The sequence below is a fragment of the bacterium genome (assembly GCA_009926305.1).
In the GTDB taxonomy this organism is placed as follows: Bacteria; Bdellovibrionota_C; UBA2361; order UBA2361; family RFPC01; genus RFPC01.
In genome coordinates, this window is sequence record RFPC01000004.1 from 1 (window position 1) to 57,671 (window position 57,671).

Here is a 57,671-nt window from a genome sequence, read left to right on the forward strand (position 1 = left end):
CGGTAATAGGACCCGCCGCAATTTCTGGGATACCATCGCCATTCAGATCCGGGATTGTGGCAGCTCCATCTCCAAAGTCAGACTGATTTCCAAAAATCGAGTACAGCTCACCTGATGAGAGAGATACTACATGAATTCGTCCATTTCTTACTGGGTATGAGTTTTTTTGGCTGACGAAGAAAAACTCATCTTTGCCATCTAAATTGATATCTCCAACTGTCCCGCCGCGCTCTCCGAGCCTTTCAGTGAGCGTTGCATCTCCAAAAGAATATTGTACCAATAAGGAGAGATCCTCGCCGGAATAGAAGGCAATACGCCTCTCTCCTGAAAATGATGACGTGCCTACCCCCCGATACTTTGTGGCGGCGACATCAACGAATCCATCTCCATTAATATCACCAGCAAACCAAGTATAAAATCCGAGCTCTTCGGCAGTATTCGTATCCGGAGAGGAGAAGCCTCGCCCGTATCCAGCAGTTGAGGCGCTGGGATAACATTGTTGAGCGTTAACGCTAGAGGGTGCTCGCAATGCCGAGAGGAATATCAGGATAAAAAGGACAAGAGTATGAGGAGCGGAGTATTTCATGCGGCGATCCTTTGCTGGTAACAACGTCTCCGAGGTCTCTATTCAAATTTTTAGTGCGCAGTGCGCAAACGAAGACACTAATACATTCGAAAAAACCGACCATTTGTTTCCAAAAAGTATGCAGATTATTTTCAGAGAGTTAGGCCAACTGCTCATGAGCTCTCAAGCTCATGAATCCCCATCTCACCACTGATAGCGTGTTTTTCAGGAGGAGCTATCCGACTATCGTATGGCCACTTGCCACTAAAATCTCTTTCGCCCTTGAAAAGGTATCTTTTCCGATCAGCAAATAGTCCGTATCAAAGGTGGAAAGAGCAAAAATCGATATTTCCTTTTCGCCGAGGGGCGAAACGAGTGAGGCCAAGATGCCCGTTAGACTAAAGTCCAGCGGGCCAGCAACTTTCAAGCACCTCCAGCCATGCTCTGCCTTCACGCCTGACGGAACAAATCTTGAGTCACATACAATCGATAACTCATCAGCAGTTCGAGAAATCGTGAAAAAACTTCCTTTCGTCGCCCACAAGGGGATCTCCTCGGAACAGTCTAGCCGACAAACCGAAAATTCACCGGGAACCTCTCGAAGACTGAGACCTGTATTCCTCATTACCTACCCCCTGCCATCAAGAAGACCTGTAAACTGCTCACACTATTGATACGTGTAGCAGGCATTCGATTACACCATTTTTCTTGAATTTAGGTATTTGCGGTTTCCCGATGGCTGTCAGTGGGGAGGGAATGAGGATAGTCCATGGAGGAAAGCGCCTCTTTTTCTGTTTTTCTCGCTGCAATTCCAACAATCAGGAAGAAGAGCGCTGTTACCGTATAGCCCACTGCGCTTCGCCAGCCTGTACCAAACCCAATATCGTAAGCTGCACCCGACGGGGTCATATACCCTGCATGCATAAATCCAAAGAAGGAAAAGACGGCACCGAGCACCATCCAGAACGCAGCCTTCTGAAAACAACGCTCGATAAGATGAACACTTGTTGCTGCCCACACCATACACGTCAACATGAAGCCCTGTGCTAGTGCTACCATCCCGTCGAGGTTAATGCCTGCCGATAAGAAAGCCGCTTTGTCTTGTAATACTTTGTTCGCAAGTTCCATATCGCCAGATGCAATTCCTGCTGCACCTAAAGCGCCTCCAAGTATTAATAGCCCCCACGCGCCTATGGAGGGGAATAGACCTACCGCAACTGCTGGTGCATGGCGAGATTCTGTGGCCTGGAATGCTTGTGCAGTTATAATAATCCCTATCCAGAGTACTATCGCCATGCCTGCTTCCATCGGCACAACAGCATTAATCACGAAGGTTAATCCAAGAAATGACAGTAAAGCGAAAAAGAGCGCATTCAGTACGCTATACCCAGAGCGCGCGCCGAGCCCCTTCCACCCAGGGTGTCCAATGTAAATCGTCGTTGGAAAGCAAGAGCCGAGCCCTGCTGCTAGCAAGGTTCCAGCACCATTCACCGCGAGTGATGGCATTGTGGAGTATTTATCACCTGCTGCCTCTGCCGACTCAATGTTCTGAAGAGAACCAAGAATATTGAAAAGTCCCATGGGCAGCATGACGGGAACAAAAAAGTTATACGCCATGGGATGAGTGAGGCCCGTTATGAGATCTCCTAGTACGGGTACGGGGAGATAGAAACCAACCGTATCAGCAGCTTCAGCGATTCTGGCGGAAGACACAGGGGTGGATTCCCCGAGCGCATAAAGAATCCAAGCAGAGGCGCTTCCAAGGAGTAGTGCCCAAGCCCCGCCTGGTAGCCTCAGCGGTAAGCGAACCTTGGCAAAATATGTCGTGAGGATCACCCCCAGCGGTAAAATCGCAACCAGCGGATTCGCAAAGGTCTTTACTGCGAAGTCAATAGCAATAAAGCTAATGGCTATCCCTGCCAGAGTTGATAGTAATGCTGCCCGTGGGGTGTGACGACGTATCGTTTCTGCTACAAGTGAGCCCCCGAGCTCTATTATGCCAGAGATAAAACACGCAGCTAAACCGATCTGCCAAGCAAGTTGCCCTGCTGCTTGAGCTTCCAACCCATTTTCAATCGCTGTGAGCTTAACAGGGAGCATTACAAAAAACACGAACGCAAAGAGTGAGACAGTATTAATTCCGTACGGCAGCGCGGTGACATCGTTTCGGCCCGTTTGTGCAGAGAGACGTTGTGCTTGCCAGGCATAAAAGAGGTTGCCGATGATAATTGATAACGCTGCCCCTGGTAGAATGGTTGCTAAGACGAGCTCTACTGAAAATCCCAGCACCGACGTACACAGCCCAAGGATGAGAATGAACTGTATGAGGTTATCAATTGCAAGACCGAAGAATCCATCGATATCCCCTGGAACGAACCATGGTTGCGAATGAAATGGTCGCGAATGAAATGGTTGGGAGTGGGTAGTTGTATTCCTATTTTTCATCGAGCGCCCTCAAAGGAGTTGGTATGGTGTCTTATTCTTTTCGGAGTCACATGTTGAGAAGACCCTTGCAGCGATAGAAAACCGTTATATTATCTCTAGCATCATACCCGTTTAGTTCGCACCAGTCACCACGGAGAGACGCAATGAGCTGAAGAGGTTCTCAGATGAAAGGACGAATATCGGTTTTCGGGATGTGTGCGACCGTTAGGCGTTTGTTGGATTACGATAACAACGAAAGGGCCACTGTCGGTTGGGTGTTTGCCTGAGCACGGATAGCGATGCCAGATTGTTGAAGGAATTGGCCTCTTACGCAGTTGGCACTATCAGAAGCCTTATTAACTCTTAATTCTGAAGAAAGTCGTTCAAAGATTTTTCCAGTCGCATCGCTTGCTTGACGAAGCTGCCGAATACCTCTTAAGGAGGAAATATTACTTCGAAGACTTACTGCCATCTCTGTGTTTCAGTGGATTTCTGGTAAACACAAACACACACGTGTGCGGCCGACGGTTGGAGCACAAAACCTTAATAAAAAGAATATGTTATAGCAATATGGTATTATAAATTCTCACTCAGTAATTTTCGATCTCGCGGAGTATTGAATTTTCTGAGTTTCGGTTCGGGAAACCCCAACGGAGGAATTCCGATAGCAGTACAAAACTATAGTTATTGCAATGCCTTATCCTGCTACGATTTTTCTGCACCGTGTAGGGATTTTACGGGGAAGATGACTCCTTACTATACGTATTCATTAATTAATTGGATCCACCGATACGTAATACGTGTAGTACTCAAATGACTGAGAGAGTAAAGTTGTAAGGACGCAAGAATGGCGTCTCCAGTCACATTCAGGACGAATATTTTTTCTTTGCGCGCCGCGCAACAGCTCACCCGTGCGCGCGGAGAACAGGATTCAATAGCAACTCGACTCTCTTCAGGTCAAAGAATCAATCGTGCTAGTGATGATGCAAGTAGTTTGGCAATCGCTTCCTCGCTTGGAGTGAAGGAGAGGATCTACTCTCGAGCAATTCTCAACATTAATGATGGGCTAAGTCTTCTCAATATAGCAGACGCAACCGTCCAAGAGCTTACTGGGATCGTCACCCGGATTAAGGAGCTCGCACAACAATCGGCGAATGGTGTATATACTACCAGCCAGCGTTCCGCTCTGCACAAGGAAGCGCAAGAGTTGCAATCTGAATATTCCCGTCTTACCGATTCTGCAAAGTTCAATGGCACTCAAGTTTTTAATTCCGCAAGCACAGGTCTTAGTCTTCAAGCTGGATTTGGAGTTATTGGTGATATTGGGGCTTCGCTGTCTGTTGAGCAGGTATCTTCTGGTCCCACGGGGGATGGCACCTTTGGAACAGATACGAACATCGGCGTTCTCGTGCCGACTGACAGATATTCGTTCGGAGACCTTACCGGAGATGGTGCCCCCGACACCGTGTATTTCAGCACCAGCGGATGGGTTGTCTATGAGAATGATGGTGCTGGCTCGTTCAGCGCAAGCTCTACAGTGACACTCCCCACTCCTGCTTCGAGCGGCGTGGGTCTGCCGAGCATAGTTGACTTAAACAATGATGGGCATTTGGACTTGGTCGGTGAAATGACAATAGAAAATGGTGCTCTTGATGACCGAGTATTTGCCAGTGCCCTTGGAAATGGAGATGGCACGTTCCAGTCCGTTACCACCGTATTCCTTGATACTACCTCCACCCCATATGCGAGTAGCGTTTACGCCGAAGATTTTAATGGGGATGGATATCTAGACGCAGCTATAGTGGGCTTAGGGTTTCTTGCCTATGGGAATGGTGATGGGACCTTTTCGAGTCCTGTGAACACTACAATGTTCACTTTGCAGCAAGACTATATTGGAGATGTTTCTGGCGATGGGAAAGCAGATCTTATTAACATTCAGGGAACGACCTCCCCGCGACTTTCAGTGTCACTTGGAAATGGAGATGGCACTTTCTCTGTGTCCTACTACAATCTTTCAGGACTTACTGCTCACACCTATGGGGCTGGGTATGTTGTTGGAGACTTTGATGGTGATGGAAATGAAGATGTTGTAAGCCAGATGTATAATGGTGGTGTATCGAGTTTAGCTACGCAACTCGGAAACGGAGATGGAACATTTCAAAGTCACTTTATCAGTTCCTCCTCAGTCCAAGATGTTCGACACTGGAACAGTGAAGCCGCTGATTTTAATGGTGATGGAAATCTTGATATTGTGTTTAATACGTGGGATAGCCCCGGCTCGGGAGCTATCACCATGGATATTCACTTTGGGAATGGAGATGGAACATTCACGACAGGCGGTTCCTATTCCACTAGTATTCGCCCATCTCTGAAGGGGCAGAATTTGGCTGTTTCAGACCTTAATGGAGACGGTGCACTTGATATAGCAGGTGGAGGATATAATGCGCTCTTTGGAGCAGTCAGCAGCGATATTCCAACAATTACCACAGACTACACTGACATGCCTAGCTTGTCCCTTCTCTCTCGGTCCGATGCTCTTACCGCGATTGAAACTGCAGATTCAACGCTAGAGGCGCTGAATTCCTCTGCAGGGAGAATAGGTTCTTCCATGAGTAGGCTCTTTGCAGCCTCTGAGAATTTGAGGTCACAGGCTGTCGAGTTTAAAGCCGCAGAAAGCCGTATTATGGATGTAGATGTTGCGGAAGCAGCAGACCTCCTCAAGATTCAGATACTTGAAAACGTTGGGGCTGCAGTACTTGCACAGGCAAATCAGCTGCCAGAGCTTCTGTTAAAGCTTTTATCGAGTAGCTAACAAATCGCCCTCCACGCTCTTTTTTTTCATTTCGTATTGAATCAACCAATATCAGTCAGAAATATCAGTTCTTTATTACCGGGGCAGACGTTATGGTAAAGTCGGTTCTCTATTCAATCGTCTGCTTGAGTGAGAATGATTAAGAAGACTCAGGAGCAAGTTGATGTCCCCATTCCAGTTTATGTTCGATGAAAAACTTATCGTAAACGAGCAAGAAGCAAGCAGCGCGTTACAGATTGCTCCCGCAAAACTGAAACATCTCGTGCAGACAGGTGTTATTCCTAACGGTTTTGTTCTTGGAAATACTATTCGGATCAGACGCTCTACGGTGATTGAGCTGATGAGAGATGGCGCGCACACCTTGCAGAGTGCAGAACGTATTGAGGAGTAACAGAGCTGGTGTTCTTTGGAGCACTGTAGCTCGTAGTCGCCAAGAAGTATTCGAGCAATAAGCACTCATAGGCAGGGCATTCATAGTCCATTTCGCATATGAACCACTCTTTGCGGGAAGGGGATCTCAATTCCTTGTTCGTTGAATGCCTTATATATTCTCGAAAGTAGACTATGTATTGCCATGCCTCGAAGCTCCGGGGTCTCAACCCAGAAAAGGAGCTGAAAATCGAGAGAGGAGTTCCCAAGGGCTCGAAATCGAGTACGTGGTTCGGGATGAGCAACAACAAGCGTATCTTTCTCTGCCTCTGAGAGAACAATCTCTTGGACCTTGTCGATATCACTTCCGTATGCAACACCGAAGTCAAGTCGAACACGAAACTTTTCATACGGCCCGCCGCTTTCATTCACTACGGTCGAATTCCCAATGATGGCGTTGGGAACGATCACCTCCACATCATCACGCGTAAGAATTCTTGTGCTACGAATCCCAATGCTCGTGACCCGTCCTCTGAGGTTGCTCGACTCAAGTACTATGTAATCACCTAATTTATACGGCCCATCAGCGATAATGAATATGCCAGAAAAAAAGTTTGCTAATGTGTCTTTTGCGGCAAAACCAACTGCGATTCCTAAAATACCTGCAGACGCCAGCCATGCCGTAACATTAATATTCCACACGAGTGATAAGAAATAGAGTCCAAGAAAAATAACGAGCGCCTTTGAAAGCATCGACATGAGCGGTTTCGTCTGGGGTTGAACAAATGCATAGCGCTCCCTTTGGCTTTCAAGCAGATCAATAAACACTGCAACCAGCCGCAAACTAGCCGTTGTCCAAATAAGGAATCCAATTGTTTTGAGGATTCGAATCGAGAAGGTCGTTATAAGTGCTGAAAGGGGGCTAATACTAAGCGCGTATCCGATACCTAAAAGCACTACGGTCCACGTGATGGGGCCTCTTAAAATAGCAACGAGCTTATCATCAAGTTGTCCATGGGTTTTCCCTGCTAGCTGCATGATGAGTCTTGTGAAAATCCAGCGAGTAATGAGCCCAGCAACTCCAGAGCCGATAACAATTGCTGGAAGATACAGATAGGGTTCCTGAAAGTTTGCATGGAGAGATTGGGCGATAGATTGTAGGGGACCAGTCATAAATAATCTCACGTAGAAGTCATCTGGCATGGCGTTTCGCCAATAAAACCGCTGTTGATATTCTTTCAGACTCCCCTTGCGTCGTCACTACTATTTCATGGGCCTCTGCAGATAAGGTGTCTTTGGGGCCTATCCCCATTTATTTTGTTTAGCGCTTTGTAAGGTGCTAGACTTTTAGCAAGACTACGAAGGGCAGGGGCAACGGAGAGCACAAGCGTATGGGTCCAGATTTTCCAGACAGACAGGATTTTGAAGAGAGGCGGGCACCAGCAAGGGAAGATTTGAGTGAAGCTTCTATTGCTAGGTACGACCAGCGTGGCCTCAGAAATCGGGTTCTCTCCAGTAAGGCGGGAGAGGTTTTAGAATTTCGCCAAGATGTTTACTCCTTACCCGTTCTTAGTCGCCAACATTATGTTTTGGTTCCAGAGGGAGACATGGAGTTGATTTACTCCTATCCAGAGCCTCCTTCCTTTCATCAAGTGTTCAGCGAGCTTGGTGCCAAGGGCTTTCTCAAAGTCGTAGATACAGAACAGTATAAGGTGCTAAAGGAGATTAGCGCAGAGGATTACACCGCGGCGGTTGATCGGGCATGCCAGAAATATTGTTCACCAATTCACCCCCCTGCTGTTCGTCTTCAAAATGGGCAAGTCATAGAAATACACGGCGAGCCGCCAGAGGCAGGTCCAAAGAGGAAAGGTGCCTAAGTCTTCAGGTGGCCACTGGAGGGATACGAAGTCATTTCGGTATTGCTATGTATTGGAGGCGAGTGTCTCCATGAATAAACCCCTGAGTGCGAGGGTTGGTAAATAGCCACTCAGCATCATCTATCGTGAGCTCATAGTGCGTGCCAAAGGTGACGGGGATTGAGAACGTCCCGTATTCAGCATCGATTGTGACAGTCTGTGAGCCATTGAAAAGTAATATGGGACTTGAAACAGGAGCTCCAGACGCAGTTTTCACCGTTCCAGATAGTGTCATTGGGATTTCCGTTCCTGTCATTTCATGAAGAGCCGTGGAGCCAGCCGAGAGATTGCCAGTGGCCGAGGCTATCGTGTAACCAGGGCTTTCAGCATTTATGGCGTATGAGCCAGTGCGCACTGTCGAAAATACAGCAACCCCATCAGGCCCAGTCGCCTTCGTTTCGCTTTCTTCACCAATTGTGAATTGAATAGAGATATTCGATAAAAGCGTCCCCGAAAGATCTCTGACGGTAGCTGTTACTGTTGAGGATGATTGAGCGAAAGTCTGGAAGCTCCCCATAGAAATGATACAAAAAAGATAGCCGATAGTTCTAAACGTGCTTTTTAGATTGATCATCATTCGACTATCTCCCCGCATCACTATTACGGAACATTTTGCCCCATCCACGGATGGCCCATCGAAGTTCTACAGAGTCATTCAGTTCTTTAAAGCGAAATAGTCGCGGTCTTGAGGTGATCGAAGCGCCTTTCCCTGTCAGCTTGAAACGCCAGCTGCCTTGTTTCACGGAGAATGTCCCGTAGTAGGGGTCTTCGATTTGCCAATTATATCGCTCCGAAGTCTTGAGCTCTCGCGCCTTCACAAGAAGCTCTGCTCGTTCGAGTCTTCGAATTTGTCTTGGAGTGAGCGGTTTTCCATTTCTTCCGTATAACTCAATGGTGACCGAAACTTCAGAAGGCGTTGCGCCACACGTTACGAGTGGATGCGAATTTTCGTTGATAACTAGCCCATCTTCCATGAGTTGAAGTGTTGAGTGAGGACTTATTTGTCGACAAATGATCTCTTCATGGAGTGGAGCAAGAACCAGAGGAACTGGAGAGGATTCCCATACGAGTTTTGTTGCTAAAGTCGTGTAAGAGATCGGGTTTGGATTTGTTACTTTCCAGCAGATATCAGAGATGACCTCCATCGTTGAGAGCGAAGCGTCTCCATCTGGGGTAGTGCCAACACACAGCGCCTCAATGGAGATAGGCTCTTCGACACAATCCATCAAGCCATTGTTATTCTCATCTGTATCTTCAGCGCCGCAGCCACAGATGCCCGGTTCTATTTTCGCGTTATCGAGTGGACATTGGTCGATGCAGTTTGCCACTCCATCTCCGTCAAAGTCTGTATCTACTACTCCGCATCCGCAAACTCCCGGCTCTTGTTTTCTGGGGTCAAAGGGACACGCTTCCTGACAATCATACAAACCATCTCTGTCACTATCGGTATCTTGTACTCCACATCCACATATTCCAGGAAGCGTTTTTGCTGGATCATCCGTGCAGAGGTCTAAACAGTTTGGTGTATCATCTCCATCATTGTCGAGATCTGGAGTGCCGCATCCACAAATCCCTGGCGAATCTTTCGCTGGATCTGCGATACATAGGTCGTTGCAGTCAGCCACTCCATCACCATCAGTATCACTATCACTTACTCCGCATCCACATTGACCAGGCTCTCCCTTGGTCGGATCACTACTACAGAGGTCCTGACAGTCGGGAATACCGTCGCTATCACTGTCGGTGTCAGACGTGCCACAGCCACATAGACCCGGGAAGAGCTTCTGTGGATCGGCTGGACATTGCTCCTGACAGTCAGGGATCCCATCCCCGTCTGAGTCGCCATCAGGAATTCCACAACCACAGATCCCAGGAGACGTTTTTAGCGGATCATACGGACACTGCTCCTGGCAGTCTACCGTCCCGTCCTGGTCCTGATCGGAATCAAGAACTCCACATCCACAAATCCCAGGCGCTTGCTTCGTTCGATCATTCGGGCACTGATCAATGCAATCCGCCACGTTATCATTATCAGAATCTGTCTCAGGTGCACCGCATCCACACTGTCCTGGGGAGCTCTTCTCAGGGTCGGTAATGCATTGGTCGATACAATCCGCCACTCCATCGCCATCGGAGTCCATCTCAGACGAGCCGCATCCACACTGTCCTGGAGAGGTTTTATCTGGATCGCTTACGCATTGGTCATTGCAGTCTGGAGTCCCATCTCCATCGGAATCAGTGTCTAGCACTCCACAGCCACAAATGCCTGGTGTTGTTTTGAGTGCATCGCTGGGACATTCTTCCTGACAATCAAGAAATCCATCACCATCAGTATCAATATCCGCCGAACCGCAGCCACAGATGCCAGGCAAGAGTTTAAGCGGATCGAAAGGACACTCCTCTCGACAGTCAAGGGTTCCGTCTCGGTCGGTGTCTCTATCCGGTATTCCACAGCCACACTCCCCAGGAGCCAGCTTTGAAGCATCATTCGGACACTCATCAAGGCAATCTGCAGTTTGATCATTGTCGCTGTCGGTATCAGCGGTTCCGCATCCACACTGCCCTGGAGCAACTTTCCCGACGTCATTTACGCACTGGTCGACACAATCTGATACCCCATCACCATCGGTATCAGTATCAGGAATTCCACATCCACACTGCCCAGGGGAGGCTTTTTCAGGATCCTCAACACACTGGTCATAACAATCGGGAGTGCCATCTCCATCGGTATCGGTATCAACCCTCAGACATCCGCACTGGCCAGGTGTGGTTTTGTTGGGATCGGTCGCACAGAGGTCATTGCAATCTGGTGTTCCATCACTATCAGTGTCTGTATCGAAAAAGCCACATCCACATAGCCCCGGTGTTAATTTTAACGGATCACTTGGACACTCTTCTTGACAGTCAAGCACTCCATCTCCATCTATATCAGTGTCACGCGTATCGCATCCACAAATACCAGGTGTTATTTTGTATGGATTATCAGAGCACTGATCGTTGCAATCAGGAGTTCCGTCACCATCACGATCGGTATCTGGAATTCCACAACCACACTGTTCGGGTTCGCTTTTTCTTGGATCATTGACACACTGATCAATACAATCCGCGACGCCATCCCCATCGGTATCTGTGTCGCTTGAACCACAGCCACATTGCCCTGCCGCGCTTTTATTGGGATCTTGAGCACATTGGTCCGTACAATCTGGCGTGCCGTCATTATCACTATCGGTATCTGCCTCTCCGCAGCCACATAAGCCAGGTTCGTTCTTTAATGGATCCTCTTTGCACCGATCATTACAATCAAGAATGCCATCGTTGTCAGTGTCGGTATCTAAAATTCCACATCCACATATTCCGGGTTCGCTCTTGTTACTATCCGTAGGACAGCTATCGTTGCAATCAAGAATGCCATCACCGTCAGTATCCTTGTCTGCAACCCCACAACCACATTCCCCAGGCGAGCTTTTCCCAGGGTCATTTACGCATCCATCGTTACAATCTGGGATTCCATCTTGGTCGCTATCGTCCTCTGAGATTCCACAACCACATTCTCCAGGGAGTGCTTTTTCAGGATCATTCGGGCACTGATCGAATACACACGTGAAATCAAGATCGGTAAAGTTCCGGTCTACGGTGCCCGAACGAGTTTGAGGTGAATCACAGATATAATTTGCCTGGTCTGGTGTTATGCTCCACTGGTCACCATCGCTAAAAAAGACATATATTCCTTCTTCATTGGTGGTAGTCGATTCCTGCGCGCCGTCTACGATGAGTGTTATGGGCATATCTGCTAGAGGAACGTTTGTGTCTCGATTGGTAACCTTTCCCGTGAGAAGAAAGCTGTAGTCGTTTGTTATCTGAAAGTTGAAGTCATCTTTGTTACAACTCAGCACGGGATCGGCAATTGCTGCAGGGGTGAAGGTGACCTCTGAGCCATCTCGAATGTACTCTGCGCGGATCCAGAGAGATTCTCCTTGGGGAATCGAGAAAGAGTAGGTTCCATCTTCTCTAGTGGTCGTCAGTGCGCTTTCTCCATTATAAAGAGTTGCGCCAGAGACTCGATTTCCAGCCTCATCCATAACAATTCCACTGACTGAGAACGCCCCATTGTGAGGGGAGCAGGAGGGGGGAGTTTCTTCAAATGGTTTCCCCGCTTTTGTAGCAACCATTCGAAAATGTAAACCTGTTATCTCTTCTACCGAGGGAGGAATATCGACTTCCTTATCGAAGATAACACCATCATACTGTGCAGAAATTGTTGATGGCGTATTGTGCGGTAAGGTCACGGTGTACGTGCCATCTTCTCTCGAAATGGCCTGGGCAACGCCATTTACATAAATCAAGACCCGAGAGAAAGGAGCGGAAAGTGAATTCAACACGGTGCCACGTACGATCCGTTCGGAAGCGGGGGGTTTAGCAAGAGCAGTGACTTCTTCTCGATATCCCGATATTTGGGGGCATAACGAGAAGCTATTCTGATTGGTAAATGAATAGCGAGTATCTTGGGGCAAGAATCGAATAGCATTGTCAGGAGTAGAGCAGTCTCTGGGACTGAGACTCAAATGAACTTCTCCATCCTTATTGGTTGTTCGATAGGTGCGTTCTTCACACCGATATGGATCCTGAATCGAGATTCTAATTCCAGAGACAGGGGATTGATTCGTATCGAGGATTTGAATGGTGGTCCGTAAAGATGGTGTTCCAAGGGTCCGTGCTGAGAAATCACAGTAGCCATTCGGACAGGTGGTTTTGCTGAGAATGAGGTCTGAGGGAGTTAAAACATAACGACTGGATTCGGGGATAGCGCTCAGGGGCTGCTGAGGGCTTAAGCCATAAGAAGAGAGTTCAAATGTTGTCCCGGCGTTTATGACACGGGCAATTTGTGGGAGCCAAAAACCGATTAGCATAGGGTCTCCCTCTCGATCGTGGGCATTGAGTCGATAAGTTCCTTCGGGAAGGGGTTCTCTTGGCGGAGTGTTCCGTCCTGTGAAGGCTCGTACTACAACATCTCGCGGAAGATGCCCAGGGCTTCCACTCTGTATGCAAAGCGCGCTTTGTGACGCACCCAGCCGCTCAAGCCTGAGATCTGCTCCGGTAGGTGAGGCAAGAAATGCATGATAAAAGTCGTTTGCGGTTTCCTGGTCTATATCGCTGCAATAAGCAATTGCTCTCTGGGGGATCGAAAATACTGCCGTTCCTGTCTCGTCTGTATGTCTTTCACACCCATGCGGTGTTCCAAGGAGCCAAACAGGGGCAGCCTGCACCCCGTCTCCCTGCTCGTCTAATACGATCACTCTTACGAGTTGGTTTTGGTTCTCAGTGTTTCTGGTGGCAGAGATGGTGCAAATTCCATCGGGACAATCAGAGAGTTCTATTGAGGCTGGTGAAAAGCTGTAGCCTTCTTTGAAGAAGAAAACCGTCGCATCAAGAAGAGAGTCCAACTCAAAAATATTAAAGGAGAAGGTGCCTGAGGGGTCGGTAAATGAGCCTCCAGCCGGAAATCCACGAGTGCCATACATGGTGACCCCAGAAACTCCCACGGTTTCTCCATTCACCTCCTCTGTGACTGAGATTGAAAAAGTGTATGAATCAGCCTGAGCGAACACGAATGATGGGCACAGTGCTGAAGCACTAAGAAGAATAAGACCTATAACGGTCTTCTGAAGAAAACGGAATTCTCTCAACTGATACAACAAATCTGTGCCGCCAATTTTGCCCCAGTAGGGAGTCGACAGGAGAGAGATATTGTTTAAGATTCTGACTCTCTTTCCTGTGAGTTCTTTTAGAAATAATGAATCTTATTAGGCATCTTTCTGATGAGTGAGGGTTTTACAGAGTGAGCTGGCAGTAATTTTCGGAGATAATGCGTGGTAATTTTTCGGGAAAGGGAGGAAAAGTAAGAAAAGCTCGCATTTTTCTCATTCTCGCGCCTTACTTTTATAGTTCCTCGGTTCTCATGCTTATAACCCCTCTGATTCATCGAGAAGGCTGTCAGGCATCTCAGGGCTAGAGGTTCAAATTCCGAGAGATTGCTTAGTATCGATGTGAATGATAGTCTTACGGCACAACGTATGTCACTCTTTCCTCAGAACTCTCCATGTTCTTAGCTAGATGTCAGTTCGAATAGAGTACGCGCTCTTATATTTGCACTAGCATATGTTTATAGTTCGAGAGAAAAGAGAGCGCGCATAAGTCGAGGGCATATCGCAAGTGATAGGCGCTCCAAAGAAAACATAGGAAGAGGAATGAGCAAAGGAAAAGTGAAGTGGTTTAATTCTGAGAAAGGGTTCGGCTTTATTGAGCAAGAAAACGGAGACGACCTTTTTGTTCATATCAACGAAGTTCAAGGAGACTCACTTCAAGAGGGTGACATTGTTGAATTTGAAATTGGTGAGGGACGCAAAGGTCCTTGTGCCACGCAGGTAACGGTTTCTCAGTAGTCATACGAGATAAGCCTAGAAGGTATCCGTTGCGTTGTTGTTACTGACCAATCGTCAGTAATCTCTCGTATTCTCATAGTCGAGATGACTGCCGCTTGCGATCTCGGGAGCGGTCGGCCGTTATTGATACCGTAATTACTATTTATTTTTGGGGAGTATCGCTCGTTACAGAATACGAAGCGAACGTTTTTCCTCGCGTAAGGACTATTATGACCTTTGCCAGTTACGGGTTGAATAAACTGCTCGTGGATAACACCGGAGAGCTGAACTACACGGAGCCCACTCCGATACAAGAGCAAGCAATTCCATTAATAATGGAAGGCTCAGATGTTATTGGGCTTGCACAAACAGGAACGGGAAAGACCGCAGCGTTTGCACTCCCAATGATCGACAGGCTCATGCTTTCTGAGCGATCTCGTGCGCCGCGAGCTCTTATTGTTGCACCTACCCGCGAATTAGCAGAGCAGATCTTTCAAGCGTGTCGGCAGCTTGGAAAAGGCTCTGGAATTTCTGGTGTGACGATGTATGGGGGAACAGCAATGCGGCCTCAGCTTCGTGCGCTGGAAAGAGGAGTGGATGTAGTTATTGGGTGTCCAGGGAGAATCCTTGACCATTTAGAGCGAGGCACTTTCGACCCAACAAACCTAGAGATGGTAGTCTTTGATGAAGCGGACCAGATGTTTGATATGGGATTTTTTCCGGTCATAAGGCGCATTAAGGAGTTTCTCCCGACACAGCGACAGACCCTCTTATTCACAGCAACGATGCCAAAGGAGATTAAGAGTCTGGCAGAAGAGATCGTTACGAATGCAAAGACAATAAAAATTGGAAAAACTGGATTATCAAAGACAGTCTCGCACAACATGTACTCTGTGGCGGATAGTCAAAAGAGGGAATTGCTTCTCGAGCTTATCAAAGATTCTTCTGTCGGGAGTGCAATCGTATTTACACGAACGAAAAGAAGGGCAAAGGCGATAGATGATCTTATGAGTAGTTCCGGAGTTGCTGTTACCTCTCTTCAGGGAAATCTCTCGCAAGCCAAAAGGCAAAGAGCTATTGATGGCTTTCGCTCTGGAAAATTCAAAGTCCTGATCGCAACAGATATCGCTGCTCGAGGGATAGATATATCTCAGGTATCACATGTAATTAATTTCGACATGCCAGATACTGTAGAAGCCTATACGCATCGCACGGGTAGAACTGGTCGGGCAGAAAGGCTGGGTGATGCTATTTCATTCGTAACCTCCGGGGACAGACGAATGTTGAAAAGGATTCAAGGCAATCTGCGAATTTCAATGAAAGAAATTCAAATGCCAGTAAGTATTCAGGGGGCAAAAAAGCGAAAGCCAAATTCTGCATCAGGGAGAGCAAGTCACCTTCCATCGAGTGGACGCAGTGCTCAGAGGCGCCCAAGTGCTTCAAGCAAAAGGCGCCCGCAGAGCGCTCGAAGAAGAAATGTAAAGGGTGGAGCTGGTCGCCGCCGAGCTTCATAGCCCCGTCAGCAAGCTCCCGCTTGTTTGGAATCGAGTAAGAGAGAGATGCGATCAATGCCCTTATGGTGATGACTGTTGCTCTAGATGTTCAAGAAGTCTTGGAGTAATCCTTTCTCCTACAATCTGTTCCGGAGAGCTTTTCATCCGGCGACCTGGATCGGAGCGCTGAGCTTTATATCGAACATAAGCATCATAATTGGAAATCATAAGGTGATGTTCCTCTTCTTCAGAGAGTTCAACCGAGTTTGGCTCAGTAAGAGAACGGAGCAACTCTGAAGTCGGAGCTAAATGAGAGCTTTGTTCCTCTGGAAATGCCTCTTGAGTTTTCTGGATATCTGAAGGAATCGGCTCGTCTAGAAATATGTTGCTCTCATTATTTCTTGCCGGCTCTCTTAACGGAGCTCCTACTACCATGAGGATCAAGAGCAGGCATAGCATGCCAAAGAAAACTTTCCGCTTGTGATCGCGGCTTGGCTCGTTACCACCTTCTTTCATGAGATTTCTACCTCCGAATTAGTCGTTTTTGTTCAAACGCAAGGTTTGAACTCGAACGATTCAGAGAATTTCTTAATTATTGGACGGCAAGAAGCTGATAGGGATCGTAAAAACATGGATTCTCGTAGTAGGAATCTATGAATAATCATCACGCTTTCCTAAGAGATTCTATGTTTTCTACTCTCATATTTTTTTTGGGATTCTATATGTAAAGAATTCTTAGAAGGTTTCGATGAAGAACAATGCGGTCTGTCAATCAGGAAGATTCTGCTGCACCAACACTTCGGGCGTGGGGTGAAGGTCTCTATATAAACCTTTTTGGAGAGAGCTTGCGGAGGCTTTCCCCCGTGTCCGAATTTTCTTGGAGTTGTATGAGGATGATTCAAAGAATCTTTCGGTCTCTCGTCGCGCTATCTCTGTTTTTCTCCTTTTCTCTTCTCATTGGAAGTAATCAACTCTTCGCTCAGCCAGAGAGTGAGCAGATGGTTGCGGTTTCTCAGCCCATTTCATGGGAGGAGGGCACGTGTTTATTTACCCATCAAAAAGAATGGATCGAGGGACTGAGACGCATCTCTCCAGAGCTGAGCTCCTATACCAATGAGCAGATAACAGATGCGATATTTTCGATTCTTGGAGTAGAGGCAAGATCACAAGATTCGCTGGTCTCAGGCCAAGAGCTTATAGCAGCTGATTGTGATCGATTTGACTTTTCCTTTGCAGCTGACCTTCTCGATGCGCAGCTCGTCGAGCACTTTGACCTGAATTACGATATTCAACCAGCACAGTTTAATGATGAGCATCTTTTAAAGTTATGGGGAATGCGCACCAATCCAGGGGCGAACGCCGAGAATGCCTGGGCGGAAAATGGTGATGGAGAAGGAGTTGTCGTTACTGTCATTGATACTGGGATTGATTATACACACCCAGATCTCGTTGATCGGATGTGGGTAAATCCTGGTGAAATCGCGGGAAATGGTATCGATGACGATGGCAATGGGGTGATCGATGATGTTTATGGTGCAAATTATTATGAAAATAACGGCGATCCGAATGAAGCGAATGGCACGACTCATGGCACTCACTGTGCTGGAACTATAGGAGCTACTGGCAATAATGGAATTGGAGTTTCCGGAGTTGCTCCTCTAGTGAAGTTAATGGCTATCCGATTCCTTGGGCCGTATGGCAGTACGCTTGGAGCTATTCGCTCTGTGAATTACATGAACAGAATGAAGTCTGTTTACGGCGTGAATATCGTTGCTTCAAGCAACTCCTGGGGTGGTGGTGGTTACAACAGCACGCTCAAAGATGCCATTGATACCGCTGGTAGTCTTGGGATTGTATTCATAGCAGCTGCTGGAAACGACAATCGAGATAATGATACCTATGCACAATATCCAGCAAGCTATGCCTCTGACAATATAATAGCCGTTGCCTCTCATACCTCGAGTGGTTCCAGGTCATATTTTTCAAACTATGGCGCAACAACAGTCGATATTTCAGCGCCTGGCTCATCGATTTATAGTACATATCCAAACAACTCTTATCGCTATCTGAGTGGAACCTCGATGGCAACGCCTCATGTTTCAGGGGCAGTAGCAGTTTTACGGGCGGCAAAGCCTGATCTCTCCGTTTCAGAAACTATTGCACTTCTCTACCAACACAGTACAAATTTACCAAACTTCTCGGGAGGATTAACAAATCCACAGTCGGGACTTGATGTGGCGACAGCCCTATCAAATCTCACCGTGAATCAGCCACCACTTTTAGGCGCCATCTCCAATCAAAGCTTCTCAGCCTCGGCAGGGGAGGCGACTATTGTGGTCAGTGCATCAGATCCAGATCGGTATGGTGAAGGAGCCCCTGGTGCAGTGAGTAGCTGCGCTGTGGCAGTGCAGGGAACAACATCTCCTGAGGGCTATGCATTCTTTGAGAGTTTTAGTCCTTTTTGTGCCTCTGCAAATTGTGAAAGAGATGTCTATGGACAAGATCAAAAGCGTCTCTACGGAATGCACGGAGAAATATTTGAGCTCTCGGATGATGACACGATTCGACGAGTAGACGGAGGGCTGTCAGTAGAAATTGGTGAGTTTCCAGGCGCATTCTCCGACCCGAGTATTTTGACGGATCCAGTTGGTCCCGTCGCTCCAGCTTCCGCTGATTTTTCAGCAGAGTGTCTTGTTCGTGATGCAAATACTATTGAAATAACCTTCTCATGGAGCCAAATGTTTTGGGGCAGTGCTGCTATTCAGGCATCCGTCACCGATATCGAGGGTCTTGATGCTACGAGAAGTTTTGAGGTGACCGTCACATCACAGCCTCCTGTCATCTCTGAAATTTCTCATCAGAGTGTTTCTCTGGCAACAGGCGCGACTACGGTTCCATTTCAGGTAACCGATCCCGATGGAGATGCTGTAACATGCTCAGCTTCTGCTGCACCAGTTGTGACGTCACCACCACATAGTTCGTTCTACTCCACTTATTTGCCTCGGTGTGTTGCCTCGGATTGTTCTGGTCCCAATGGAACCAAGCTGTTGCTTGGGCAAGCGGGTGAATATCTTTTGGTTTCTTCGAATGATGAAGTGGTTCGACATGCAAATGAACAACGCACTTCACTCGGAAGTTTTTTAGGTGCGTACAATGATATTACTCTGCTTACCGCGCCCGTGTTCCCTTTAGAAACTGGGGCTATCACTGCTAGTATTTCTAACATTGGAGAGATCGGAGTTTCGTTTTCTACAGACCGAACCGGAGAGGCGACGGTTACAGTAACGTGTTCGTCACGTGGGGGAGTGGCAACTGAGAATTTCAATGTGATACTTACCGCGACACCTCCCGTAGTATCTTCACTCCCGAACTCTAAGACGTATCCTGGAGCCCGACTATCGATACCCGTTCAGATTGATAACGGAGAAGGAATTACACAGCTCTCGCTTAGAAAAGGAGCAGACCCATCCATGCGAGCCGCTCAGCTGGCAAGTGGTTTGTTTCTATCGCAATATGAGCCTCAGTATGATGACCTGCTCTATGCGGGCGCAAAATGGGTTCGAGGAGGCGTGAGTTATCTTCGCTTACAACCGTTTATTGATAGCTCTGGAGAGCTTCATGCCCTGGTTTATGCCGACCCAGAGCCGATCCTGCTTGCTCTGCTGCCAGGAGAGTACTACGAAGATCCGTGGCGCTTAGTAAACGCGTTGCCATCGCCTGTGGTAACCCCGAGTTTTCGGTTGACTGAAAGTACTGTATCCATCGATATTCCAAGCACGTATTCTTTCGGCACCATGGCCTTCGATCTGAGTGCACAGAAGGGCAACTATCGCTTGTCACAACGGTTTTATGTGGATGTTTCAAATACTCCGCCCACAGCAGAATTCACCTCAATTCATACTCTCGGGGGAGCTACTCAAAGCCTCGCGGTTCCACTTACTGTTCGCGATCCAGATGGTCAGCCAGTTCGTATAGCCCTTCAATCAGTGAAAGATATTGCACAAGAACTTGCGAAATTGGTGGAGACAAAAAGCCTCATCGCACGGAATTCTGATTATGATGGTCCGGGTTATGCTGTCTGGTCTCAGCGAGAGGCACGTTGGTATTTTGCGATTCCATCGACAGAGTCTCAAAATGAAGTCTGTGAGCTTCGAGGCGGAAGCAGTGATGGAACGCTCTATGAGATAATGCCATCCTCCTTTTGTGATGATCAAAATGTACTGCTCGATATTGCATCGTCTTCCGGTAATCCAAATGCGACACTCTCTTCAACGGGACAGGATGCATATTCGATAGAAATTTCTCCCAATGGCTCACGTATCATGCGTGTGACACTGACTCTCTTTGACGGAGCTTCTTATGCGTTCGCTCATATCTTCGTGATGAATAACAACCGTTCTCCGCAGATCGTAAAGCCAGATCAAGCGCTTGTCGCTCCAGGGACGGAAGTTGAACAGAGCATCTCAGTGCGTGATCCAGACGGTGATACGCTCTCGTACTCTCTTTCCGCAAAATCATGTAATCAGAAAGCTTATGAGCTTCAGCGAGAATACGGCCTCAGCTTTCATCGAAACTGCTCGCTTGCTTCTTCTGATTGTGAACAGGTGGGCGCCCGAAAGATGTTATATTCGTCGCGGTATTTTCGAGCTGTCTTTCTTTTTCTACGAGATGATATTGTAGAATTAAGCTTCGAGAGTGACGGGAGCAGTCCATTTGCGGAACTCCCCGTACTCTATTATCACTACATTCCCGCACTCTTGGCTCCGACGGCGACATCATCCTCTGTCCAGTCCTCACTTGTAGCAAACAGTAGTGATAGCGTAATGATAGCAATTCGCGCCGAATCAAATGCCTGTATCACGCTCTCCGCGAGTGACGGCGACTTGGAGAGTACTGAGAGCTGGATGATAGCAGTTTCGCAAGCGGTAAATAGTAGTGGCATTGTGATGAGAGATACTGATGGAGATGGGCTCTCAGATCAATACGAGACGAGAAATGGCGGAGATCCGTTTAATCCACAGATTGTGCAACGTGGGTTTACTGGAACAGCTATTGTGCCTTTCTCTCAAAGAGAGAAATCAGAAGTACTGTTTGTGGCGAAGAACTCTGGTAATGAGCCTGCCAGTGGTATGTTGACCGTATTTGACTCTTCTGGGAATACGATCAAGGAAATGGATATTTCTTTTGATCCCCAAGCAGAACAAAGAACAGTTGTATTTGAAGAACGAGCACAAGGAGATGGCCCATTCCAAGGGTGGTTGAAGTTTGTATCATCCAGTCAAACTCTGCGACCAGAGCTGATGCTTATTGGAGATAGTGCAGATAGCGAAGTGAGAATGATTCATTCACGAACTGCTTTTGCTAGTTTGAGCAATGCTCCTCTCTATACTTCGTATTATCGGCAGCACTTACTCCTAACAGACGGACACCTCTCATCTGTGCCTGCAGTTTGTAACGGCACCTGTAGTGCTCGTTTGCGTCTTGTGAATGTGGGCAGTGTGGCGGCAGAGGCACAAATCTCGGTCTACGATGAGAATGGGAGACGAGTTCTTGAGCGATATGAAATAGTCGAATCAGGTCAATTGCGAGATATATCGTTGACAGAGGAACTTCCTCTTTCATTTAGCGGTAGTATCACGATCGAGACAGAAACGAGAGATGTGATTGCATTTGCTGAAGAGAGTGCCCTGAGTTCTGGTGCTTTCGTATATATCCAGCAGTTTGCTGCGCTTTTAGGGGATTTGATGAATGGCATTGGAGTGTATGAAGAGATAGGAGAACGAGAGAGTGGAACGATATCTCTTCTGAATACGAGAGTTCTTCGCTCTCTTTCTGTTACGGTATTCATTGCCGATGAAAATGGGTTTCCTCTGATTCAAGATGAATATGTCTTGGGTGCAAAAGAACGAAGAGATATTGATCTCCAGAAGCTCTTCCAGGGTGAACATCAAGCTCTCACGGTCACGATCACTACCGATGCACCCCAATCTTTACTGGCATTCCAACATAGAGCGTTAAGGGATCAATACGGACTTATTACATTCTTCAGTTCAGCGATGGCTGATGGAGCAGATGTCGAGCAGGTACTGGCACACTGGGCTACTCTCAAGAAGTTGGCACTCCAGGAGAAAAAGACTGGAGATATCAAAGATGCAAGGATCGAGCTACTGAAGATAAAAAGGATACCCAATAAGAACCGAAAGAGGAGATTTTTCGTCCGCATTGAAGATTCAGCAGAGCGACCAATTGCTAAAATACCATTCAAAGTATGCTTTACCAAAAAGTCAGGAGGAGAGAGGTGTAGAAGACGTAGGGTGTTCTCTGATGAGGCAGGAAGAGTGGGATTCAAGCTTCATCCTAGGAAACTAGAGAGTCTTTTCTTGAGAGCAGTAGATGGAGGCCGGGTAGTTCGCTTTGCGAGATAGAGGTATCACTCGATATCATAGAGAGCTCTTACCTCTACTCGTACATCAACTGGCCGCGACTCAATCTCTGGAGCGGCCTGACTTTCAAGAGCCAAGACTCTCTTTGATTGAGAAAAACTGTCGTACATCGGTGCATATTCCTGAGGCACATCGTGTTCACTCATCGAAATCATTTCTCCAAGTGATACGCCCGCACCGTATGCTATTTTCTTCGCTTTCTCCTGAGCATTTCTAGCCGCGGTCACCAGACACTTTTCACGCTCTTTTTGCATACGTTCAGGTGAGACACTCAGTCTGAGTCCTGATACCGCATAGACATTTTCTTTTGAAGCAACTCCAATAACTTCCCCAAGTCGATCAATTTCAGCACTTTCAAAACGTGTTGTCATTGTTGCTTTAAATCCCTGACATTCCTTTTTGCCGTTGTGATAAGTACACTGCTCCCCAATGTGAAAGTTCTCAGTCTCACTGAAAAAGTCCTTAAGTCGTAACGCTTTGATCTGCTCTTTTAGTCGCCGGTGATCCTGCACAGTCCGTTCAGATGCTTTGCTTGGCTCGTTGGCTGTAGAAGCAGAGCTTACTTGAATACTTCCTCTATCTGGTTCAACTTTTGTAAGACATTGACCGCTTACTTCAATGTGTCTGTGTCGCTGAGTATTCAGGTGCCCAGTATTTAAGGGGGGCTCGGAAAGGACCGTAACTGGGCTAAAGAGAGTGCTCACTGAAATTACGCAACAAGCGAAGATGGTGAGAGCAGGTGTTGTGACATTACTTATTAACGTCGCAAAGGCAGTTTTTTCTGTCATTACTTCCCTTTTTTTGAGAAAAGTTCATTTTCTACAGTTGTACGAGGATTCGTCTTAAAGCGAAAGGGAATACTCACGCGCTCTCTAGCGCTTTCTTTTCTCGCGAGCCTCGAGCAATGGTAATCCCTGAGATGATTGTGAGCATCGCCCCAAGAACGGTGAGCAGGTCGGGAAACTCCTGAAAATAGAGAGCTCCAAAGAGAGCGGCAAAGAGAGTTTCTGAATAGAGGAAAGGAGAGACTTCACTGGCAGCGCCGTATTTATATGCAAGGGTAAACAGGAGCTGAGCGATTGTTCCCACAACTCCTGCTCCAAGGACATAAAAGAGCTCTGCATGATCGAGTTTCGTGAATGAAGAGCCAAAGAATAATCCATATCCAACGGTTGCTGTCGCAGTATAAACAAACACGATCATGTAAGAATGCTCTGTCTGTTGTAGTTTTCGTATCACGACTCCTATTAATCCAATTACGACAGCTGCACCCAGTGCCGCAAGTCCTCCCAGTGCAAGCACGTTGCCAGTTGGTTTGATAATCAGTGCGATGCCAATAAAGCCAAGGAGACTATAGAGCAGTAAGTTTCTTGTAGGGCGCTCTTGTAGCCAGAGAGCTGCAAAAATAGCGGTGAACAGTACAGAGGTTTTTATAATAACAGACATATCAACAAGGGGAATAACAGAAGTCGAATAGAAAGAAAGCCCCATCGCAATACTTCCAAGGAGGGCGCGCAGGAAGAGCAGTGGAGTGTTCTGGCCCCGGAAAGGGATTCCTTGGAAGAGCATCAATAGAGACACGGTGAGCGCGGTTACTGCAGAGCGGATACATACAATTTGTGGGACAGGAACGCTTGTAGCAGCGGCCTTTACAAATGCGACCATCATGGCAAAGCCAAGGCCTGCACCCAACATGCACAGGATGCCAAGGGAGCTTGAATGGCGGGATAACGACCTCATAATCCTCTAAAAAGTGAGTTAAGAGAGCATGTTCTCATCTCCTCGTCAAATTCATGGAAATAACAGCACATGTTACGTAAAAAGTGTCATATCAAAGATAAGACCGGTGGAGTATGCATGTTACTCCGCAGTGAGTACACTGGAAGAGTTTGTATGGAGCACCAGAGAAAAAACAAAACGCAGCTTGCTCTCTTGGGTGTTGTTGCTACGTTGGTTATCTTCATGACACCACTTTCGTTTGCTGAAGCAGCTCCTTCTTGCGCTGTGAATAATCCGATGCCTGAGCTTTCTTCTTTTCAAGATATACTCGATTTCATCATTCAGATTTCTCTTTATATGCTGCAAGTAGTAGTGAAGTTCATCTGCGGAGGATTGCAAGTTTTTGGGATCTCCTGTTCATAGCGTTTCGCTTGAAAAAGTCTACAGCGAGGAAATCACTTAATTCTCAAGCATGAGGGTAACGGGACCATCATTCACCAGTGAAACTTCCATATCTGCCCCGAATTCCCCTGTTTGCGTTGGAATGCCTGAGTGTTGAAAGGCCTCTACGAAGGTATGGTAGAGTTTTTCAGCTCTTTCAGGCTCCATTGCTCTAAAGAAATCTGGTCTTCGTCCTTTTCGGCAATCTCCAAAGAGAGTGAATTGTGAAACGATAAGGATTTCTCCCCCACGAATATCAAGCACTGACCGATCAAACTTGCCTTCTTCATTCGGGAAGACCCGCAGTCCGAGAAGCTTGTCTCGCATCGGTATTATCTTGGCATCGGAATCTTCTTTAGAGAAACCGACAAACAGAAGAAGACCTTGTCCTATCGAGCCGCTCGTATATTTTCTTGATGAAAGAGCTTTTGACTCTTCTCCTTCATGAGATGCAGGAAGGATCTCTACTTTTGCTTGCAATACTCTTTGTAGTAGGACTCTCATAGCGCCTTAGGATAATCAGTCTGGATCTCTGGAAACCCTATAACTGAATCCGCAGTTAGACAAGAATCATTAATCATGATTGATGCAGTGATTTACTGATCGATATTCACGCCGAGAAAATCTTGGAGAGCGGTATGTACTTTAGCAGGTGTAAGTGGTTGCCGTATGACAGGACAGCGAAACGCTTCAGGTGTAGAGCAGTTTCCAACGAGAAGACACCGCTCTTTTTGGGGAGTGGAGAGCGAATCGTAGAACAGGGGCTCGGTCACCACTCGCTCTGCGGATAAGAGTTCTTGTAGTGAGTGAAGCGTCTCAGTTTGAAATCCAAGCGAATGAAGAAGCTCGCTAAATGCAGCTGAAATATTTCCATCAAGAAAATAGAGGCTGATAGGACCCTGTTCTGAAAGGGGCTGGCGCATAGAAAACCTTCTTAAAAGTGACGAGAACCTCTGGCAGTTATTATTTCCTGCTTTCATTAAGATGATGTGTGAGTTGAAGGGGCTGCGGAAATTTAACCGAGTATTTTCAGGTAGGTACGTTCCCACTTTCGATTGAAATCTGTGACGTAAAGGAGGAATTGGTGAATCCCAATTATTTTTGTTTAATCTTTTTAAAAGTGTACTGTATTCCCAGAATGGGGGAGACAACGGCCACCGGCGAGAGAACAAAGATTGAGACACTGCATCAATTAGAGGGGACATGTTTGAAAGACTGAAACAGCTTGGAAGAGAGCTTATCGATCCAGTAGGAAGTGAGCGGGAACGCCTCACACCAGATCAGCGTGATGCAGTTTCGGTTGTTGAAGAATCGATTACGAACAATCCATCCAGTTGGATGTTTGAACTTCAAGACGTGAGTAAGAATCTCCCCAGTTTTTTTGTTCCCTACGGAGCCACTCAGAAGAGGCATACCATTCTGCAGCAGGATGGAACTGACTATCAGTTGAGAGAGTTTAGAGCAGTTCCAACGGTTCATAGTGCGTGCACTCCCGCGATTCCCATACAGTATAATTCTCTGTACTCTCGTGAGAATGATTCGCAAGGTGATTGGCAGTTAGTGATTGGAGATCCGCACTCCTTTCTCGCTCAAGAGCTGTTAGACAAGTTGAGATATGCACAAAATTCTGCCCTGGGAGATACGTCTTTTCCCGATGCTTGTCGGGAGAACCGCCCTGAGTGAGTAGGGGGTATGAGGCCGGACAGAGTTATGATTGAAGAAGGCGGTAGCTTGAGCGAAGCCGAGCCCTTTGGACGAATCCAACATCTCCGTGGAGATACGAGAAGCATTTGAACAATTCGGGCAAAAACTCTATCCTTCATCCGACGATAAAGTACTGAGGTAAGCTGCATGTTAAAAGAGAACTGGCGCACTATTTCTCGAATTGAGCGTGTAGGCGACTTTCTAATCATCATCGCTTCATTTTTTATCGCTTATCATGGGCGAGAATCGCTTCTTTTCTGGAACTCTCTCTTTGGATTTGGAATCCCTTTTGAAGGTGAGCATTTAGCACCGATGAAAGACTATGCTTTCATCCTCGTGCTAGCACTGATGTTGTATGGATTTCTCCTTCAGATACTTGGTGCATATACCAGTATGCGATTTCGTACTTCGCTGGAGCTGTTTGGCATATCTCTCGTAAGTTCCATTCTCGTATTTTTTGGATTAGCAGCTACCTTGTTTCTTTTGAAACTCGATCTGAGTAGAAGTTTTATCCTGCTTTTCTGTACGTTAGTTGGGATGAGCCTTGCTGCGCAGCGGGCCGTCGTGCTTGAGATTTTACGATACTGGCGCAAGCGAGGAATGAATTTTCGAAGTGTCATTATTGCTGGATTAGGCGAACAGGCGATTCAACTTGCTCATGAAATATCAAATCGTCCGGAGCTTGGTGTAAGAATCCGTGGATTTGCGGATTTAGAGGATGACATCGCGAGGAGCACTGCCAGAGCTCAATTTTTTAAGGATGCCCTCACTGCGAGTGGTTATAAGACTACGGTGGGAAGAATCCTCCAGGGGAGTGATGCAGTAAAAAAAGCGCTTAAGGATTACGCAATTGACGAAGTAATATTTACTGATCTGTTGCGGGTCATGAATGAGGTAAGAGATTTAATCGATATTTGTGCTGAACAAGGAATTAGAACGACCATTGCCGCTGATCTTTTTAGTGTAGGCATTGCGAAGTCACGCCTGAGCTATTTTGGAAGTATGCCACTTATACATTTTGAGACTCCGCCTGGTGATCGCTGGGAGCTTTCATTAAAGCGCGGTCTCGATGTCTGTATCTCACTTATACTCATGGTGCTGCTTGCTCCAATCTTTCTCGTGATCGCGCTAGCAGTTCGTTTTTCATCACGAGGTCCAATATTCTTCATACAACGTCGTGTTGGGCGAAGCGGAAGATTTTTTAACCTCTATAAATTTCGTTCTATGGTTGAAGATGCAGAGTCTCAATTAGCTGGGCTACAACATCAGAACGAGATGGAGGGGCCAGTGTTTAAAATAGCAGCTGATCCACGTATCACAAAATTCGGTCAGTTGCTCCGTCGGTATAGCCTTGATGAGTTGCCACAGCTTTTCAATGTCCTGAAAGGCGACATGAGCCTGGTAGGTCCCCGACCTCCGGTGCCAGGAGAAGTAAATCTGTATGAAAGGCGAGATCGTCGGAGACTTTCAATGCGACCTGGATTGACGTGTACCTGGCAGGTGAATGGTAGAAATACAATCACAGATTTTGAAGATTGGGTAAAAATGGATCTCGCTTATATTGATAACTGGTCCCTTGCTCTGGACTTCGCTCTTCTCTTAAAGACGATACCCGCCGTCTTAAGTGGGCACGGAGCTCGGTAGGCATCCGCTGGAGTTTTTCGTCGGTGCTTTTTTGAAGTCCTTTCCCCTGATGATTTTGAATACGAGATTCTCGTAGGAGTGCTCAACCCTCTTGAAGTAAATTCTCACCTAAGTGTCAGGGAACAGAGAGCCTCCGAGTGGAAGGAAATGGGTTGCCCAGAAAGCGCTTAAGGCATTACTGAAAAGTGTCGATCTCTTTAAATAGCTGGAGAATGGAGGTTGTTTTTTGCCTCATATTTTTCATCTCAGTTGTAGTTTGTAGTCTGTTGTTGGTTGTTATGGTAGTAAAAATCATCTTTCGCTCTTCATCGAGCGACTCCTCTTTTTCTTATTCTCCCGAAACGAAATATGACGAAGTGCTGAAGTCGGCTTCAGAGAAGCGTATGCGGCTTTTGGAAGAGATCGAACTTATAGGCGGTGAAATCCTTGAAAACGTAAAGAGAGCGATTTCGAGGGATAGTGAGAAAGCGATTGAGGCAAGTGGGGAATTCTACCGGCTGGATCAGGTGTAAGTTCGAATAACTGAGGGTAGCCTAATAAAACCAAGTTAATACAGGTAGTTAGCTAGGCATGACTCGAGCTTGTCTCTTGAGATGGAGAGAGCGAGCCTCAGTTTCAGAGACTTCATCCCGCTTTCTCCACGAATCTTGGCCGAAGAGTTGATAAGTATCCCAAAAATGGTAATCTTTTGGGCCTAGCTCGCGTAAACAGTTTTGGCTCTTTGTGTCGTAGAACTGCTCTTTGTGTCCTGGAAGAACTTCTGCCAAGAAGGTTTGGCTGTGAAACTTTTGGCTGTGAAACTTTTGGCTGTGAAGAGGGGACGTGAAGAAAGCGTAATCGAGTGCGCCAGATACGGGGTGAACCTGTGCTAAAGAATTGCGTGTGCGCTTTTTGATGAAGTGAATTAGCTGAGCCAGAAGGCAGGATTAGCTGAGCCAAAGGTATTTGTTGAGAGAGTACGCGGAGAGAGAGAGCAAAGAGGAAATAAAAAATGGAATCAACATTTCAGCTTTCAAAAGAAGCAGCGGTAACAGACAGAAAATGGCACGTGATAGATGCAACTGGTGTTCCATTGGGGCGCTTAGCGACTCAAGTAGCGCATCTCATTCGCGGAAAGCATAAGCCGACGTTTACTCCCCACGTAGACTGTGGAGATTTTGTTGTCGTGATTAATGCCTCTAAGGTAGTTTTGAAAGGGAAGAAACTTCAAGACAAGCAGTATCATTCACACTCTGGATATATCGGTGGAATCAAATCGGTGTCCGCCGCAGAAATGCTTGAAAAGCACCCTGAGCGAATGATTCGGCTCGCTGTGAAGCGAATGGTGAAGCGAGGAGCGCTCGGGCATCAGATTATTAAGAAGCTCAAGGTGTATCCAGGTGCTGAGCACCCACATTCGGCGCAACAGCCGCAGCAAGTTGTCTTGCACTGAAGGCGTTTGGAGCTGAGCGAGAAGAGGTTTAGGAAACGGGCTTCATCCGAACAAGAGCGATAGATGGTCTATTGGCTCAGTACAAGGTGAAGCGAGTTGAATGAAGTTACAACGAGAGATAAGGAAAGTAGATAAAGGACTGTAGAGAGATGGTTGGTACGAATTCAAAGAGAGGCATCCACACTATTGGAAGAAGAAAGAGCGCAGTTGCAAGAGTCTACCTCCGAGAGGGGAAGGGACAAATTACGGTCAACTCAAAACCGATGGACCAGTATTTTGCGCGAAAGACATTGCAGATGGTTGTGAACCAGCCGTTCGAACTTCTTGAGAACCGAGAAAATTTTGACGTCCTCGTCACCGTGCAGGGCGGTGGAACATCTGGTCAGGCGGGTGCTGTTAGGCACGCTTTGTCCAGAGCGCTCGACGAGTCGAACACAGAGGAATTTCACACTCCATTGAAGGAGAAGGGATTCTTGACCCGTGATTCGCGAGCAGTTGAGAGGAAGAAGTACGGTCGTCATAAGGCAAGAAAGCGGCCTCAGTTCTCGAAGCGTTAAGAGACAAATCAGATTTTTCTGTGGTTTGCCCAGGGCGATGGGCTTATCACACTGCGATTGGAGGAAGCGGCTCGTTGAATGAAACGAGCCGCTTTTTTTTGTGCTATTCTTTGCGCAGCTCCCTCTAAAAAGCATCTCTTCCGCCACCTTCATGCGTGCGTTACCGTGCATGTGTCACTATTATTTGAGCTCTAGAGGTAGTCATGAAGCAGCATCCAACTCTTTTCCTTGTGCATTTTGTAGCAACCGCTGCCATGACTGGACTTATCTGGTTTGTTCAGGTTGTTCACTATCCAATGTTTAGTGATATTCCTGCTGAGGCGTTTCTTACATACGAGATAGAGCATCAGCTCCGTACTTCATCTGTTGTTATTCCCTTCATGATGACGGAGTTTTTGACAGGCTGCTATCTTGCCCTTCGGAGTAGACCTCTGTTGAGCGGAAGAGATCTTATGCTTTTCAGGGGTTCGATGTTCTTGCTCGCTATCGTATGGGGTTCTACCTTTCTCATCCAGGTGCCTCTTCATGAAGAACTCTCTCAAACTGCAGATCCATATCTCATTGACTCTCTCGTATGCTCGAATTGGATTCGCACTATTTGTTGGAGCATGCGGAGCCTGATATTAGGCGCTCTTATGGTTCAGTGGTTGATTATAAAAGAATGAGTTCAACCGAGGAGGATGGTAAGAATAATAGCCAATCCCATGATAACGGCGAGCGCTGAGCCGAATAATAGGAATGACTCACGGCGGGTAGTAATACGCGCCTCGATGGGGAAATGAGTTCTTTGAGTATTCAAAGCACTGATAAGTGAACGAAGGAAAGAAGATACCGACATTGATGCTCCTTACTCTGGTGTCGAGGTTGGGGTGTTGTGGCCTTTCCGCTGGGGTTGCGAGCTTAAAAACCAGATCGCATGAATAGCCCCGGGGATAAATCCGAAGCAGGTAAGCAGGAGATTAATCCAGAAGGCTCTGCGCAATCCAACCTCCAGAAACATCCCAAGCGGCGGGACTATCGCACCAAGCAGGAGTGGCCATATTTCTGCGGGTGACGCATCATCGTGAGCCTTGGCGCTGTCTTCTAAAGTCATACTCTCAGGAGTCTTTGTTTGTTTTGTGGTTCTCAATTACAGAGAGAAAGCTATCAAAGACCGTGTGGTGAATGAGATGATCAGAATTCTTTTCCGTATTCATTGTCGTGACCATCGTCATACGCACGGTCTACTGATTCCATTAAGGTGTGTTCAGTACAGGGGGTTACCTCCGAAATGAGGGCAGGGAAGGAATTTCTAGCCGGAAAGAGCATAGAGAGATTCACGATAGATTCGAGATTTTCTTTCTCTTTCATAATCGGCTCTTTGCAAGGTCTCTGTTTTTCGAAGGTGCCTCTTGTACGCTTTTTCGATTTATATGACTAAGCGAGGAGGGGGTGGTTACTGCTCAAGTTTGTAGCGCTTGAGAGTAAGCACGCCCTTGAGACCCTGGAGGATAGCTGAAAGTCCATCAGAGATAGTTTGCCACCGCTCAGTTGACATTTGTTTTAGAAAAATCGCTGCAAGTATTCCTGTGATAATCGTTGGAGCCCATGCCCCAATCAGGAGGGGGACCGCTCCATTTTCAGCGATAGATCGAGTAATTGAATAGAGAGCAAAGTAGGTAAGAAAGGCGATAAAGCCGATCAGAGCCGAAAGTCCTACTCCCCAGGTTCGCTGACTTCTTGGAGATTGAATACCAAGTGGCATTCCGATGAGGGCGAGTAAAAGGGTCGCAAAGGGCAAACTAAAACGAGCATATATCTCGAACAATACCTTCCTGATTCGATCTGTTAACTCCTCTCTTGTTGCCACAGGCGGCTGGACTTCCGCTGTGGTGGTGTCAGGTTCTACTCGCTGCTCTTGCTGTTGCGAGTCTAGTTGTTGCTTTAAGACCTGATACTCTTGCTGGAGTTCGCCCCAGTAAAGTTCCCGAACCCGTCTTTCTTGTGGCACTCCACCCGAGCCGTCAAGCTTGTTTGCATCAAGCACTATCTGATTCGATACATATCGAGTGAGGATATATCTGCCGTCTGATTCTTCGTGTATCTCTCCGTCTCGCAGATTAAAGTTAATAGCTCTGTTCTCTCTGTCTGGTTGGATGGTCCCTTCTTTTGCAAGAATGACGCGAGTAGAGCCTGTGGCAGTCAGTTCATCAATTAAAACGTTTTTCATCTCACCCGTTTTTGGCTCGATCTCTTCTGCATAAAGAATAATCTCCCCCAAATCGTTAAAGACACCAGGTTCAAGGCCAGCAGTGCTCTTTGTTCGGGCTATCTCAAAGAGCGTATTGGAGAGAGTTTTAAAACCCCATGGCTTAAACGAATGACTGATAAACAGTGCGAGCAGAGTTACGCATGCACCGAATATCATTACCGAGCGTAAGAGTTGAAAGAGGCTAATTCCGCTCGCTCGGATAACGATCACTTCAGAGTCACCAGAGAGACGGGCAAAGGTAAGGATGGGAGCAAGTAGGGCTGCAAGCGGCACCGCGATTTCTAAAAAGGCAGGGACTACGGCCAGGAAGACCATGCCGACCTGAGAGAGTAACACCCCTTTATTTACGATAAGAGAAGTGAGCTTGAGGACACGAATAGTGAACAGTACGCCAGTGAAAATAAATAGCGTAATGGAGAAGTATGTGAAGAGCTCTCGCAGGATATATCTAGAAAGGATTCTCACCTATGGTACCTATTCGCTATACGTTTCGATGCTCCACTATTAAATGGTTTTTAACAGCCTGTGACAAGAGAGCGTATAGTCTTGATTGCTGTAGGTACAAAAAAAGCCCCGTAATAGGAGCTTTTTCTTTACCTTAATGATGCGTTCTTAGAACATCATCTGAGACTTTTGTCTTCGCGACTCTTCTTTACGAATCTTCTTAAGCGATTCTTTCAATTTTCTTTTTTTCTCTTCGCTTGGCTTAGAATAATAACGACGGGCTTTGAGCTCCTTGAATAAGCCTTCTTTGATCAGTTTTCTCTTGAGCACTTTAATCGCTTTCTCTACGCCGTGATCGACCACTACTTCCATTGCAGCGAGCTTTGCTCGTTCTGATGACTGAGGCTTTACACTCATGTATTTTTCCTTCGACATACCGTTTAACAACTCTTTTTCTTTACTATCGTTTTCCAATTTCGTTTTCCATCCTGCTGACAACACCGTTGATTTCGCAGAGGTAAGCGCTTTGGGCCACGCAAGCCACTGATACTCAGCAACTGACACTAAGCAACTGATACTCTTTTGGCACCTCTCTCATTACAATGTTCCCACTATACATGAGCGAACCGTTCTCACTTCCTGCCTCATTTCTGCGAGTAGGAGTAGTTCTGAAACAAGGTGCGACCTTCACCGCTTTTTAAGCCCGTTCATACAATTGCCAGAACGAATCATGGCTCTTTTTATAAACGACTCTCATTACAGCCGGTCTCAAAAAGGAAGAGGCAAATCCAGCAAACAGCTGAATAAACTCTTATTTATCCTCTTCGTTCGTCGTAGGAGAGTATGCTTCTGTGAGAAACAATGCAAGTCTGGGAGCGTTTTAGAGCGGCTTCACGAGGTGGCTCTGAGGGAGAATAGAGCAGGGGAATACGGAAGTTTCCCGTAAACACCTGAAATGGCTAGAGAAACTAGATTTCTAATGCCCTCACCACGTGTTTTGAGCCGTTTGCTACAAATTTTATAAAGACCACCTCCTGTGGGCAGTTGTATCGGAAAGGGAGCTCAACGACGCCAATTCCTCTTGAGGTGAATACGGTGAAATTATCGACGATGTTTAGCCCATAGCCGTACTCTTTTGACCGAATGTTGTAAGTGAGCACCCCAAGCGTGGGAAGTGATACTTGCCCACCGTGCGTATGTCCACACAGGACAAGTGCATCTTTTGGAATTGTCCCCTCACACTCTTCTACTAAATGATCAGGATTATGGGTCAGAAAAATCTTTAAACTATTTTTGTTATCAGAGAACTTTGGCGGCTGAGGCATTCCTATCCAGTAGTCATCAGCACCAGCAAGTTCGATTGTGCCCATGCCGTCGAGCATAATATCGCTTCTTTGATTAACAAGGAGCTCGCCTGTGTATTTATGAAAGAGTAGGCTTGCTTGTTGCGGAGAGTGCCAGCAATCATGATTGCCTCGTACTCCAAAGATTCCATAACGTGATTGGAACTCAGCGAGCGTTTGAAACAGATCGGTGTAGATAGAAGCGACAAGCTCTTCCCCTTTGAGTTCTCGAAAGAGAGAGTTTCGTCTTGGTGTGATTGCTTGAATGAGAGCTGAGTCCGGTGCCCAAATATAGTCTCCACCAAGAAGAATGATATCAACCTTACGAGCATTCACGACCTCTTTTATTGTTGTTAACCATTTTGGATCCATCGCGGCACCGTGATGAATATCGGTTATAAATGCGAGTTGTAGATTATCAAATCGTTCAAGGTGTTCTGGGAGCGGGATTGATACCTCAGTAATTTCCAGAATCCCTGTGGTAAATCCAGAGGAGGATGAGATGTATGGTGTCGCTTTTGATGGGGAGTTCGCAACCGAGAGGAGGCCTAGTCCAGTGGCACCACTAAAGAGTCCAAGTTTTAAAAAGTCTCGCCGTTTCATTCACTGTACATCGTCATTATTGAGCTTTTCTTTTCGCATGTGCTTCACGAGCGCGGTGGCTTCTAACGGCAGAGCTCCATCCTCCAGAGTGTATCCATTGATCGAAGCTTGATATCTGGGGATGGCGCTTTTCCAGAGCTCGAAACTCGGGTCCGTGCCATCTGGTTCTTTCCCCCTTTTGTCTAATAGAGTCGCCCAGTACAGCATGACACATCTCATGATAGAGCAGGGGAGAGAGCCAATGGAGGTGTTTGGGGTGATTCAGCTCTTGAGCTACGCGAACTCGAAGAGAATCAATATTGCACGATGCGAGGGTCCTGAGCTGCCGCCGTTTGCTCCAGACAACGCGGTATTCTCTGAGTTGAGTTTCCTCTGGGAAATATTCGCTAATGAGCGACTCCCAAATGCGAGCTAACTGAGGATCACTTTTTATCCTTCTTGATGTCCGAGCGTGTTTTTTGTGCCTTTGCTGGGTGTCGACAGACGGGGCTTCAGAAGAAGGTAAGACGGTATGTTTTTTCCGTGAGGGGGTAGCCCTCACTGGAGACGGCGACGGGAACAGTCCAAGTTGTTCGCCTGCTTTATAGAGGTTTCGAGAGGTGCCTCTGACCACTTTCTCAAACCAGTGAAGGGGCATATAGGTATCCTCTCACGTCTGAATCTGTCTGGGCTCGGAGTTGCAGCTCTAAGCTATTTGCCAGAGAGTGTAGCAAAAAAATCTGCAATCAGATTCTTTCCTGATTCCGATTCTTGTTCTTTTACCGCTGAAAGAATCTGTTCAAGCTCGCCCGCATCCAGCCAAATGCCTTTTGAACTTGGGCATTGGTCTACGATGACACCCATTATGGTGATTTGTTCTAGTGGTTCGCCTGTGATGGGGCTTTTTCGCTTCTCTTGATCCTCTTGTCGGTGAGCGATTCGCTCTAATGCTTCTTGGTTTTTTTTCTGGAAGTAATCATTTTCTAGTGCTTTTCGGCGTTCATCAAGGCTATCTGACATGGCTCCTCCTCTCGGCGACCTTTCATGGCCACTATGACGGTACTCTACTGAAAGCAGAAGGGAAGGAAAAGGGGCTTGAGGATTTACCCGCCAAACGGCGATCATCTCTTCTTCAGTCTCGTGAGTTGACTTTTTTACCAACTCCTCGCTAATCTTGCGTCTGACCTCTGCGGGTGTAGCTCAGTTGGCTAGAGCGCCTCCTTGCCAAGGAGGAGGTCGAGGGTTCGAATCCCTTCACCCGCTCCACATGATTCTCCCTGTTTCTCCCGTTTCAGAGTTTCTCCCGTTTCAGAGTTTCTCCCGTTTCAGAGTTTCTCCCGTTTCAGATTGCTTTGCGCCCGTTTCATATCACCCCTTTACACCTATTAGGCTTTTGCAACTGTTAGGATTGATTCGTGCTCTGGTCAGTTTCAGTCGCTTTGCTGTCTGTCTCAAGCTACGGTGCTCATTTTTCCTTTAGTATCGAGTAAGAATTCCTCCTCTGAGCTTGGTGTTTGTAGGAGTAGGAATCAGCTAATATGAAATGGAGCCAGAAGGGTGGAAACTCAACACCCTATGTGCTTCATTATGCAGAGCTTCTTCGCTGTCCCGAATATGTGCTGCTCCCGCTATCCTGGATGTTGCACCAGACATGTACTGACTTTTTTTACTGTACGTCAGCAAAGAATATTTGAGACATTTGTTTGCGCGACTATGGGATTATCTCGTATCCTTAACGTATGAAGAACAGAAAACTGATAAATGCACTTCAAGTCGCGATTCATCAGCTTCGAGCCGGTGCGCCGTATGAGTGGGGCCATGTTGGTCGGTGTAACTGCGGCCACTTAGTGCAAGCACTCGTTGGTATTTCGGCCGGAGAGATTTATAGGAATTTTGGACAAGAGCTCGATGAATGGTCAGAGCACTCTAGAGACTATTGCGGAGTGAGTGGCAAACCAGTCGAGCAGATTTTTGAAGAGCTTCGTCATGTTGGTTTCTCAGCCGAGGATGTGCAGCATCTCGAGTATCTTTCAGATCCAGCGGTGCTTCGGGCTCTTCCGGGAGGATTTCGCCATTTAAGACGAAATAGTCGGCAAGACCTCCTTCTCTATATGGAAACCTTGGTGGGACTACGAGAAGAGCCCCTCTGTTCGCCGGTCTCAAAGCGAGAATTCCCCTTACGGTCTCAGAACGGCTCCAAGAAAAAAGCTGCGTAAGTCCCTTATTCAATTGTGGGTAAGCCCGCCCTCCTTCATGCCAACTCGAATCATGATTTGAAATTCTCTCGAGGATTACGTCACTCCAGCGCTTCAATCAGGCATAAAATACAGATACAGGGGGAGTGTAAGGAGGCGCGGCTAGAAATGGCACTTGAACCTGTACCGAATCAACAATCGTACTCAATACCGACTCTTTCAGTCGCACATTCTCAATTTGAGCGAGACACAAGTGGTTTTAACAGACGGGTCTACCACCTATCTGACGGGAGTGAAGTCTTCTTCCGAGGTCGGGAAGAATCAGTCACTCTTGAAGGGGGGAAAGGGATGCAGAATGTTCTGGTGGGCTCTGCGTCCAACTGGCTGCTGTCCCCAAATGAGCCTCAGAGCATTGCCCGCCATAGAGATGTAAGAGGAGTCGGAGGTCAGTCAACGGCCGTTCGAATCAGTGCGAGCAAAACACTCTCTGGAGTGCTAGAAGTTGCATGTTTCATGAGCCCCGAACACCAAGAAGCGCAAAAGCTCCGAGAAGAAGTGAGGCAGGGAATCTACTCCCAAAAATCTCATGACCTGCTTGAAGAACTTGTTGCATGTAATCTCTTTGGGAATTCAGGATTCTCCGCTGATGAGTCCCATGCAGAAATGTTAGTAATAGAAGCTCTGTTAGGAGAGCAGCAAGCGAAAAACATGCTGGATTCCAGAGTGGACGCCTTTCGGAGACTCGTTACGAATAAGCTCTCGACGTATACCCCAGAGATTGAGGCAGGACAAAAAGCACTATCTCCATCTGAGCTGGTGTGTGTCCACGCCACACGGTTTCTCCCTGAAATGAAAGGAGACGGAACAGTATGTATCGCTTCTACTGCAAGTGCCACCGATCATAAGTTTATTCGAAACACCGTTCACCTGAGTCTGAATCATGTTGTGCAATCTCACGTCTTTGGCAATTGGGAGGACTGTCCTTATGTAGTCATCTCTCCATTCGAAAAAGTGATTGAACAAAGTGGCAAGCCACATATGCTCAATACCGTTGATACATGGTGGACGTTAAATCCTGGGGAGCCGCTCATCATGCCAGAGGCACATGTCATACACTTTAATCCTGAGGCGCAAGGCACACTCTTCGATGACTCAATGCCAGGAATTACTCGTGTCAAAAAGGGGCCCTATCTTCGGAGGGATCGAGACGAGCTTCTTGATGAAGTGTACGAGCATCGAGAGCTTAATAGTTTACCTGTTGTTGAAAGACTCAAGAGAGAGTTTCGGAGTGTAGAGATGCACGATGCCAGAACTGGAGCAGAGGATGAGAAAATTACGTTGCAAGAGAATGAGTTAATCGGTAAGGCAATCCTTGAAGTTGCAACAGCTCGCACCTTATGCCGCGCAGGGCATGTCCCCCATAGCGGGGGAATGTGGGCTTGGGATGGAAACTCCATGGAAGCAACGGCAGAAACAACGCAGCTTGCAGCGCAGATGCAGGTCTTTTCAGGGAATCACTCAGACTCCTTTCAAGCACGTGCGGAAGGTCTGTTGGCATGGTCCATTGGTAAAGCCACGAAAAGGTGCGAGGACGATTCTTTGGTGGAGGATTCGGGGAAGATTCCGACTCCTCAGATTGAAGAGGATTTCGTTCAGGTTTTGACCGTTGAGACTCTGCGCTCACTGTATGAAGCAGGCATTTTTTTCGGGAGATGTGGCCGAGGAGATGACTCGTAAGAGGGTATTCCCGTTGCCAGAATCACCATCAGCGATATTCAGTGCCGTTGTTAAAGAGAGAGAGAGAGTATCTTACTCGAATTGGAAAGAACATGAGCCATTAAACTGAACTTGCGCTTGCGCAACTTTGGGGTCAGTTGAGCAGTAATTCATATTTTCTAGCCGTTCAACTTCGCAAAGCGCTTTCAATGGATCCAGCGAGGAGGAAGAAAAATCCATTTCAACAACGACATCGGCTTCGATGTCACAATTGAACTCTGAAGAGTCGAATGTTGGATTTGGCTCTACATAGAACTCATCTGTCAGGAGTTCAACATCGTCTAACTTGAATAAGTATTTATTTTCCGCTGCGGCTAAATATCGATCATCTCGAAACTCCAGCGCAACTTGAAAGCCCTCACCCGGCGCACCATCCTTTTCATCTCGAAATGCCCCCTCCATGAATCGAGTCTCTGTTGTGCTATCGGCAAGAAACTTGACAACGGTGTATGCTCTTCGATTCGGCTCAAATCCATTTGTCGAATAGGTTTTCATCTTAATCTCGGAATTGGGTTCTATTACCATCGAAGTTTTAAATGAGTCATTAAATGTTGTATTTTTAAACTCCAGATCGAGAGTTCTTTGGAGCCTAGGATTAAAGACTACTTCTTTTGCACCAGAGCGGCGCGATGTGCCGAGGTATCCCGTCACACGTGATTGAAAGGCTTCCCCAAATTCATCACGCACAAATTGAAGTTCTATCTTCCCATCGCGACGAATATTCGCCATTTCTTTTCCAACTGGAGTGGAGCCAGTCGGGCCACAAAAGAAGATGTCATATCCATACTGCGATTTTCTCTCCTTGAGGGTGCTTTTGTTCGTCGGAGTGATAAAGATTCTCTGCTGATAATCTTCTTCTAACTGAGAAATATTTTCTCCTGGTTGACCATTTTGCATTCCCTTTACCCGAACCTCTATGGTTCGAGTGTCGTCTCCGAGTGGTGCGTGAAAAAGTTTACGGGGATTCCCATTCGGGATGCGTTCTAATCCTGATATTACGGTGATGCCAGAAGACCCGACGTAGTCAGGAACGTTTCGGAGATAACAGAGGCTAGCAGATGAGTGAAGGAGCTCCTCAAGAGCTCTTCCCACCCCTTCAGTCAGAAAGCATCCAGCTACGCCAGCAGAAGTACCGTCAGCCACACCCCCATAGAACTCATTGCAATCGTCCAAGGTGGCCTCATCGGAGATAATCCGATCAATAACACCATCACGCCAGAAAAGGGAGGAAATGTCTTGTGTTGGGATGTCTTTCAAAAAGGGAGGAGTGCCAGATACCGCTCTTGACCAAAGACCCTGAGCTCTCGACTTCTTTAGAGAGAATACGACCTTGTTCAGCGAGGGGGTGTTTTCAAGATTTTTTACGCTTCTTGCCGGGACAAGGCTCTCACAGCTCCGTTCGGCCTTTCTTCTCAGCTTAGGGGTAACGTTTCGGCCGGACTTTCCCTTGAACTGTCGAAGACGCCACCTTTTGTTCGATCCATATTCACATTGCGCTCTTAGGTTTTTCCCGTTCGGCTTGGGGACTCGAATAGTTGTCTTTGGTCCAGCCAGGGTAACGGAAGGGAGAAGGGTCAGCGCCAAAGCTAAAAGGAGTATCAGTGTAGCGTGTGTAGCATTATAGAAGGCGGAAGAAGGAGCGAGTTTCCGATGGATGAAAGAGAAATGGTACTCGTGTTTGCTCTTCCAAGAACGATAATGCCCTTGTGGTGAGACCAGGGGGCTCTTTGTATTGCCAGCGCTATCCATCAGAGGGGCTAATCGACACATTTTGTCTTCTTCTTGAATCGAAGTTGGCTCTACGTTTTTTTTGTAGAGTAGCCACGCAAATCTTAAGTTCGCGATATATCATAGTATACAGTGCTTCTTGGTAATCTGACATATATAATTTATCCTAACGGCGAGTTGCTATTCGTCAGAATGCCAACGTAAGCTATGAAGAGATGAGCCAGACAGATTAAGTAGTGAGAGGAGGTGTGAGGATGCAGCCCGAAGTCTTGGAGTTTTTACAGTGCCCTGTAACGCAAGAGAAGCTCACGTTGGCAAATGAAAAGGTGCTCGCCAAACTTAATGAATTGGTGAGAGCAGGTGACCTGATTGCCGTAGATGGAAAGCAAGCGGTCAGCGAATTAGAAGGCGCACTTCTCTGTAATGCAGGAAAAAGAGTTTATCCGATCAGGGGTGGAATTCCGCTCCTATTGGCCTCAGAGGCGTTTGAGTTGGAGAGTGAAATCTCTGAATGAGACAGTTGTTTCAAGGGCATATCATTAGCAGTGTCCATAGAGAGGAAAGAGAATGAAAGTTATCAGAGTTGCAGCCGTCAGTCTTAATCAAACTGCTGGGGACTGGAGCGGAAATGCCGCGAGGATAAAAGAGGCTCTCGATGAACTGAACAGGCGGGAGGTGTCAGTCGCGTGCCTACCTGAACTGTGCATTTCTGGATATGGCTGTGAAGACAGCTTCTCTCATCCAGTAACCTCGCATTTAGCTCAAAAAGCTCTTAAGGAGATACTGCCACACACGAAAGGTCTGGTTGTAAATCTAGGTTTGCCAATCTTTCTGCATCGAGCCCTTTATAACTGTACTGTTGTTTGCGCGGATGGCGAGATTCTCGGTGTTATTCCGAAGAAGTCTCTTGCTGGAGATGGGATTCACTATGAACCTCGATGGTTTAAGGCGTGGCCAGAGGGAATCACGGATCAGGTCCGTTTATTCGGAGCGGTGTATCCGATCGGAGACCTGATCTTTGATATTCAAGGAGTGCGAGTTGGTTACGAGATATGTGAAGAGGCGTGGACGACCGAGCGCCCAGCTCGGAAACATGCTGCATCTGAGGTTGATATTGAGTGTAATCCAAGTGCAAGTCACTTCGCATTCGGGAAGAAAAAGATTCGAGATCTGTTTGTGCTTGAGGGCTCCCGAGCTTTTTCTTGCGCGTATGTCTATGCAAATTTACTTGGATGTGAGTCGGGTCGGCAGATTTATGATGGGGGGAACCTGATTGCGCTTGATGGAGAGATGATTGCCCGTGGGGAGCGCTTCACGTACGGAGATCACCTCATTACAACAGCTGACATTGATATTGACTATTCACGAACGCTTGTCGCAAAGAAGCATTGGGCGGATCCAAAGCCTGGTCAAGATATTGAAGGGGTAACGTGCGTGGAAAGCTCGTTTGCAGTGAGAGAAATCAAAAAAGAAGGAACACTTCAGTACCAGTCGGTTGGTGAGGAGGGTTGGGAGTATTCAGATTCTCCAAATTTTGAGGAGTTTGTGCGAGCAGTGTCTTTGGCCCTCTTTGATTATATGCGGAAGAGCCGTTTAAGGGGGTTTGTTGTCTCGCTCAGTGGTGGGTGTGATTCGAGCTCCGTCTCATTGCTTGCGGGACTTGCTGTGGGTCGGGCTTTCAGAGCGCTTGGGGTTGAGGGGATGAGAGAACGACTTGGATATCTCAATGATTCAGAAGTGCCAGCCTCTGAAGAAGAGCTGCGAACCAAATTTCTCACTACGGTGTGGCAGCAGACGAAGAATAATTCCCTAGAGACGAAAGAGGCAGCGCAAGCCGTGGCCAAGAGCGTTGGAAGCCTGCATCACGAAGTTGAGATCGATGAATGGGTGGCGAGCTACCAACAAGAGATCGAAAGGTGTTTGGGAGGAGAGGGGTTGACCTATGAAAAAGATGGTCTCGTGCTCCAGAATCTTCAGGCACGCCTTCGCAATCCTCTTCCGTGGGCGCTTGCGAATGCCGAAGGAAAGCTGCTGTTAACCACGAGTAACCGGAGCGAATCCGCTCTCGGATATTGTACCATGGATGGTGACACTGCTGGTGGGCTCAATCCAATTGGTGGGGTCGACAAAGCATTTTTGCGTCGATGGCTTGTATGGATGGAAAAGGTCGGTCCTTCAGGGGATGCACCAGTTGAGGGTTTGCATAAGGTGAATACTCTCACCCCAAGTGCAGAGCTACTGCCATTGGAAGCGCATCAATCAGATGAGGGAGAACTTGGACCTTACGAAGTTTGCGCTTTCATCGAAGAGCATTTTATGAGGAGAGCGCAATCTCCTGTGGAGATTTACCCGGAGCTTCTCGCAACGTTTGGAAAGGAGTATTCCTCTGCTGAACTCATGCAATGGCTCAGGAAGTTCTTTATCTTGTTTGCTCGTAATCAGTGGAAGCGGGAGCGGCTTGCGCCTTGCTTTCACGTCGACCACATGAATTTAGATCCGCGAACATGGTGTCGTTGGCCAATTCTCAATGGCGGATTCGCCGAAGAGTTGGAAGAGCTGGAGGCAAAATACGGAGTGACGTATCACTAGGAGTTTATATGCTCCTGGTAACGCTCATACGAGTTTTGAAGTCCCATCCAATACTTCTCGTGTTTCCCAAGCACACGCGAGAGTTGTGTAGCAAGTTAAGGCGTTAAGCCCTCCTGTTGTTCTAGAACTCGTTTTATCTGCTCCTCATCAGAGGACAACATTTCGCATAGTCTCGCTTGAGTGAGATTTCGCGATTCAATAATCCGTGTGATGACTTTACCTGGATGCTCGGCGAATCGTACCTTCTCTTCTCTCCGTTCAAAAAGTGAGACATCAAGATGCTCAGACTGGATTTCAATTTCTAAATCGAGAATTCTCAAGACCTGTTCATTCGTCGCCTCAAGATTGAAAATATCTAATTTTTCTTTTAATAGCCGCATTTTTTTTTGATTAAAACCTCGCCCCTTTGCCTTCTCCTGCAAGCGCTCCAACGCTGCTCCATCAACAAGGGTGAGCGCATCTTTGACCAAGAATTGCAGGATGCGTACTGATGAAATCTCCTTTTGAAGGTTGGTTTCACGATTCTCTAAGACAATATCAATGATGTTATTGACTTCTTCAGCAGAAAACGGTTCCCGAATAAATCCCTCAAAGCCATCGAACAATTGCTGTGAAATGTAAAATCGCTCTAGGTGTCCAGGATGAAGTGCCATGATGAAAATGGGTGGAGAGTCAAGTTCAAGGTCTTTCACGGCATTCTGGAGCAGTTGGATGTCTGATGGAGCAATCAGGGAGTAGATAAAAATAACATCCACATTTCTTTCAAACTTGATGGTATTCAGAGCTGCTTTCCAGCCCCTTTTGTCATAGACGAGTGTTTTGTGCCTAGAGAACTGAAGACACTCCTTTAACCCTTTTCTTACGAAGGATGTAGGTGACAAGACAAGCGTTTTAACAGTCCGCTGCATAGAACACTCCTTTTGCTGATGTCGTCAAAGTAAGCAGAATAATTAATAAAAAAACGGTGAACGACGTGGAGTTGCAATTAAATTACGAAAGACTCGTAGAGCGAGCTGCACTTTTCTGAAGAGGTATGTTCTAAGCGGATATTTCGTACCGTCTTTCAGGAAGAGGGTCGTTCAGGCTGCTTCGATTAGCTCTCAAGTAAATCAAGATAGTTATAGCCCCTGACGAACTTTGAATCTATTGGCGGAAGGAGTTTGGAGTACCTTCCGTAAGAGACAAGTGCCAGATTTTCTTCTGCTCTCGTTATAGCCACATATAGTCGGTTGCTTGCCAGCGTATCGTTTTGAGGAAATGCTTTCGATGACGGATTCCAGATTAAGACGTTCGTGAATTCGAGTCCCTTTGCGTAGTCGATGGCGGTGACGATCAGCCCTTGATCGAATGAGAAATTCCCTGGTTTGCCCATGCGAACTTGAGGACCAAAGCGGGGCTTAAGAAGTGAGTACGCCTGCGTTGCCTCGTCAAGAGTGCTGCACAGGACAGCTGACAAACTCGTAGGATAGCGTTCGAGGGCTTTCATCAGCCAATCAAGAGCTGCCTCGGTAGCACGCTCTTCGTTCTCACAGTGGAACCAGATGGGGACCCTTCCGCTGCGCCCTTCTTTCGGTGATGAGCGTCTTGAAACGTATGATGCCAATCGCATGATCGGAAGTGTTGAGCGGTAGCTTACCTCTAAGGTGAAGAATGTTGCACTGCTTCCTAGCTCAATTTGCCATACTTCTTTTAGGCGGTCCCAGCCAATAAAATTTTCATCGGCTGAAAGCGCTTGTCCAACGTCTCCTACAAGCGTGAGGTCTCTGGTGCTCTCTACAGAATTCATGAGTGATGCGAGGCTTATGAATGAATAGTCTTGAAGTTCATCTACCACGAGATGCCGGAATCGAACGGGTGAAGAGAGGTCCTCTTTTGAAGTCTTCAAGAGGTGAGAATGAAGTAGGAATCGGAGCAAGCTATTCGAGAGAACGTGTGGCACTGAATTATGTATTTGTATGTTTTCTAGATACTCAATTATCTCATTAGTGCTACCACCAGTGACTTCAAGAAGTTTTGGATGTCGTGATGAAAACGACAGAAGAGTTTGAGTAAGCAAACTACCATACTGTTGAGAATGCGTTTGAGCTTTTGTGGACGAGCTGTCGAGCAGTTTGAGCTGTGCTTCATATTCTTCAAAAAACTCTTCAGAATAGAGGACGGTGGTGAAGCCTCTCGGAAATTTTGAATGGGAATCCAGGTCAGTCGAAAGACTGAGTTCAGGTGCAATGTTTTGAATGACCTTACTCTTCCACTGTTCAAAGGTATAGACGGGTACATCAGCGATCTCAATCGCATCAAGGGTCATTTTAATGAACTCAGCAAGCACTTCATTTCGGACTATAACTGCGCACTCCTCCGAGCTTATATCAGAGTTGCTTTCGTGGAGAAGCCAAGCCAGACGGTGCAGTGCAACCGTAGTTTTTCCTGAGCCAGCAATCCCTTGGATGAGCACAGCTGTTCTTGCATCTTCGGTAATTGTCTTGAATTGTTCGGCGGTAATGAGAGGAAGGATGCTTTTGATTCCACCATTGCCCGCGGGGTGCGCGTTGTTGGTTCGCAACCAGGCGCCATCTGTTAATGAAAAGGTGCCATATCGAGTGGTAACGCTTTTCAGCGCCCCGTTCTCGATTCGAACTGGATGTTTGAGCAGTAGCCGTCCCTCGCGCTCACGTCCCTGAACGTCTTCGCAGTACTCATCTCCTTCCTGGTACTCGTAGTAGATTTTTGCGAGGGGAGATTTCCGCCAATCAATAATCCTGCATTCAGGGTTGGCTGAGTAGCCAAGTCGGTAGTCATACTGAGTTGGAGCCCCGGAATTTCCATTTCGGCTCAGGTCGGAGCTCTCTTCTTCGATTACGAAACGCGCAAAGTAGGGACGTTTGAGAAGCTTGGAAAGCGCCTTCACTTCATCAGAATGGTTGTGTTTTAGTGCATGGGATACTGCTTCATCTGAAGCGAGCATTTGTTTGTCTTCATCTCGCTGGGCAGCAACCAGCTCCGCCGTAAGTAAACGGGATCGTTGATCTTCTTCCGTCAGACGACGAGCCTTAGCCTCGCACTGCGTTTGTAACGACTCAAGCGTTGAAGCAAGGATACGCGCTTCCTCTTCAAGGAGCGCTAACTCAGCTCCTGAAACAGCGTTTGATTCTTTATTCTCTTCCATGGCTCTACTGATAAGAGGAAAGAAGCTACGCAGTTCTTTCCCATAAATCAACTCGTCAGCAGGTGGAGTCTCTCGCATGATTTTCGTGGTCCTCATCGTTCATCGCCGGGGTGAAGCGAGCGGTGTAAGGTTTTCGGTAATTCGTGAGTCCATCCCCTGTGTTTCCGGTGCGTTTTAATGGAGTTGCCCCGCGGTACTGCGTGTATTACCGTGCTTGAGGCCGTGAGGAATTGGCGAGTTTTGCGTCGAAATAGCTCCTGAGGGGGTGATTTTTTCTTCAGATCTGACTAGCGTTAAGAGACGAGTTGGCTCGGGGAATCTGTGCGGCTCAAGTGGTGGTGAGAAAGGCGATTCTGCTGCCGTTGAAAATGAGAGAATGGGTGAAGTGTATGCCAGTGAGCGATGAAGAGAGAGGTCAAAAAAGCGAGGAGCTCCTCGGGAAGCTTCAGGAGAAGTTGGGCGACTATATTCTAGAGTCTGGAGTTTCTCTGGGGGATGCCGAGGTAAGAATTCGCGCAGAGGGGGTGTCTGACTTTTTCCGTCTACTGAAACTTGATAGTGAACTTGCTTTTAACATGTTCCTGGACGTTACCGCTGTCGATTGGATGGATGAGCGCGAAGATAGGTTTGAGGTTGTATATCATATGCTCAGCCTTTCTACTCATCACCGATTACGGGTGAAAGTAGATCTCCCAGAGCAGTCACCGAGAATTGCCTCAGTGTCGCAACTGTGGGCTGGAGCGAACTTTCTTGAAAGGGAAGTCTTCGACATGTACGGCATTGAGTTTGAGGGCCATCCCGATCTCCGGAGAATTCTTATGTACGACGAGTTTAAGGGGTACCCACTCAGGAAGGACTACCCAGTTCAAGGGAAGCAGCCTCGCATTCCTTTACGGGCACCAGAGGTTGAAAACACAGCCCGACATATGCACCGCAGTGAGCTCGTACAAATCGGTAGGGGATAGTTGATCATAACGAAGGGATAAAAACGGCGGACAGCATCGAGTGAAACGGCGAGAGAAGGGAAGATGAAAGAACTCTTAAATGTAGATTACGGAATAGGTGGTGTAACAACCCATATGCGCCCTCGGAAAGAGGGGGATGACCTTCATTCTGAAACCATGATTTTGAACCTGGGACCCGCTCACCCTGCAACACACGGAACCGTTCGTATTGTTGCCGAGCTTTCGGGCGAGAAGATACTCGACGCAGATGTTGAGCTTGGATATTTACACAGAGGTTTTGAGAAGATGTGTGAGACGGTTGATTACAACAAGGTAATGCCCTATGCGGATCGATTGAATTACGTTTCACCGATCATCAATAACGTCGGCTGGTGTTTAACGGTCGAAAAGCTTTTGGGAGTAGAAGTTCCAAAGCGGGCACAGTACATACGAGTGGTCATGTCAGAGTTGTCGCGTATGTGTGACCACTTAACGTGCCTTGGTGCTTCCGCGATGGAGCTCGGAGCGTTCACCGTGATGCTCTATTTGATGCAAGCTCGAGAGTATTTGTGGGAGCTGATTGAGGAGGTGACGGGAGCGCGTCTCACCATTTCGTACGGAAGGGTGGGAGGACTCAAGGACGACCTTCCCGAGGGATTCGGCGATCGTATGGCGGAGGCATTTACGGGAATCCGAAGGCATTTAGATAACAGCGACCGTCTTCTGACGCGGAACAGAATTTTTATTGATCGGATGTGCGATGTCGGGGCGTTGAGTGCAGAACAGGCGGCAGACTTCAGTTTGACTGGACCACTTGCTCGCGCCTCGGGGCTTGATTACGACGTTCGACGAGATTTCCCTTACTCTAGCTACGAGGACTTTGACTTTGAGGTCCCGCTTGGAACAAAGGGAGATAATTACGATCGATTCTTGGTGCGATTTCAAGAACTCATTGAATCAATGCGTATTTGTGAGCAGGCGATGGAGAACTTGCCTGACGGTGAGATTTCACTTGAAGACCCACGAATCGTTCTCAATCCAAAGGACGAGGTGTACAGCTCTATCGACGGAATGATTAATCACTTTGAGATGGTGATTTTTGGTGTTCAGCCTCCGAAGGGAGATGTCTACATCCCGGTAGAAGGTGGAAACGGGGAACTTGGATTCTACACGGTTTCTGACGGTACGGGTCGACCGTACAAGGTTCATGTGAGAGCCCCTTCTTTTATACACATGGGAGCAGTTCGTGAAATGTTATTAGGAGAGACCATAGCAGACGTGGTGCCAACCTTTGGGATGGTGAACATGATCGGTGGAGAGTGTGATCGATAAAAACAGGAATGGACAGATGCTCGGGTACAGTAACGGTTGGTGCGGAAGTCGAGTGGTTCGGATGAGAAAGGAATAAGAGGAAAGAAGTAATGAGTTTTTCAATGTCTCCGGAGAGCGAGCAGAAAGTCAACGAGCTCAAGGCGAAGTACCCCCAACCCGAGTCGGCTGTCATGCCGATTCTCTATTTGGTTCAAGAGGAGCATGGCCATATCTCTGATGCGGCTGTGGATTGGATTAGTGAACAGGTTGGCATTTCTCCAGCTCATGTAATGGAGTTAGTTACATTTTATACGATGTATCGGAAGGAGCCGCTCGGGAAGTACCACATTCAGGTGTGCCGCACCTTGTCGTGTGGTCTGTGTGGAGCAAAGAAATTGATGGAGTATCTTCACGAAAGACTTGGGGTCGAGCCGAAGCAAGTAACAGAAGACGGGATGTTCAGTTATGAACATGTCGAGTGCCTTGGTTCGTGTGGGACGGCGCCGATGTGTGAAATTAATGATACGTACTTCGAGAATTTGACACCGGAGAAGTTAAAGACGGTGTTAGACAGTATCGAGAAGTCTAGGCCCGATCTCACGTACTCGCAAAAGCGCGATGAGCTTGGCAGTGGGCTTGATGGGTATTCAAAGTCTGAGGTGATTTAGAGAAGGACAGACCCGCTGGACATCTCATTTGGTAGGTGCACGGGGGCGGGCTGCTCCGGAGATTGAGTAGGAAGAAGGGAATGGCAGAGCACAAGCAAATTTTGTTGAAGAATGTGCGAGAGAAAGACCAGCACAAAATTGATACAGCGATTCAGCGCGGTGCGTACGAGATTCTGAAGAAAACGCTAGAGATGGATCCTCTGAAGATTATTGAAGAGGTAAAAACATCGAAGTTGCGAGGTAGAGGCGGGGCGGGCTTTCCCACTGGCATGAAATGGGGGTTTGTCCCACGCGATTCGGGGAAGCCAGTATACCTCATTAACAATGCAGATGAGAGTGAGCCAGGCACTTTTAAAGACAGAGTGTTACTAGAGCGCGATCCGCATCTCGTGATTGAAGGGATGCTTTGCTCCGCTTGGGCACTGCAAAGTGAGTGGTCATGCATCTATATTCGGGGCGAGTATGCGTACCCGTATGTGCAAATTCAACGCGCTATCGATGAAGCGTATGAACGTGGGTTTTTAGGAGATAATGTTTGTGGGAGTGGTTGGAAACACCACATGGTCGTGCACCGCGGTGCTGGTGCGTATATTTGCGGTGAAGAAACTGCTTTACTCGAATCTCTTGAAGGGAAGAAGGGACAACCCCGTCTTAAACCACCGTTCCCCGCTGTGTCAGGGCTTTATGGGTGTCCGACCGTCATCAATAATGTTGAAACACTCGCGAATATTCCTTGGATTATAGAAAACGGCGGAGAAGCCTTTGCTGCTATTGGGGTTGAGAACTCCACAGGGACGAAGCTTGTTTCGGCCTCTGGTCATTTGAACCAGCCCGGGGTGTATGAAGTTGAGATGGGTTACTCGCTCCTCCAGTTCATAGAAGAGGAGTGTGGTGGGGTGCGTGATGGAAATGCGCTGATGGGGGTCATTCCTGGGGGCTCTTCGGTGAACGTGCTTACTGCAGAAGAGTGTGCGGGGGTAAATCTTGATTACGACTCACTGGCGAATGCAGGTTCTAGTCTCGGTTGTGCAGGCTTTATGGTGATGGATGAAACGACAGATCCGATCGAGGCGGTACTGAGCCTGTCCCGGTTCTATGCGCATGAATCGTGCGGTCAGTGCACGCCGTGTCGCGAGGGAGCGCACTGGATAGAAAAAATCTTTGCACGCATAGCAAAAGGGCATGGGCAGCCAGGTGACATAGAGCTTGTTGAAAGTCTCTGCGATCAAATTGGGGGACATACCATCTGTGCATTCGGAGATACCATGGTGTTGCCTTACAGAAGCTTCTTGAAAAAATTCAGGAATCAATTCAGAACACGGATTGCTGAGGTCATGAAGGGAGTGGAGCCTCGCAGAGAATCGATAGACTTTGAGGCAGGGATGCACTGAGTGGAACAAGGCTGGATTGAGGAAGGCTGGGTGAAGGAAGAACAAGAGGGCTAGGAAGGTAAATGGCTGATACACCGCAAACTGAGATGGTAACACTGACAATAGATGGCAAAGAAGTCTCGGTTCCGAAGGGAACGAACATTATCGAGGCAGCCAAATCGCTTGAGATAGAAATTCCGTTTTATTGTTATCATCCGCACCTGAGCGTACCAGGTAACTGTCGAATCTGTCAGGTGGAGGTTGAGGGTGCACCGAAGCTTATGATTGGATGCCATACCCAGGTGGCCGAAGGGATGGTGGTAAGAACGCATCAAACGAGCGAAAAAGTTCGGGAGACCCAGGCTTCTACCATGGAGCTGTTATTGATCAATCATCCGTTGGATTGCACCGTTTGTGACCAGGCCGGACACTGTAAACTCCAGGACTATCATTACGAGTACAATGCGAAGCCGAGCCGATTTCTTGAAGTAAAGGAGAATAAACCGAAAGCGGTGCCACTTGGTTCAACCGTGATGCTTGATGCTGAGAGGTGTATTGCTTGTACTCGATGTGTCAGATTTTGTGATGAGGTTACCGAAACTGGAGAGATCGGTTTACTGAATCGAGGTGACCGGTATCAGATAGCAGTCAAAGAGGGGCGAGAGCTCGATAATCCGCTTTCAGGGACTGTTGTGGATCTCTGCCCAGTGGGTGCGCTCACCCACCGCCACTGGCGTTTTAATACTCGGATTTGGTATGCCAATCCCAAGGACTCCATCTGTCCAGGATGTTCTACGGGCTGCAATGTCAAGGTTTACGAGCGGGATGGCCAAGTTGTGCAAGTCAAAGCTCGGCTCAACGCTGATGTGAATAAGGAGTGGTTGTGCGATGAGGGGCGCTATGGTTTTGAGCGATTCCTCCCAGCTTCGCGAGTAGCGAGCGCATATGTAGCAGGAGAGCCGGCGTCACTTGATGGGGTGTTAGAGACTGTCGGAGAGTTAAAGAAAGGAAAGACCCTTCTTTTGTGCGCCCCAGACCTGACGCTGGAAGACTATTCTGTTGTCGATCTCTTTACGAAGAAGTGTCTCGCTGACGCTCAGTGGGTAACGGCTGTCAGGCAGCGCGAGCTAACACAACTCGAGCAGATACTGATTAGCCCAGACTATGGAGCAAATCTCTGTGGTGCGGCTTATATCAGCGGAGTAGCAGCAAGCGGCTTTGTAGAGTCGGGAGCGGCAGCGCAGGATTACGTGATGTTCTTGAGGAAGGGTATGTGGCCGCCTTAAAGCTTCTGAAGTCGGATTACTTCGATAACGTGATTTTTGTGGGGGATCGGGCGCTTGACGAGAGAGATCTGGGGGATATTGAACTCTTGCAGGCTCTTACCAGAACTCCTTTTACTCTTGGCATTCTGTCAGACAAAGAGGGGGCCCTATTCGAAAATTCAAGAGTCGTGATTCCAGGGAGAAGTATCTTGGAGAAAAGCGGCATGTTGATTAATAGAGATTATCGATTGCAGTACGCGCAACAGGTGGTGCCTCTGCGCGATGGAACGTACCAAGACTGGAAAGCACTCAATCTGCTCGCCCAAGGTTTAGGGAAGAAGCTAGTTGAGTGTGAGAGCGATAGAGAGCTGACAAACATAGTCCTCTCGACGGTGGATGACTTGTCGGGACTCTCAATCCGAGCCATCAAGCAGGGAGGAATCAATCTTGTGAGCTATGCATCGCAGCTTCGGCAATCTGCTGTGGTGAGCGAGAATGGCAATAATACAGTTACAGAGAGAGAGAGTGAGAGAGCATGAATGCGGTAATTGGAATTTTTATCAAAGGATTTATTGTTCAACAGGTCACACTGGGACTAGCGTCTTTCTGTACCTGGGTAGAACGGAAAGGTTCAGCCCTGATTCAGGACCGAGTCGGAGCGAATCGGGCAGGTACAAACCTTGTGGTTGGAGACCTGCTGAAGACCAATAATCTTTTTCTAAAGCCATTCTCGCTAGCTATTCGTCTGCTTGTGCTGGCCCCTGTTTTTGCTGTCATCCGATTTTTGGGCTCTATCGGAGTAATCAATACCTTGCTGAATGATGCTCTCAAGGCATTGTTAAAAGAAGATTTTGTGCCCGCTGGCACGAATGTATTTTTACATGCGCTTGGTCCTTTCATGGCAGTGTTTCCGGTGTTTCTTGCTTTCGCTGTCATTCCGCTTGCACCAGACGCAGTGATCTTTGGAGTCCCGATTCGGTTTCAGGTGGCGGAAATCTCTACGGGGGTGCTCTTTCTTCTCGCGATGGGTTCGATCGCAGTGTATGGTGTAGTGCTTGCAGGCTGGACAGGAAATAATAAGTTCTCCCTTCTGGGAGCATTGAGAGCTGCTGCTCAAATGATTTCGTACGAACTGGCAATGGGAATTGCGTTTGCCACTATCGTCCTTCACTTTTCGACTTTCGATCTCTACCAGATTATTGACGCCCAAGGAGGTTCTCTTTTCAACTGGGGCGTGTGGTTCATGTTCCCGACGGGGTTCATTGCCTTCATAATCCTATTTATTGTCGGAATGGCTGAAACAAAACGAGGCCCTTTTGATTTGCCTGAGAGCGAGTCGGAACTCGTTGCAGGGTACTTCACTGAATATTCTGGAATGAAGTTTCTTCTTTTTTGGCTTGGTGAATTCGCAGAGATCGCCCTCTTTTCAATAGTGCTTACGACTTTCTTTTTTGGAGGCTGGCACGTTCCATTCGTGACTCTTCCGGAAGGTGCATGGTGGGCAGCGCTCATTGGACATGGTGTATTTATGGGGAAAGTGCTCTTTTTCTGCGTGCTACAGATCACAATCCGATGGACACTCCCACGCTTTCGCTATGATCAGTTGATGAACATTGGATGGAAGATGCTTCTTCCATTGAGCATTATTAACCTGTTGGCAGCTGCCGTATTTAAACTACTTTCGTAAAGGATCAGAGATGTCGATTGTTGTCGTTTGTCTTGGGGCATTACTGATTGGGTCAGCACTGGGTGTCGTGTTGTCAAAGAATCCAATTCATTCAGCGCTCTTTCTCGTGGCGAATCTCGTCGGAGTGGCATGTGTCTTTGGGGCACTTGGCGCACACTTTCTCGCAATGGTGCAAATCATTGTCTATGCCGGTGCGATCATGGTGCTTGTGATCTTCGTTTTGATGTTACTCAATGCAAAAAGTGAGCAGAGGACGCTCGGAACATACTTCCAGCTTATCGGTGCGGGTGTTGCGAGTCTGATTTTTATTGGGGTGGTGGGACAAGAAGTGCTTGTTCAGTGGCCAGTACAAGTAGGTCCTGCTGAGGCGCTTGTCGGTTCGGTAGAGGCTGTCGGACAGCTTTTGTATACAGAATATTTGCTGCCGTTTGAAGCAGCTGGAGTTCTTTTAATGGCAGCACTGGTAGGGGCCGCGATGCTCGCGAAAACGAACTATGGAAAGGGAGGGCGTTAGAGATGAATATGGATTACTCGGGGCACTATGTCCTGCTCTCTCTCGTCATGTTTGCAATCGGGGCTACTGGGTTTGTAGTGAGGAGAAATGCAATTGTTGCTTTCATGTGTCTAGAGCTCATGTTAAACGCGGCTAATATTGCTTTTGTCGCTCTTTCTCGACGGGTGGGAAATCTTGATGGAGAGATTGTTGTTTTTTTCGTGATGGTGGTTGCAGCAGCGGAAGCGGCTGTAGGTCTTGCCATTATCCTTGCGATGTTTCGCAACCTTGAGTCAACAGAAACCAGTGAAGCCTCACAGCTACGGCTGTAGCGCTGAAGTTTGGCAAAGTATGAGTGAGTTATTCGTTTAAGTCGGGAGTGAGTGTGAGTACAGTTGAACAGGAAAGTCTTTTAGGATTGATTCCATTATTCCCACTTCTTGGTGCAGTGCTGGCGTTTCTTGTCGGCCTCCGTACGAGAAGTCTTGCTGGCTGGATTGCGACAGGTGCAAGTGTCTGCTCATTTGTTGTCAGCGTTCTTTGTTTTCAACACCTGCGAGACATGAGTAGTCAGCATGAGCTTCATCGAGTTGCTGCCGCTGGGGCACACGGTGCTCATTCTGTGGTAGAAAGTGGGTATTTGGCTTTGGAGTCATCGCTGTTTCAGTGGTTTGCCGCTGGAGGATTTGCTGTCGACTTTGTGTTCCGATTCGACACCCTTACCGCAGTGATGTGTCTGGTGGTTACTGGCATTGGATCCCTTATCCACCTCTACTCTATCGGCTACATGGCAGAGGACAACTCAAGCCCTCGATTTTTTTCTTATCTGAATCTCTTCATGTTTTCCATGTTGCTTCTGGTTCTCGGGGGTAACCTGCTTGTTCTCTTCGTGGGATGGGAAGGAGTAGGGCTCTGTTCGTATTTATTGATTGGATTTTGGCATAAAAACATTGCCTTCGCTGGGGCTGGTCGTAAGGCATTTGTGGTCAATCGAATTGGTGATGCGGCCTTCCTTGTTGCTCTTTTTCTCCTTATTCAACACTTTGGCACATTAGATTTTAGAGAGCTTGAAAGTGTGATTTCTCTAATGGACGGAGGTGTTGCTTTACTCACAGTCGTTGCGTTGTGTTTATTTATCGGTGCCACGGGGAAATCTGCTCAGATTCCACTCTTTGTTTGGTTGCCAGATGCGATGGCAGGGCCAACTCCCGTTTCGGCTCTCATCCATGCGGCAACGATGGTAACCGCGGGTGTCTATTTGACTGCTCGTATGCACTTTCTTTTCGATTTGGCTCCGTATGCGCTTTGCATTGTTGTCTGCATCGCGGTACTGACGGCTTTTGTTGCTGCAACGATAGCACTTGTACAGAATGATATTAAAAAGGTGCTTGCATACTCAACGGTAAGTCAGCTTGGTTTCATGTTTGTTGCCGCTGGAAGTGGGGCATATTGGGTTGCTGTATTTCATCTCGTAACGCACGCATTTTTTAAGGCATGTTTGTTCTTGGGCGCAGGGTCAGTGATTCACGGCTGTCATCACGAACAAGACATGCGGAAAATGGGCGGACTCATAAAATATATGCCGTGGACCGCTGCCACCTATGCTATTTCAACGCTGGCAATAGCGGGAATCTTTCCCCTGTCAGGATATTTTTCGAAACATCACATTATCGAGGCTTTATCCCATGCCGGGGCCAATAATGAGTATTTAGTCGATTACATCGGCGTGTTTTCGACAATGATGAAACTTGCTGCAATCATGACCGCTTTCTACGTCACTCGAAGTTTTGCCATGACATTTCTCGGTAAGTATCGAGGTCATGCGCATCCGCACGAATCGCCAGCCTCTATGGTTTTTCCGCTCGTAGTGCTCGCTTCCCTTGCGATGACTGGGGGTGTGTTCAATGGTTGGATTTCTCTTCAGGATTGGTTGGGACACACCATCCCAGTTGGTGAAAGTCACGGAGGAGGGGAATCAATTCTTGCAGCTCTGAGCCATTCTTGGCCAGGGTTCCTTGGTGTCGGACTGGCTCTGATTTTTTACACATCGTTACAGGAGGCGCCCGCGAGAATTTCGAGAATGATTCCTCCGTTTACCAAGCTTTTGGAAGGGAAGTACTTCTTTGATGAGATTTATCGAGTGCTTTTTGTAAGGCCTTTAGAGGTGATTGCTCGAACGCTGTGGAAGTTTGTCGATCAAGGAGTAATTGATGGATCAGTCAACGGGACAGCTGCGGTTGTTGACGTTAGTGGGGAAGTCGTCAGAAACACTGAATCGGGACAGTTGAGATTCTATGGCTTACTCATGCTGGTTGGAACGGTTTTTCTCATTTGTTTCTATTTTGCTTTGTAAGGTGATGTTTGGCGACCCAAGACGGGATCATAAACGGTGTCTCCGAGTTGCGGGGAGAACGAGGATTAAGAGAGAGAGGATATGACCGATAGTTTTTTACTGATAGACGGAAAAGTATTTGGAATCCTTCCGTTGCTAACAACCATAATATTTCTCCCCTTCATTGGGGGACTTTTCATGCTACTCGTCCCTGCAGCAGGTAGGGAGGCAGGCTCTTCTGCGGGACGCAAGAATCTCGACCTTGGAACTCAAATTGCACTGGCATTTTCTGTTGTTACATTTTTCATATCGTTACTGTTGATGAACGGATTTAATCCGTCTAACACCGATATGCAATTCGTTGAGCAATTCAATTGGATTCCTGCTCTGGGTGTTGATTACTTACTCGGGGTAGACGGAATCAGTATTCTTCTTGTTTTGCTGACAACCTTTCTTATGCCGATTGTCCTCATCGCATCAGGAAGTATTCATTCTAAAAAGCGGGGCTATCTGTTTCACATGCTTGCGCTTGAGACTGCAATGCTTGGAACGTTGCTGTCGCTCGACATCTTTCTATTTTATGTTTTCTGGGAGCTGATGTTAGCTCCAATGTATTTCATTATCGGAATCTGGGGCGGAAAGAGAAGAATTTATGCAACGATAAAATTTGTCCTGTATACGGTCTTTGGCAGCTTGCTGATGTTAGTTGCCATCTTTTATGTGGTGTGGACCTTTGCAGAGCAAACTGGGACAACAACTTTTGTTCTGAGTGAGATTGTAGATAAAGTCGTGTTGTCTCCAGGAGAACAGTTCTGGCTCTTTGCGGCATTTGCTCTTGCTTTCGGTATTAAGGTGCCTATTTTCCCTTTTCATACGTGGCTTCCTGATGCGCATGTTGAGGCTCCAACCGGTGGATCGGTGGTGCTGGCCGGGGTTTTGTTGAAGATGGGACTCTATGGCTTTATTCGATTTGCCTACCCGCTTTTCCCCGAAGGAGCACTTCAGTTTGCTCCCTACCTGGCAACGTTAGCGACGATCGGGATTGTGTATGGTGCTTTAGTCGCGTGGGCGCAGCATGATATAAAGAAATTAGTTGCGTACTCCTCTGTTTCGCACCTTGGGTATTGCGTTCTCGGTTTTGTTGCCCTGAACACCTTAGCCGCGACAGGCTCTGTATATCAGATGTTAAACCATGGAATATCAACTGGAGCGCTCTTTTTGCTTGTTGGAGTTCTCTACGATCGGAAGCACACGAGGGAGATTTCTGCTTACGGTGGCCTCGCAGGAAAGGTTCCAGTTTTTGCATTCCTTTTTCTTGTGTTCACTCTGAGCTCAATCGCACTGCCGCTTACGAATGGATTTATTGGGGAGTTCATGATCTTGGCGGGGGCGTACCAAATATATCCAACTCTAACGCTCATCTCGATTAGTGGTGTGATTCTCGGTGCCGTCTATATGTTGACGCTCTACATGAAGACAATGTTTGGAGAGTTCAATGAAGAGAGAAACGGAGATTTGACCGATGTTAATGGCCGTGAGCTGGCAACGCTAATCCCACTTTTCATTTTAGTTTTTGTTATGGGTGTCTATCC

General features: G+C 47.4%; 51 protein-coding genes, 1 tRNA gene and 1 pseudogene (1 of these 53 running past the window's edge). 31 read left to right on the forward strand and 22 right to left on the reverse strand.

Features of this window, described 5'->3' with window-relative positions; genetic code table 11:
• A partial coding sequence (locus EBR25_01360) for a hypothetical protein (GenBank protein ID NBW39630.1) occupies positions 1 to 586 on the reverse strand: 586 nt, incomplete at its 3' end.
• On the opposite strand from EBR25_01360, the gene EBR25_01365 reads away from it, so the two are divergent.
• The gene (locus tag EBR25_01365; GenBank protein ID NBW39631.1) at positions 585 to 779 is read left to right on the forward strand and encodes a hypothetical protein; all 195 of its coding nucleotides are present in this window, start codon (positions 585 to 587) and stop codon (positions 777 to 779) included. The genes EBR25_01360 and EBR25_01365 overlap by 2 nt on opposite strands.
• 21 nt (positions 780 to 800) lie before the next feature.
• Here the strand turns inward: EBR25_01365 and EBR25_01370 are convergent, their stop codons facing one another.
• From EBR25_01370 to EBR25_01380, 3 genes and pseudogenes are all read right to left on the reverse strand, one after another.
• The gene (locus EBR25_01370; GenBank protein ID NBW39632.1) at positions 801 to 1,190 is read right to left on the reverse strand and encodes an ACT domain-containing protein; all 390 of its coding nucleotides are present in this window, start codon (positions 1,188 to 1,190) and stop codon (positions 801 to 803) included.
• A gap of 197 nt (positions 1,191 to 1,387) precedes the next feature.
• Positions 1,388 to 2,926: pseudogene (locus EBR25_01375) on the reverse strand (NCS2 family permease).
• 304 nt (positions 2,927 to 3,230) lie between these two features.
• Complete coding sequence (locus EBR25_01380) at positions 3,231 to 3,461, reverse strand: hypothetical protein (GenBank protein NBW39633.1); 231 nt, start codon at positions 3,459 to 3,461, stop codon at positions 3,231 to 3,233.
• Positions 3,462 to 3,836: 375 nt separating this feature from the next.
• Between EBR25_01380 and EBR25_01385 the strand changes: the two genes are divergently transcribed.
• On the forward strand, positions 3,837 to 5,801 hold the full coding sequence (locus tag EBR25_01385) for a hypothetical protein (GenBank protein NBW39634.1): 1,965 nt from the start codon (positions 3,837 to 3,839) through the stop codon (positions 5,799 to 5,801).
• Positions 5,802 to 5,964: 163 nt separating this feature from the next.
• Positions 5,965 to 6,192: a hypothetical protein gene (locus EBR25_01390; GenBank protein NBW39635.1), complete on the forward strand. Its 228-nt coding sequence runs from the start codon at positions 5,965 to 5,967 to the stop codon at positions 6,190 to 6,192.
• 80 nt (positions 6,193 to 6,272) lie between these two features.
• Here the strand turns inward: EBR25_01390 and EBR25_01395 are convergent, their stop codons facing one another.
• Positions 6,273 to 7,373: a mechanosensitive ion channel family protein gene (locus EBR25_01395; protein ID NBW39636.1), complete on the reverse strand. Its 1,101-nt coding sequence runs from the start codon at positions 7,371 to 7,373 to the stop codon at positions 6,273 to 6,275.
• Between the two features lie 188 nt (positions 7,374 to 7,561).
• Between EBR25_01395 and EBR25_01400 the strand changes: the two genes are divergently transcribed.
• Positions 7,562 to 8,047, forward strand: coding sequence for a hypothetical protein (locus EBR25_01400; protein NBW39637.1), 486 nt, complete (start codon positions 7,562 to 7,564; stop codon positions 8,045 to 8,047).
• Between the two features lie 31 nt (positions 8,048 to 8,078).
• Here EBR25_01400 and EBR25_01405 read toward each other — a convergent pair whose 3' ends face one another.
• Both EBR25_01405 and EBR25_01410 read right to left on the reverse strand, forming a co-directional pair.
• The gene (locus EBR25_01405) at positions 8,079 to 8,663 is read right to left on the reverse strand and encodes a carboxypeptidase regulatory-like domain-containing protein (protein ID NBW39638.1); all 585 of its coding nucleotides are present in this window, start codon (positions 8,661 to 8,663) and stop codon (positions 8,079 to 8,081) included.
• A 4-nt stretch (positions 8,664 to 8,667) separates the two neighbouring features.
• On the reverse strand, positions 8,668 to 13,779 hold the full coding sequence (locus EBR25_01410) for a carboxypeptidase regulatory-like domain-containing protein (GenBank protein NBW39639.1): 5,112 nt from the start codon (positions 13,777 to 13,779) through the stop codon (positions 8,668 to 8,670).
• Between the two features lie 552 nt (positions 13,780 to 14,331).
• On the opposite strand from EBR25_01410, the gene EBR25_01415 reads away from it, so the two are divergent.
• Both EBR25_01415 and EBR25_01420 read left to right on the forward strand, forming a co-directional pair.
• Positions 14,332 to 14,526, forward strand: coding sequence for a cold-shock protein (locus tag EBR25_01415; GenBank protein NBW39640.1), 195 nt, complete (start codon positions 14,332 to 14,334; stop codon positions 14,524 to 14,526).
• A gap of 209 nt (positions 14,527 to 14,735) precedes the next feature.
• Positions 14,736 to 16,019 (forward strand): DEAD/DEAH box helicase, encoded by a 1,284-nt coding sequence (locus EBR25_01420; GenBank protein NBW39641.1) that lies wholly within the window; start codon positions 14,736 to 14,738, stop codon positions 16,017 to 16,019.
• Positions 16,020 to 16,079: 60 nt separating this feature from the next.
• Here the strand turns inward: EBR25_01420 and EBR25_01425 are convergent, their stop codons facing one another.
• Complete coding sequence (locus tag EBR25_01425; protein NBW39642.1) at positions 16,080 to 16,514, reverse strand: hypothetical protein; 435 nt, start codon at positions 16,512 to 16,514, stop codon at positions 16,080 to 16,082.
• Positions 16,515 to 16,996: 482 nt separating this feature from the next.
• Here EBR25_01425 and EBR25_01430 point away from each other — a divergent pair, with 482 nt between their 5' ends.
• Positions 16,997 to 22,423, forward strand: a complete 5,427-nt coding sequence (locus EBR25_01430) for a hypothetical protein (protein ID NBW39643.1) — start codon at positions 16,997 to 16,999, stop codon at positions 22,421 to 22,423.
• Between the two features lie 5 nt (positions 22,424 to 22,428).
• Here EBR25_01430 and EBR25_01435 read toward each other — a convergent pair whose 3' ends face one another.
• Positions 22,429 to 23,229 carry a DUF541 domain-containing protein gene (locus EBR25_01435; protein ID NBW39644.1) on the reverse strand — a complete coding sequence of 267 codons (801 nt, stop codon included), beginning with the start codon at positions 23,227 to 23,229 and terminating at the stop codon, positions 22,429 to 22,431.
• Positions 23,230 to 23,302: 73 nt separating this feature from the next.
• Positions 23,303 to 24,181, reverse strand: a complete 879-nt coding sequence (locus EBR25_01440; protein ID NBW39645.1) for a DMT family transporter — start codon at positions 24,179 to 24,181, stop codon at positions 23,303 to 23,305.
• Positions 24,182 to 24,334: 153 nt separating this feature from the next.
• Here EBR25_01440 and EBR25_01445 point away from each other — a divergent pair, with 153 nt between their 5' ends.
• Positions 24,335 to 24,583 (forward strand): hypothetical protein, encoded by a 249-nt coding sequence (locus EBR25_01445; GenBank protein NBW39646.1) that lies wholly within the window; start codon positions 24,335 to 24,337, stop codon positions 24,581 to 24,583.
• A gap of 36 nt (positions 24,584 to 24,619) precedes the next feature.
• Here EBR25_01445 and EBR25_01450 read toward each other — a convergent pair whose 3' ends face one another.
• Entirely contained in the window at positions 24,620 to 25,105 is a 486-nt protein-coding gene (locus EBR25_01450) for a D-tyrosyl-tRNA(Tyr) deacylase (protein NBW39647.1), read from the reverse strand.
• A 92-nt stretch (positions 25,106 to 25,197) separates the two neighbouring features.
• A complete protein-coding gene (locus EBR25_01455) occupies positions 25,198 to 25,524 on the reverse strand; it encodes a hypothetical protein (protein ID NBW39648.1) in 327 nt (108 codons plus the stop codon).
• 280 nt (positions 25,525 to 25,804) lie between these two features.
• Between EBR25_01455 and EBR25_01460 the strand changes: the two genes are divergently transcribed.
• The 3 genes from EBR25_01460 (at position 25,805) to EBR25_01470 (ending at position 28,461) form a co-directional block, all read left to right on the forward strand.
• Positions 25,805 to 26,284: a hypothetical protein gene (locus EBR25_01460; protein NBW39649.1), complete on the forward strand. Its 480-nt coding sequence runs from the start codon at positions 25,805 to 25,807 to the stop codon at positions 26,282 to 26,284.
• Between the two features lie 168 nt (positions 26,285 to 26,452).
• Positions 26,453 to 27,949, forward strand: coding sequence for a sugar transferase (locus tag EBR25_01465; protein ID NBW39650.1), 1,497 nt, complete (start codon positions 26,453 to 26,455; stop codon positions 27,947 to 27,949).
• A gap of 212 nt (positions 27,950 to 28,161) precedes the next feature.
• Positions 28,162 to 28,461: a hypothetical protein gene (locus EBR25_01470; GenBank protein ID NBW39651.1), complete on the forward strand. Its 300-nt coding sequence runs from the start codon at positions 28,162 to 28,164 to the stop codon at positions 28,459 to 28,461.
• Positions 28,462 to 28,509: 48 nt separating this feature from the next.
• On the opposite strand, the gene EBR25_01475 is transcribed toward EBR25_01470, so the two are convergent.
• Positions 28,510 to 28,716 carry a hypothetical protein gene (locus tag EBR25_01475; GenBank protein ID NBW39652.1) on the reverse strand — a complete coding sequence of 69 codons (207 nt, stop codon included), beginning with the start codon at positions 28,714 to 28,716 and terminating at the stop codon, positions 28,510 to 28,512.
• Between the two features lie 224 nt (positions 28,717 to 28,940).
• Here EBR25_01475 and EBR25_01480 point away from each other — a divergent pair, with 224 nt between their 5' ends.
• The 3 genes from EBR25_01480 to EBR25_01490 all read left to right on the forward strand — a co-directional run bounded on the left by EBR25_01480 (position 28,941) and on the right by EBR25_01490 (position 30,603).
• Positions 28,941 to 29,381, forward strand: a complete 441-nt coding sequence (locus tag EBR25_01480; GenBank protein ID NBW39653.1) for a 50S ribosomal protein L13 — start codon at positions 28,941 to 28,943, stop codon at positions 29,379 to 29,381.
• A gap of 149 nt (positions 29,382 to 29,530) precedes the next feature.
• Positions 29,531 to 29,938: a 30S ribosomal protein S9 gene (locus EBR25_01485; GenBank protein NBW39654.1), complete on the forward strand. Its 408-nt coding sequence runs from the start codon at positions 29,531 to 29,533 to the stop codon at positions 29,936 to 29,938.
• A 203-nt stretch (positions 29,939 to 30,141) separates the two neighbouring features.
• Entirely contained in the window at positions 30,142 to 30,603 is a 462-nt protein-coding gene (locus EBR25_01490) for a hypothetical protein (protein NBW39655.1), read from the forward strand.
• Positions 30,604 to 30,785: 182 nt separating this feature from the next.
• On the opposite strand, the gene EBR25_01495 is transcribed toward EBR25_01490, so the two are convergent.
• The 6 genes from EBR25_01495 to EBR25_01520 all read right to left on the reverse strand — a co-directional run bounded on the left by EBR25_01495 (position 30,786) and on the right by EBR25_01520 (position 35,719).
• Entirely contained in the window at positions 30,786 to 31,031 is a 246-nt protein-coding gene (locus EBR25_01495; protein ID NBW39656.1) for a YqaE/Pmp3 family membrane protein, read from the reverse strand.
• 342 nt (positions 31,032 to 31,373) lie between these two features.
• Positions 31,374 to 32,654 (reverse strand): LPS export ABC transporter permease LptF, encoded by a 1,281-nt coding sequence (gene lptF, locus EBR25_01500; protein ID NBW39657.1) that lies wholly within the window; start codon positions 32,652 to 32,654, stop codon positions 31,374 to 31,376.
• A gap of 147 nt (positions 32,655 to 32,801) precedes the next feature.
• The gene (gene rpsU, locus EBR25_01505) at positions 32,802 to 33,005 is read right to left on the reverse strand and encodes a 30S ribosomal protein S21 (GenBank protein ID NBW39658.1); all 204 of its coding nucleotides are present in this window, start codon (positions 33,003 to 33,005) and stop codon (positions 32,802 to 32,804) included.
• A gap of 596 nt (positions 33,006 to 33,601) precedes the next feature.
• On the reverse strand, positions 33,602 to 34,579 hold the full coding sequence (locus EBR25_01510) for a hypothetical protein (protein NBW39659.1): 978 nt from the start codon (positions 34,577 to 34,579) through the stop codon (positions 33,602 to 33,604).
• Between the two features lie 16 nt (positions 34,580 to 34,595).
• A complete protein-coding gene (locus EBR25_01515; GenBank protein NBW39660.1) occupies positions 34,596 to 35,216 on the reverse strand; it encodes a hypothetical protein in 621 nt (206 codons plus the stop codon).
• A 53-nt stretch (positions 35,217 to 35,269) separates the two neighbouring features.
• Entirely contained in the window at positions 35,270 to 35,719 is a 450-nt protein-coding gene (locus EBR25_01520; GenBank protein NBW39661.1) for a hypothetical protein, read from the reverse strand.
• A 28-nt stretch (positions 35,720 to 35,747) separates the two neighbouring features.
• On the opposite strand from EBR25_01520, the gene EBR25_01525 reads away from it, so the two are divergent.
• From EBR25_01525 to EBR25_01540, 4 genes are all read left to right on the forward strand, one after another.
• Positions 35,748 to 35,824 (forward strand) — tRNA-Gly (locus tag EBR25_01525).
• Between the two features lies 1 nt (position 35,825).
• On the forward strand, positions 35,826 to 36,038 hold the full coding sequence (locus tag EBR25_01530; GenBank protein ID NBW39662.1) for a hypothetical protein: 213 nt from the start codon (positions 35,826 to 35,828) through the stop codon (positions 36,036 to 36,038).
• A gap of 259 nt (positions 36,039 to 36,297) precedes the next feature.
• The gene (locus EBR25_01535; protein ID NBW39663.1) at positions 36,298 to 36,774 is read left to right on the forward strand and encodes a hypothetical protein; all 477 of its coding nucleotides are present in this window, start codon (positions 36,298 to 36,300) and stop codon (positions 36,772 to 36,774) included.
• A gap of 147 nt (positions 36,775 to 36,921) precedes the next feature.
• Complete coding sequence (locus EBR25_01540) at positions 36,922 to 38,490, forward strand: hypothetical protein (GenBank protein ID NBW39664.1); 1,569 nt, start codon at positions 36,922 to 36,924, stop codon at positions 38,488 to 38,490.
• A 72-nt stretch (positions 38,491 to 38,562) separates the two neighbouring features.
• On the opposite strand, the gene EBR25_01545 is transcribed toward EBR25_01540, so the two are convergent.
• A complete protein-coding gene (locus EBR25_01545; GenBank protein NBW39665.1) occupies positions 38,563 to 40,278 on the reverse strand; it encodes a hypothetical protein in 1,716 nt (571 codons plus the stop codon).
• A 233-nt stretch (positions 40,279 to 40,511) separates the two neighbouring features.
• Here EBR25_01545 and EBR25_01550 point away from each other — a divergent pair, with 233 nt between their 5' ends.
• Together EBR25_01550 and nadE are read left to right on the forward strand one after the other, a co-directional pair.
• Positions 40,512 to 40,772 (forward strand): hypothetical protein, encoded by a 261-nt coding sequence (locus tag EBR25_01550; GenBank protein ID NBW39666.1) that lies wholly within the window; start codon positions 40,512 to 40,514, stop codon positions 40,770 to 40,772.
• A gap of 52 nt (positions 40,773 to 40,824) precedes the next feature.
• The gene (nadE, locus tag EBR25_01555) at positions 40,825 to 42,846 is read left to right on the forward strand and encodes an NAD(+) synthase (protein ID NBW39667.1); all 2,022 of its coding nucleotides are present in this window, start codon (positions 40,825 to 40,827) and stop codon (positions 42,844 to 42,846) included.
• A 95-nt stretch (positions 42,847 to 42,941) separates the two neighbouring features.
• Here the strand turns inward: nadE and EBR25_01560 are convergent, their stop codons facing one another.
• Both EBR25_01560 and EBR25_01565 read right to left on the reverse strand, forming a co-directional pair.
• Entirely contained in the window at positions 42,942 to 43,754 is an 813-nt protein-coding gene (locus EBR25_01560) for a hypothetical protein (protein ID NBW39668.1), read from the reverse strand.
• Positions 43,755 to 43,939: 185 nt separating this feature from the next.
• Positions 43,940 to 46,105 (reverse strand): hypothetical protein, encoded by a 2,166-nt coding sequence (locus EBR25_01565; GenBank protein ID NBW39669.1) that lies wholly within the window; start codon positions 46,103 to 46,105, stop codon positions 43,940 to 43,942.
• Positions 46,106 to 46,314: 209 nt separating this feature from the next.
• Between EBR25_01565 and EBR25_01570 the strand changes: the two genes are divergently transcribed.
• The 11 genes from EBR25_01570 to EBR25_01620 form a co-directional block, all read left to right on the forward strand.
• Positions 46,315 to 46,974, forward strand: a complete 660-nt coding sequence (locus EBR25_01570; protein NBW39670.1) for an NADH-quinone oxidoreductase subunit C — start codon at positions 46,315 to 46,317, stop codon at positions 46,972 to 46,974.
• Positions 46,975 to 47,088: 114 nt separating this feature from the next.
• The gene (nuoD, locus tag EBR25_01575) at positions 47,089 to 48,285 is read left to right on the forward strand and encodes an NADH dehydrogenase (quinone) subunit D (GenBank protein ID NBW39671.1); all 1,197 of its coding nucleotides are present in this window, start codon (positions 47,089 to 47,091) and stop codon (positions 48,283 to 48,285) included.
• An 89-nt stretch (positions 48,286 to 48,374) separates the two neighbouring features.
• Positions 48,375 to 48,932, forward strand: a complete 558-nt coding sequence (locus tag EBR25_01580; protein NBW39672.1) for an NAD(P)H-dependent oxidoreductase subunit E — start codon at positions 48,375 to 48,377, stop codon at positions 48,930 to 48,932.
• An 80-nt stretch (positions 48,933 to 49,012) separates the two neighbouring features.
• Entirely contained in the window at positions 49,013 to 50,323 is a 1,311-nt protein-coding gene (nuoF, locus tag EBR25_01585; GenBank protein ID NBW39673.1) for an NADH oxidoreductase (quinone) subunit F, read from the forward strand.
• Positions 50,324 to 50,385: 62 nt separating this feature from the next.
• Positions 50,386 to 51,588 (forward strand): hypothetical protein, encoded by a 1,203-nt coding sequence (locus EBR25_01590; protein NBW39674.1) that lies wholly within the window; start codon positions 50,386 to 50,388, stop codon positions 51,586 to 51,588.
• Entirely contained in the window at positions 51,576 to 52,106 is a 531-nt protein-coding gene (locus EBR25_01595) for a hypothetical protein (GenBank protein NBW39675.1), read from the forward strand. Before EBR25_01590 ends, EBR25_01595 begins: the two co-directional genes overlap by 13 nt.
• Positions 52,103 to 53,254, forward strand: coding sequence for an NADH-quinone oxidoreductase subunit H (locus tag EBR25_01600; GenBank protein NBW39676.1), 1,152 nt, complete (start codon positions 52,103 to 52,105; stop codon positions 53,252 to 53,254). The genes EBR25_01595 and EBR25_01600 overlap by 4 nt, the downstream gene beginning before the upstream one ends.
• Positions 53,255 to 53,264: 10 nt before the next feature.
• A complete protein-coding gene (locus tag EBR25_01605) occupies positions 53,265 to 53,768 on the forward strand; it encodes an NADH-quinone oxidoreductase subunit J (GenBank protein ID NBW39677.1) in 504 nt (167 codons plus the stop codon).
• A gap of 2 nt (positions 53,769 to 53,770) precedes the next feature.
• Complete coding sequence (gene nuoK, locus EBR25_01610; GenBank protein NBW39678.1) at positions 53,771 to 54,079, forward strand: NADH-quinone oxidoreductase subunit NuoK; 309 nt, start codon at positions 53,771 to 53,773, stop codon at positions 54,077 to 54,079.
• A gap of 53 nt (positions 54,080 to 54,132) precedes the next feature.
• On the forward strand, positions 54,133 to 56,100 hold the full coding sequence (locus EBR25_01615; protein NBW39679.1) for an NADH-quinone oxidoreductase subunit L: 1,968 nt from the start codon (positions 54,133 to 54,135) through the stop codon (positions 56,098 to 56,100).
• Between the two features lie 81 nt (positions 56,101 to 56,181).
• Positions 56,182 to 57,671: the 5' portion of an NADH-quinone oxidoreductase subunit M gene (locus EBR25_01620; protein ID NBW39680.1), read on the forward strand. 241 nt of this gene lie beyond the right edge of the window; 1,490 of the gene's 1,731 nt are visible here — the first part of the coding sequence; the start codon lies at positions 56,182 to 56,184; the stop codon falls past the right edge of the window.

Excerpts from the sequence above, each read along its gene's own strand:
- EBR25_01365 (NBW39631.1), top strand. The coding sequence starts at position 585 with ATGCGGCGATCCTTTGCTGGTAACAACGTCTCCGAGGTCTCTATTCAA.
- EBR25_01370 (NBW39632.1), bottom strand. The coding sequence starts at position 1,190 with ATGAGGAATACAGGTCTCAGTCTTCGAGAGGTTCCCGGTGAATTTTCG.
- EBR25_01380 (NBW39633.1), bottom strand. The coding sequence starts at position 3,461 with ATGGCAGTAAGTCTTCGAAGTAATATTTCCTCCTTAAGAGGTATTCGG.
- EBR25_01385 (NBW39634.1), top strand. The coding sequence starts at position 3,837 with ATGGCGTCTCCAGTCACATTCAGGACGAATATTTTTTCTTTGCGCGCC.
- EBR25_01390 (NBW39635.1), top strand. The coding sequence starts at position 5,965 with ATGTCCCCATTCCAGTTTATGTTCGATGAAAAACTTATCGTAAACGAG.
- EBR25_01395 (NBW39636.1), bottom strand. The coding sequence starts at position 7,373 with ATGCCAGATGACTTCTACGTGAGATTATTTATGACTGGTCCCCTACAA.
- EBR25_01400 (NBW39637.1), top strand. The coding sequence starts at position 7,562 with ATGGGTCCAGATTTTCCAGACAGACAGGATTTTGAAGAGAGGCGGGCA.
- EBR25_01405 (NBW39638.1), bottom strand. The coding sequence starts at position 8,663 with ATGATGATCAATCTAAAAAGCACGTTTAGAACTATCGGCTATCTTTTT.
- EBR25_01415 (NBW39640.1), top strand. The coding sequence starts at position 14,332 with ATGAGCAAAGGAAAAGTGAAGTGGTTTAATTCTGAGAAAGGGTTCGGC.
- EBR25_01420 (NBW39641.1), top strand. The coding sequence starts at position 14,736 with ATGACCTTTGCCAGTTACGGGTTGAATAAACTGCTCGTGGATAACACC.
- EBR25_01425 (NBW39642.1), bottom strand. The coding sequence starts at position 16,514 with ATGAAAGAAGGTGGTAACGAGCCAAGCCGCGATCACAAGCGGAAAGTT.
- EBR25_01430 (NBW39643.1), top strand. The coding sequence starts at position 16,997 with ATGGTTGCGGTTTCTCAGCCCATTTCATGGGAGGAGGGCACGTGTTTA.
- EBR25_01435 (NBW39644.1), bottom strand. The coding sequence starts at position 23,229 with ATGACAGAAAAAACTGCCTTTGCGACGTTAATAAGTAATGTCACAACA.
- EBR25_01440 (NBW39645.1), bottom strand. The coding sequence starts at position 24,181 with ATGAGGTCGTTATCCCGCCATTCAAGCTCCCTTGGCATCCTGTGCATG.
- EBR25_01445 (NBW39646.1), top strand. The coding sequence starts at position 24,335 with ATGGAGCACCAGAGAAAAAACAAAACGCAGCTTGCTCTCTTGGGTGTT.
- EBR25_01450 (NBW39647.1), bottom strand. The coding sequence starts at position 25,105 with ATGAGAGTCCTACTACAAAGAGTATTGCAAGCAAAAGTAGAGATCCTT.
- EBR25_01455 (NBW39648.1), bottom strand. The coding sequence starts at position 25,524 with ATGCGCCAGCCCCTTTCAGAACAGGGTCCTATCAGCCTCTATTTTCTT.
- EBR25_01460 (NBW39649.1), top strand. The coding sequence starts at position 25,805 with ATGTTTGAAAGACTGAAACAGCTTGGAAGAGAGCTTATCGATCCAGTA.
- EBR25_01465 (NBW39650.1), top strand. The coding sequence starts at position 26,453 with ATGTTAAAAGAGAACTGGCGCACTATTTCTCGAATTGAGCGTGTAGGC.
- EBR25_01470 (NBW39651.1), top strand. The coding sequence starts at position 28,162 with ATGGAGGTTGTTTTTTGCCTCATATTTTTCATCTCAGTTGTAGTTTGT.
- EBR25_01480 (NBW39653.1), top strand. The coding sequence starts at position 28,941 with ATGGAATCAACATTTCAGCTTTCAAAAGAAGCAGCGGTAACAGACAGA.
- EBR25_01485 (NBW39654.1), top strand. The coding sequence starts at position 29,531 with ATGGTTGGTACGAATTCAAAGAGAGGCATCCACACTATTGGAAGAAGA.
- EBR25_01490 (NBW39655.1), top strand. The coding sequence starts at position 30,142 with ATGAAGCAGCATCCAACTCTTTTCCTTGTGCATTTTGTAGCAACCGCT.
- EBR25_01495 (NBW39656.1), bottom strand. The coding sequence starts at position 31,031 with ATGACTTTAGAAGACAGCGCCAAGGCTCACGATGATGCGTCACCCGCA.
- rpsU (NBW39658.1), bottom strand. The coding sequence starts at position 33,005 with ATGGAAGTAGTGGTCGATCACGGCGTAGAGAAAGCGATTAAAGTGCTC.
- EBR25_01510 (NBW39659.1), bottom strand. The coding sequence starts at position 34,579 with ATGAAACGGCGAGACTTTTTAAAACTTGGACTCTTTAGTGGTGCCACT.
- EBR25_01515 (NBW39660.1), bottom strand. The coding sequence starts at position 35,216 with ATGCCCCTTCACTGGTTTGAGAAAGTGGTCAGAGGCACCTCTCGAAAC.
- EBR25_01530 (NBW39662.1), top strand. The coding sequence starts at position 35,826 with ATGATTCTCCCTGTTTCTCCCGTTTCAGAGTTTCTCCCGTTTCAGAGT.
- EBR25_01535 (NBW39663.1), top strand. The coding sequence starts at position 36,298 with ATGAAGAACAGAAAACTGATAAATGCACTTCAAGTCGCGATTCATCAG.
- EBR25_01540 (NBW39664.1), top strand. The coding sequence starts at position 36,922 with ATGGCACTTGAACCTGTACCGAATCAACAATCGTACTCAATACCGACT.
- EBR25_01545 (NBW39665.1), bottom strand. The coding sequence starts at position 40,278 with ATGGATAGCGCTGGCAATACAAAGAGCCCCCTGGTCTCACCACAAGGG.
- EBR25_01550 (NBW39666.1), top strand. The coding sequence starts at position 40,512 with ATGCAGCCCGAAGTCTTGGAGTTTTTACAGTGCCCTGTAACGCAAGAG.
- nadE (NBW39667.1), top strand. The coding sequence starts at position 40,825 with ATGAAAGTTATCAGAGTTGCAGCCGTCAGTCTTAATCAAACTGCTGGG.
- EBR25_01560 (NBW39668.1), bottom strand. The coding sequence starts at position 43,754 with ATGCAGCGGACTGTTAAAACGCTTGTCTTGTCACCTACATCCTTCGTA.
- EBR25_01565 (NBW39669.1), bottom strand. The coding sequence starts at position 46,105 with ATGAGGACCACGAAAATCATGCGAGAGACTCCACCTGCTGACGAGTTG.
- nuoD (NBW39671.1), top strand. The coding sequence starts at position 47,089 with ATGCGCCCTCGGAAAGAGGGGGATGACCTTCATTCTGAAACCATGATT.
- EBR25_01580 (NBW39672.1), top strand. The coding sequence starts at position 48,375 with ATGAGTTTTTCAATGTCTCCGGAGAGCGAGCAGAAAGTCAACGAGCTC.
- nuoF (NBW39673.1), top strand. The coding sequence starts at position 49,013 with ATGGCAGAGCACAAGCAAATTTTGTTGAAGAATGTGCGAGAGAAAGAC.
- EBR25_01590 (NBW39674.1), top strand. The coding sequence starts at position 50,386 with ATGGCTGATACACCGCAAACTGAGATGGTAACACTGACAATAGATGGC.
- EBR25_01600 (NBW39676.1), top strand. The coding sequence starts at position 52,103 with ATGAATGCGGTAATTGGAATTTTTATCAAAGGATTTATTGTTCAACAG.
- EBR25_01605 (NBW39677.1), top strand. The coding sequence starts at position 53,265 with ATGTCGATTGTTGTCGTTTGTCTTGGGGCATTACTGATTGGGTCAGCA.
- nuoK (NBW39678.1), top strand. The coding sequence starts at position 53,771 with ATGAATATGGATTACTCGGGGCACTATGTCCTGCTCTCTCTCGTCATG.